The sequence below is a fragment of the Rhizobium sp. BK313 genome (assembly GCF_014193655.1).
Lineage (GTDB): Bacteria > Pseudomonadota > Alphaproteobacteria > Rhizobiales > Rhizobiaceae > Rhizobium.
The window spans coordinates 1-55,548 of the sequence record NZ_JACHZQ010000013.1 but is presented as its reverse complement, the minus strand read 5'-3'; the positions used below and the strand labels follow the sequence as shown (position 1 = coordinate 55,548).

The window sequence follows — 55,548 nt, the reverse complement described above, 5'->3', positions numbered from 1 at the left end:
GCGGCGTCGGCAAGACGACGACAGCTCGCATCCTGGCACGCGCCCTCAATTACAAGACCGCCGAAATCGACCGCCCGACCATTGACCTGCGTGAGCCAGGCGATCATTGCCAGGCGATCATGGAAGGACGGCATGTCGATGTCATCGAGATGGATGCCGCCTCGCACACGGGCATCGACGACATCCGAGAGATCATCGAGCAGGTGCGCTACCGTCCGGTTTCCGCACGCTACAAGGTCTACATCATCGACGAAGTGCACATGCTGTCGACGGCCGCCTTCAACGGGCTGCTGAAAACGCTGGAAGAGCCGCCGGAGCATGTAAAGTTCATCTTCGCCACCACCGAAATCCGCAAGGTGCCGATCACGGTTCTGTCGCGCTGCCAACGCTTCGACCTGCGCCGCATCAGCGCCTCGGATCTCGTCGGCCTGTTCACTACCATCGCCGCCAAGGAAGGCATCGAGGCGGAGCCGGAAGCGCTTGCCATGATCGCCCGTGCCGCCGAAGGCTCGGCCCGCGATGGGCTGTCGCTGCTCGACCAGGCGATCGCCCACGGCAGCGGCGCGGTGGCGGCAGATGCCGTTCGCTCGATGCTGGGGCTCGCTGACCGCGCCCGCATCGTCGATCTCTTCCACCACATCATCAAGGGCGATGTCGCCGCTGCGTTGTCGGAATTCAACAGCCAATACGAAGCCGGCGCCAATCCCGTCGTCGTGCTGACCGACCTTGCCGATTTCACCCATCTGGTCACCCGCCTGAAATATGTGCCTGATGCCGCCAATGATCCGTCGCTGAGCGAGGTCGAACGCACCAAGGCAGCCGAATTCGCGCGAGGCGTGGCGGTTACGACGCTGTCGCGCTTTTGGCAGATGCTGCTGAAGGGCATACCGGAGACCGAAAGCGCTGCCCGCACGGCCGGTGCCGCCGAAATGGTGCTGATCCGCCTGGCCCACGCCGCCCATCTGCCGGCGCCGGAAGATGCGGCGCGGCGGCTTGCCGAATTTTCGGACGGCAATGGCGCCGCACGTCCGTCGTCCGCTCCGTCAGCCGGCAACAGCGTTGGAACGCCGGTCTCCTACCAGGGCAATGTGATGGCGCGCGCGGTCGAAACCGCGCCATCGCGACCTGCGCCCACACCGCCGGTCGCCATGCTGCGGTCGGTTCCGAATACGCAGCCGTTGGCCACCCCCGCAATCGGCCGCATCGAACAAAAGCCCGTCGAAGCGCCGAAGCCGTTGGTTCCCGTCAATTCGATGGCCGATATCGCCGAACTTGCCGGCCAGAAGCGCGATCCGAAACTGAAGGCGCTGGTGCGGAGCTTCGTTCGCCCGGTGCGGCTGGAGCCCGGCCGGCTCGACGTCAGCCTGACGCCGGGCGCGCCGGGGACGCTGCTGAACGAACTCGCCGTCAAACTGAAGGAATGGACCGGCATCCATTGGATCGTCAGCCTCAGCCGCGACGAAGGCGAACCGACTTTGGTGGAGGCGGAAGCAAACGCGCAGCAGCAGCGGGTCGCCGATGCCCGCCAGGACCCCGATGTGGCGGCGATCCTATCGCAATTTCCGGGCGCCAAGATCATTGACGTGCGCGTGCGTGCGTCGGATGCGGAGGAAGAGGAACAAACCGCCGCTCCAGCGACCGCCGAATCCGATGACGGCGACATCCTGCCGGGCGATGATATCGAATTCTAAGGGAATGATGCCAAATCCACGAACCGTACAATAAAACGCGTAAAGCGGTTTTCGAATTAGATTACACTCAATAATAATAAGACAAAGGCGAAGAAGAAGGACGAGCGACGATGCGCGACATCATGGGCATGATGGGCAAAGTGAAGGAAATGCAGGCCAAGATGGAGAAGATGCAGGCGGAAATCGCCGACATCCGGGCCGAAGGCAAGGCCGGCGGCGGCCTCGTCACCGTCACTGTGAACGGCAAGAGCCAGATGCTGGCCATCAAGATCGATCCGTCGCTCTTCAAGGAAGACGACGTCGAAATCCTTGAAGATCTTATCGTCGCTGCAAACAAGGATGCTCAGGAGAAGGCCGAGGCGCTGGCCGCCGAAAAGACCCGGGAACTGACGGCCGGCCTGCCGATCCCGCCTGGATTCAAGCTGCCATTCTGAGAAGCATTCCCTCAACGCACCATCGTCTTGCGGATGAGCTCGCGGCCGATCGGTTTTGCCGGCTCGTTCCGCAACACCAGCGATGTGGTCACCGCGCCGTGGCGGGCGATGGAATCGACGATGGTTTCAAGGTCTGATGGTGTCGGCACCAGGACCTTGAGCAGGAAACAATCCTCACCGGTCAGCCGCAGGACCTCGATGATCTGCGGCATCTCCGAAAACTGTTTCAGGCAGGGGCGTATATGCTCATGGGTCGTCCGCAGCCGGACGACGGCCATCATGCCAAGACCGACGGCAGCGGGATCGATGACGGCGCGATAGCCGGCAATGATGCCGCGCTCCTCCAGCCGCTTGAGACGTTCGGACGCCGCGGGCTGCGAAAGCCCGACCCGGCGGCCAAGTTCCGACACGGAAATCCGCCCATCCTCCTGCAGAATCTCGATCATCGACAGATCGGTCGGATCCAGGTCCTTCTCGAAGCTTTCCATTCTTGTACCTTTAATTCATCGGTAGCTCCAAGTTTTCTCCGATGGATTGTAATGTCAATCGCCCATGCGACATGCCAGTTTCGATCGGTCAACAGACTGCGAAAGGATAGTCATGAGCGATATTATCGTCCTGCCCGGCCTTGGTGGATCGGGGGAAGGCCACTGGCAAACGCTATGGGAACGGCAGAATCCCCAGATGCGGCGCTTCCAGCCGGCGAGCTGGGACAGGCCGGAATTGACAGATTGGATCGCCGCGCTCGATCGGGAGATCAGTCGCTCGAAGACGCCGCCGGTCCTGGTCGTCCATAGCCTCGCCTGCCAGTTGGTCGCGCATTGGGCGGCATCCGCACAGGCAAGGATATTGGGTGCCTTCCTTGTCTCGGCGCCCGATCCCACAGGAGAGGTCTATCTGACCGAGGCCCCTAGCTTCGCCAATCCGCCGCGCCGGCGACTGCCGTTTCCGTCGCTTCTTGTCGCAAGTACCGATGATCCGTTCGGCTCGTTCGACTATGCGACGGAAAGTGCTTCGGTCTGGGGCAGCGAGTTGATCGATGTCGGCGCGCTCGGCCATATCAATGCGAACTCCGGAATCGGCTGTTGGCCGGAAGGCTACGCGCTGTTCGGACGTTTCCGCGCCGGACTTGTCTGAGAGGATGCGGCCGGTTTGGAAAATGTGCGACGGGGTGCTATTCGTAAGCACACTTCGAACATTTCGTCCCCCGACATCTGAGAGAACGTGATGAGCCTGACGACATTGCTTGTTTTTGCCGGCGCACTGTTCGTTGCTGCCGGCTCGCCGGGACCGAGCGTTGCCGCGCTTGTCGCCCGCGTTCTGACCAAGGGCGCGCGCGACGTGCTGCCCTTCCTTGCCGCCATGTGGATCGGCGAAGCGGTCTGGCTGACCTGCGCGGTCGCGGGACTGGCGGCGATTGCCGAGACATTCCATTGGGCGTTCGTCACCATCAAATGGGCCGGTGTGGCCTATCTACTCTATCTCGCCTGGAAAATGTGGTTCGCCGCTGCCGATACGACGCAGGAAAAGCTACCGGATGCGCAATCGCCGCTCCGCCTCTTCTTCGCCGGCCTCACGGTGACGATGGGCAATCCCAAGATCATGATGTTCTATGTGGCGCTGCTGCCGTCGATCATTGATATCCATGCCGTTACACTGGTCGGCTGGATCGAGCTGGTGGCGACGATGTTCGTCGTGCTGGCGGTCATCGATCTGAGCTGGGCTTTTTTCGCGGCCAAGGCGCGTGGTTTCCTGAAAAGCCGCCGCGCTGTGCGGATGGCCAACCGCGCTAGCGCCGGCACAATGGCGGGTGCGGCGGTTGCCATCGCCATGCGGTAAACTCAGGAATCGAGGGGATTGTCGTCGAGAAGCGCTCTGAGCTTGTAATGAATGGGTGCGGAGAGATATCGCGCCCGGTCCTCCATTGACAATCGTCTTCCGAAGGTCGCCATCAATTCCGGCATGGTGACCTTGGCGCCAGCATAGGGAACATAGGTCACTGGGGTTCCGGCGGTAGCGGTGCCATTTTCGATGACACGGCAATAGATGCCTGGGCGGCCTGCTTGGGTATAACGCTTGACGAATTTTGGATCGCCCATTTTTGCCGCGAAAGTCGAGCAGGGAATGCGGGCCGAGGTCACTTCCAGGACTAAATGGTCGGCTATGAATCTGTCGCCGACAGCCACCTCGCGGTTATCGAGCCCTTCGATGACGATATTTTCGCCGAACGTACCGGGCTCCAGCCTGCGCCCCAGCTCGTTCGACCACCAATCCAGCGTCAGCGAACCCTCGACATAAATGGCCTGATCGCGCCCACCATGATGTTCGCCATTGCAGACGGCGTCGCCGATGACACCCTCGGCGTCGATCATGACTGTACCGCCGACCGCATGCTTGTTGATGCCGGTCTTGTAGCTCTTGCCCGGCAGTATTTCGGCAGCGCCGATGCAGACGGCCAGAATTTTCATGGGGCGATCATCCCTTCCGCGATTCCGTTCCTCCAGCATATGAGCTAAAAGCCTCCCATGGCAAAGCGAGTCACCGGCCCCGAAATCGAAAAACTCATCCAGCTCCTGGCGAAGGTGCCTGGCCTTGGCCCACGTTCGGCGCGTCGCGCCGCATTGCATCTGATCAAGAAGAGGGACCAATTGCTCGGCCCTCTCTCCCATGCAATGGGCGACGCCTATGACAAAGTGAAGATTTGCTCGCGCTGCGGCAATGTCGATACTGTCGACCCCTGCACTGTCTGCACTGACGACCGCCGCGATCAGTCTGTTATCATCGTCGTCGAGGATGTCGCCGACCTCTGGGCGCTGGAGCGCGCCGGCGCGATGAATGCGGCCTATCATGTGCTTGGCGGCGTGCTGTCGCCGCTCGACGGTATCGGCCCCGATGACCTCAACATCCGCGGCCTGATCGAGCGTGTCGGCGAGGGCGGCGTCCGCGAAATCATCATCGCCGTCAACGCTACCGTCGAAGGGCAAACCACAGCACACTATATAACCGACCAGCTTGCAGGTCTGGAGGTAAAAATCACCCGTCTCGCTCACGGCGTACCGGTCGGCGGCGAACTCGACTATCTCGACGAAGGCACGCTGACGGCGGCCTTGCGGGCGCGGACGGCGATTTGACTGCTGCAATAAAGGACTGCGTATGAGGAGAGCGCATACCCCCCTCTGTCACTTCGTGACATCTCCCCCACAAGGGGGGAGATCGGTAACTCGCAGTGCTATCTTCGCCAAACAATTAGCTACTGGATTCGCGGAAACTTCTGACCGTCCGCATGGCATGAAGCGTGCCGCCAACAATCTCCCCCCTTGTGGGGGAGATGTCCCGAGAGGGACAGAGGGCGGTATTGTGCGGCATATTCTGTGGCTGCTTGTCCTCCTCATGACCCTGCTCCCCCTGCCCGCGCTTGCCGCGTCCAAAGCCGATGTCGAGGCGCAGTTCCAGACCTGGGTACAAAAGGACCTCTGGCCGGAAGCGAAGAAGGACGGCGTTTCCGAAAAGACTTTCCAGGCCGCCTTTTCCGGCGTGACGCTGAATTGGGATCTGCCGGATCTGGCGCCGCCCGGCTTTCCGAAGGCGAAGGAGCAAAAGCAGACGCAGGCGGAATTCTCCTCGCCCGCTCCCTATTTCAATGAGGCGCGGCTGCAGAAGCTGGCGGCAACCGGGCGCAGCTTCGCTTCGCAATATGGTCCGACACTGAAAAGGATCGAAAAGGTCTATGGCGTGCCCGGGCCGATTGTACTTGCCATCTGGGGCCGCGAGACCGGTTTCGGAGCCGCGAAGCTACCGAATTCGGCGATCCAGGTGCTGGCGACCAAGGCTTTCATGTCGACGCGCAAGGAAATGTTCCGCACCGAACTCATCGCCGCGCTCGGCATTCTCGAGCACGGCGATGTCACTCCCGCTCAGTTCATGGGGTCCTGGGCCGGCGCGCTCGGCCAGCCACAATTCATGCCAACCAGCTATCTGAAATATGCGGTCGACTTCGACGGCGACGGCCATCGCAATATCTGGACGTCCGTGCCGGACACGCTTGCCTCCATAGCCAACTATCTAGTGCAGAAGGGCTGGCAGCGCGGCCGCGGCTGGGGCTACGAAGTGACGATCCCGGAAAACGTTTCCTGTGCGCAGGAGGGGCCGGATCTCGCCAAGCCGATTTCGCAATGGACATCGCTCGGGATCGCCAGGATTTCCGGCAAAGCTTTTCCGTCCGATGAGCTGCGCGCCGGCGGCACGATGCTGGTGCCGGCCGGCCGTGACGGGCCGGAATTCATCGTCACGCCGAATTTCTACGTCATCAAGGAATACAATAATTCCGATCTTTACGGCCTCTATATCGGCAATCTCGCCGATCGCATCGCCTATGGTTCCGGCGCCTTCCAGGGCCAATGGGGCGATGTCGGCAAGATGCTGCGCTCCGACGTCGCCAGCATGCAGATGACTTTGCAACGCAAGGGATACGACGTCGGCGGCACCGACGGATTGCCGGGCTACAAGACCCGGCGGTCGATCGGCCAATGGCAGCAAAAGAGCGGACGCAAGCCTACCTGCTATCCCGACAGCTCGATGCTCGGCCTGCTGAAATAAGCGCAACTCGTCGGCAGATGCCACGCGTGGCAGCTTTCGGCCCATTGCGATCACTGTCCTGTACGGCGCTTGAGAATTTCGGCATCGCGACACTGCTGCCATTGCCGTCTCAACTTGCTCTTGGACATGCCGATGGATTCTTCGAGGATCTCGACTTCGAGGATGCTGTCGGTGCGGAAATGACGGAAGGCTTGTTTCGATTGGCACCACGCAATCAGGAGGCTGTACGTATCGGCGTAGCCTAGAAGCACAGGCCACACGATGCGGCTGGTCACCTCGCCGTTTGCCGCGCGATAGTCGAGATGCAGCTTGCGGCCTTCCCTGACCGCCCGCCTGAGCGGACGCGTGTCGAGTGTCACATCTCCGGTGGCTTCACCGGGTTTGATGCCGACCGCGGGTTCGGCAATATAGGGAAGAAGGTGCTCCGGCACGATCGATGTAATCTTCGCCATCACATCGCTGGCGGCATTCCTGATGGCCGCGTCATTCAACCTCGCCACCATTTGAACGCCGAGCACCACGGCCTCGATTTCCTCGGATGTCAGCATCAGTGGCGGCATTTCGTATCGCGGATCGATAACGTAACCGAACCCCGCTTCACCCTCGATCGGAACGCGCTGGGCAATCAAGTGTGCGATGTCGCGGTACACAGTTCGCCGGGCGACTTCGAGTTCATCCGCGAGCTGCAACGAGGTAACCGGGCGGCTCGACCTGCGTAGAATCTGGATGATCTGAAAAAGGCGATCCGCTTTTCGCATAGCTAGTGACTCCTGCTGCCACAACGCTGTCAGCACGGGTGTGCCACAAAAGCAAGGAAAGAAACGGTCGCGCACCCAAGGAGAAGATCATGAAATTCGCATCCACCCGCCTCGTCGCTTCGGACATTAAAAGCATGGTGGCTTTCTACGAGCTGGTGACGGGCTACCGCGCCAGTTGGCTCGCGCCAGTGTTCGCCGAGATTGTCACGCCCGGCGCGAGCCTCGCCATAGGCAGCGCGGAAACCGTGGCATTGTTCCGGGAGGGCAGTGCGGAGCCATCGGCCAACAGGACTGCCATTCTGGAATTCATGGTGTCGGACGTCGATGCCGAATTCGCCCGCCTCAAACAGCAGGTCACAGTCGTACACGAGCCCAAGGATTTGCCATGGGGCAATCGCACGGTCCAGTTCTCCGACCCCGAGGGTACGCGCGTGGCCCTGTACACACCTGTCACCGAAGCCGCGAGACGGCGTTTCGCTGATCGCTGATCGATCGACAATACTGCCCCTAGCGTGGCGGACCACGGCAGCCTTCGGCCCATCGCTGACGAGCGGCTTGCTGGCGGTGCTTAAGGTCAGGCTGCTGCAAGAGCGATCAAGGCGATAAAGACACTCAATGGCGCAAGGTGTGCATACTCGCGGTGACGTAGAACAGTTAATAGCACAGCCGCTATGATTGCCGCCCCAAGCGCCACGCCGATAATGCGGCTGCCAGGAAGTGCAATCAGAACAGCGCTCGATATCTCCAGTCCACCGGTGAAAATGCTCCACCAACGCGGGTAGCCCCATCGAGCGAAATCGCTTCGCGTCTTGGACGCGCCGATCGCGTTGACAAGGCCTGCGCCAGAGAACGCCACAACTAAGAACCAGACTGCAAGAACGTGAACCATCTCAGTGCGCACCGATTATCATGGGGATGGCAGCCAGGGCCATAATCACCGCCGTGAGGCCGTGAATGCCGAAGGCGCTTTTGCTTGAGCCTTTTGCTGCGAGAATAAGCAGCATGTCGCCGACGGGGATAATCGCTTCGACCAAAAGGACGATGCCGATCTCCCGCTGCGTACCCCACACCATAAACGCAAGGACGAGTAATCCCGCTGTGATGTCGCGAACCCCCTTGAGGCGAAGCCACCAAGGGATATTGGGGCCATCTTCAGGAAGCGGCAGGCCAAAACTGCGCGTTGTGGTCGTTGGGCTCGCAATATAGCTGGTGCCGATCGCGATGATCGCGAGGGCCACAAGCAACCCGGTCCCGTTAACAAGCCAGTACATTTCGCAACTCTCCTAGCGACGCAATATAATCTATCGTCGCTAGCTAATGCCCTAGCATTGCTAGTTAGTCAAGCATTGTTATAATTTGGGGTATATTTGCCTTGCGGGCATGGAGATTTGGGAATGAGTGTCGCAGACCGAAAAAGTCGAGAACGGGCCGAACGCGAAGATCGCATCGTCGCGGCAGCACGTATAATCGCGGAAAGCGAAGGGTGGGATGCCGTTACGATTCGCCGTCTGGCTCAAGAAATCGAATATAGCCAGCCTGTCCTCTACTCGCATTTCGTGAACAGGGATGCCATCGTTGCAGCAGTTGCAGTCGAAGGCTTCAAGGAGCTCACAACCGTTCTTCGGGCAGCGGCAGACGGGGCGAACGGACGACGGGACGCCCTCATGGATGTCGCCACGGGCTATTTTGCTTTCGCGCTAAGTCGCCCAGCACTCTACGACGCCATGTTCATCCTACCGACTCAATTGAGGTTCGCCGAAGCTGAAACGAGATCGGAACTTAGGGCCGCCTTCGAAGCAATTGCAGCAGTGGTATCTCCGTTCTGCGCTGATGTGGAGATCGTAACCGAGACTTTCTGGGCAGCTCTTCATGGGCTTGCTGAGCTCGAACGTTCAGGCCGCGTTAGGCCCGGCATGCGTGACAAACGCATCGCACTTGTTGTTCAGGCCATAGTGGATGCAGGAAACGCCGGGCCTAGCTAAGGCTCATGTCATTCTGTCGAATGACCGCTTCCGGTTCGAAGCTGCCGTTGTGGTCTGCCATGCGACCGGCGCAAGACGGATCGACCGTCGCGGGAGAAATGGCGACCAAAGTCAGCCCTGCCGACGCCATCCCCAGCTTGGAAATTAAGTGCCACGCCGTCCTTTCCGCGTTATAATTATGCGGGGCGATGTAGACGGAAAGGTGAAGCCAATGAAGAGGCTTGCAATCGTTGCCTTGTCGCTTGCGACGGCGCTGACGAGCGCCCCGCCGGCCGTGGCGTTTCCCACCATTGTCGCCCCGAAGGTCGAGGCACCTCATGTGCAGCCGGTTGGCTACCGTGGCGGCTATCGCGGCGGATACTATTATAACAATGGTGGTGACGATTGGGGTTGGGCGCTCGGCGGCCTCGCCGCAGGCGCGATAATCGGCGGGCTGCTGGCGCAGCCGAGATATTATGGCCCCGGCTACTACGATTCGGGCTACTACGGCCCGACCTATTATGGCCCGGCCTATTACGCTCCGCGCTATTACGCGCCACGCTACTATCGCCCGACGTACTATGGTGGCACTGCGCATACGCGCTGGTGCTATGCGCGCTATCGATCCTACAGGGCCTACGACAACACGTTCCAGCCCTATTACGGTCCACGACAGGCGTGCGTCTCGCCTTACTATTGATGGCGGGCATGTGCCGATGCGCCAAAGAAACCAAGCCGTGGCGCGGGACAGGTGCGGCTTTCTGCCAAATCTATTGGGCCACGTGCCACGGCATGCAGCAATTCAGAGTGCTTTGGCGACCTTTAGGCGTTCGGTGAGACGCGCGCTGTAAAGCGGCTGACGTAAGCACCGTCGTGGTGCTTTGGTCGCGTCGGAAGAGCCGCTTGATCGCGTCGCCCGCCTACGGAAGTTCGATTTCGCCGTCGACCACGTGGTTGAGGCCGATGCCTTCCGCCGTCAGTGTCATGCGGACCTTCAGCTTTTTGCCTCGGATCTGTCCATCGCGCACCGTCTCCTCGATCTTGCGCTGTGAGGTCACGCCGACTTCTTTCAGGAACTTGCGGATCGACATGTTGAAGGCGTCTTCGCTCATGGTGAAATCCTCTGCATCGGGAAGGCATTGTAAGGGAATGCGCGCGGTCAGGAAAGCTGGATGGGACGCGGGGTGCCACGATTCAATCCGAGCCGGGGGATCGACTGGTTTCGCAGGCATGTTAGAGGATGCGCAGTTCGTCCTCGGTGTTGTATAGTACTTCCATGATGAGCCACCAACACATTGCCTCTGCCTTGGAAGACTTAGTGGTATTTGCTAGAGAATTCCGGAAATAGGCGGCGCAGCAGGGTTTCGGCGCGAAGACCTTGCAATTTGACGGGAACGGGCTTATATCCGCATTCAAATTCTTGATCGTGTGATGAAGAGTGGGCCGCAAGGACCCGCTCTTTTTTATTAGCTCGATCTCCAAATGCATGGACAATGCAGGAGTGAATGCTTGTCGGAAGAGACAAACGCAGACAATGCCAACGAACCGCGGCTGATCGTCGAAACCGGCCTTGACCAGCGCATCGCCGCCATCATCGAGCCCGTGCTCATCGGCATGGGCTTCCGCCTAGTGCGTGCGCGCCTCCTCAATCAGAACGGCCTGACATTGCAGATCATGACCGAGCGCAACGACGGCACCATGACCGTCGAGGATTGCGAAGAGGTCTCGACGGCGATTTCGCCGGTGCTGGATGTGGAAGATCCGATCGATAAAGCGTATCATCTGGAAGTGTCTTCGCCCGGCATCGACCGCCCGATGGTGCGCAAGTCGGATTTCAGCCGCTGGATCGGCCATCTCATCAAGTGCGAGACGTCGATCCTGGTTGATAACCGCAAGCGGTTCCGCGGCAAGATCGCCGATGTCAGCGCCGATGGTTTTGCGATCGAGCGCGACCAGGTTGCTTACGGCGAAGAGCCGAAGGTGACCATTCCGTTCAGCACGCTGGCCGACGCCAAGCTGATCCTGACGGATGATCTTATCCGCGATGCGCTGCGCGCCGACAAGCTGGCGAAAGCCGAGGCTGCGAACCAGAACGAAGCGGGCGAAGAAGAAGAATAACCGATCAACGAACCGCCCAACGGACGGGAACCCAGGGCAGGAAGACGGAGACTAAAGACAATGGCAGTCAGTGCGAACCGGCTAGAACTTCTGCAGATCGCAGATGCAGTGGCGCGCGAAAAGGTCATCGACCGCGAGATCGTGCTTGCCGCAATGGCGGACGCGATCCAGAAAGCCGCGCGCTCGCGTTACGGCACGGAGTCGAACATCCGCGCCGACATCAACCCGAAGACCGGCGAAATCCGCCTGCAGCGCCTGCTCGAAGTTGTCGAAAAGGCCGAGGACTATTCCACGCAGATCCCGCTGGAACTCGCCCGCGACCGCAATCCGGATGCCGCTCTCGGCGACTTCATCGCCGATCCGCTGCCGCCGATGGATTTCGGCCGCATCGCCGCCCAGTCGGCCAAGCAGGTCATCGTGCAGAAAGTGCGTGAAGCCGAGCGCGACCGTCAGTTCGACGAATTCAAGGATCGCGTCGGTGAAATTGTCAACGGCACTGTCAAGCGCGTCGAATACGGCAACGTCATTGTCGACCTCGGCCGCGGCGAAGGCATTATCCGCCGCGACGAAATGATCCCGCGCGAGAACTTCCGCTATGGTGACCGCGTTCGTGCCTATGTCTACGACGTGCGCCGTGAGCAGCGCGGCCCGCAGATTTTCCTGTCGCGCACGCATCCGCAGTTCATGGTCAAGCTCTTCACCATGGAAGTGCCGGAAATCTACGACGGCATCATCCAGGTGAAGTCGGTCGCCCGCGATCCGGGCTCGCGTGCAAAGATTGCCGTCATTTCGAACGACAGCTCGATCGATCCGGTCGGCGCTTGCGTCGGTATGCGCGGTTCGCGCGTCCAGGCCGTCGTCGGCGAACTGCAGGGCGAAAAGATCGACATCATTCCGTGGTCCAGCGAGCCGGCGAACTTCGTCGTCAACGCGCTGCAGCCGGCGGAAGTCGCCAAGGTCGTTCTCGATGAGGATGCCGAGCGCATCGAAGTCGTGGTTCCGGACGAACAGTTGTCGCTGGCCATCGGCCGCCGCGGCCAGAATGTCCGCCTCGCCTCGCAGTTGACGGGCTGGGACATCGACATCATGACGGAAGCGGAAGAATCCGAGCGCCGTCAGAAGGAATTCAACGAACGCACCAACCTGTTCATGGACGCTCTTGACGTCGACGAAATGGTCGGCCAGGTTCTGGCCTCTGAAGGCTTTGCTGCCGTCGAGGAACTGGCTTATGTCGATCTCGACGAAATCTCCTCCATCGACGGTTTCGACGAAGAGACCGCCGAGGAAATCCAGCAACGCGCCCGCGAATATCTGGAGCGGCTGGAAGCCGAAATGGACGAGAAGCGCAAGGCGCTCGGCGTATCCGATGAGCTGCGCCAGATCAACGGCATGACCGCGCAGATGATGGTCGCCCTCGGCGAGGACGGCATCAAGACGATCGAAGACTTCGCCGGCTGTGCCTCCGACGATCTCGTCGGCTGGACTGAACGCAAGAACGGCGAAACGAAGAAGTTCGAAGGCCTGTTCTCCAAGCTCGAAGTGTCGCGCGTCGAGGCCGAGCAGATGGTCGTGCAGGCCCGCCTGCTGGCTGGCTGGATCACCGAAGCCGATCTCGCCACTGAGGCCGAAGAGGCCACGGAGGATGAGGCCGAGCAAGAAGCATGACGATCACCGAGGGGCCGGACGCACCGCCTGAAGACGATGATCTCGGGGGTGACGACGTGAACGGCCGCATGTGCATCGTAACACGCGAAAGCGGATCGCCGGATGAGTTGATCCGCTTCGTCGCTGCTCCGGACGGAACTGTGGTTCCCGATCTGAAGCGGCAACTGCCGGGACGCGGCTGCTGGGTCAAACTCGACCGGGCGCTGGTGGACAAGGCAGTGGCGAAGAAACTGTTTTCCCGCGCCCTGAAGGCGGAGGTGACGGCACCGGGCGATCTCGGCGCCACCGTCGACCGCCTTCTTGTGGCGCAACTTGCCGGGATGATGCACATGGCACGCAAAGCGGGCCGGTTCGTCAGCGGCTCGTCGAAGGTCGATGGCGCCGTTCGCAACGGCTCGGCACTTGCCGTGTTCCATGCGATGGATGCCGCCGCCGACGGCGTTCGCAAGATCGACCAGGCGCGAAAGGCCTGGCATCTCGGGATGGAGACTGAAAAGGAAATACCGTCATTCCGTGTCTTCACGGAGGCGGAAATGGAAGAACTGATGGGCCAGAACGCTTTTATCCATGCCGCAGCGCTTGCAGGGCAGGCAGGTGAGGGTGTAGTGAAGCGCGCAAACCTGCTCGAACGGTACCGCAACGGCGGTCAGTCCCGGGCAACGGGCGGCGCTGGCCGGCGAAAACAATGACGCGGTCACCGGCCAATGCCGGACGCCTCATTAAGGTACATGCATTGAACGACAGGGTCTGACGGACGATTCCGAGCCCTGTCCGAAGGAACGGGAACGGAATGACCGACAATAAAGACGACAAGACGCTGAGTGTTTCGGGTAAGAAGACCCTCACCCTGAAGCCCTCAGGCGTGAACCAGGGCACCGTGCGCCAGGACATGGGCCGCGGTCGCACCAAGGCGGTCGTGGTCGAGACTCGCAAGCGTCGCCCGCTACGCCCTGAAGACGAAAAGCCGATGATCACCCCGACGACGACTGCTGCCGCCACGGCATCCGTGACGCGCGTCGCCGAACCGACACCGCAGCCGCCGCGTCCGCCGCAGCCGGCTCCGCGCATTCATCAGCCAGGTGGTCAGCAGCAGCGGCCGCAGCAATCCAACCAGAACAACCAGCAGCGCCCGCAGCAGGATCGTTCGTCGCGACCGGTGGTCCTGAACCATCTGTCGGCCGGCGAAATGGATGCACGCCGCCGTGCGCTTGCCGAAGCCCAGGCCCGCGACGCCGCCGATGCGGTCCGCCGCGCCGAGGAAGAAGCTCGACGCCAGCAGGAAGAAGAAGCTCGCCGCATCGTCGAGCAGGCTGAAGCTGCCCGCCGCGCCGAGGAAGAGGCTGCCCGTGCCGCCGAGGTCGTCGAGACCAAGGTCGAAGCGCCCGCCGCCGCCGTCGAAGCCAAGGTGGAGGCGCCGAAGTCGGCCGCAGCTCCCGTCGTCGCTCGTCGCCCGGATACCGCGCCGCAACCGGCGCGCCCCGGCGCTCCTGCTGTCGAAACACCGGCCAACCGCCGCCGGGTCAATCAGGAAGACGACGATCGTGGCCCACCGCGCGGCAACCCCGCACGCGGCAAGGTCGTGCGTCCCGAGCCCGCAAAGCCGGTTACCCGTCCGAAGACGGACGAGGAACGCCGCCGCGGCAAGCTTACGGTGACGACGGCCGACGTCGAGGAAGACGGCAGCGCCCGTGGCCGCTCGCTTTCGGCCATGCGCCGTCGCCAGGAAAAATTCCGTCGCAGCCAGATGCAGGAAACGCGCGAGAAGATTTCGCGCGAAGTCGTGCTGCCCGAAACCATCACCATTCAGGAACTGTCGCAGCGCATGTCCGAACGCGCCGTCGACGTCATCAAGTTCCTGATGAAGGAAGGCCAGATGATGAAGCCGGGCGACGTCATCGACGCCGATCTGGCCGAACTCATCGCCGGCGAATTCGGCCATACTGTCAAGCGCGTTTCGGAATCCGATATCGAACAGGGCATCTTCAACGTTGTCGACGAGGAAGGCGAACTGGTTTCGCGTCCGCCGGTTGTCACCATCATGGGTCACGTCGACCACGGCAAGACCTCGCTGCTCGATGCTATCCGCCACGCCAATGTGGTGGCTGGCGAAGCCGGTGGCATCACCCAGCATATCGGCGCCTATCAGGTCGAGCAGAACGGCCAGAAGATCACCTTCATCGATACGCCTGGCCACGCCGCCTTCACGGCGATGCGTGCCCGCGGTGCTCAAGCGACCGACATCGCCATCCTGGTGGTTGCGGCCGACGACAGCGTGATGCCGCAGACGATCGAATCGATCAACCATGCCAAGGCGGCCGGTGTTCCGATCATCGTTGCGATCAACAAGATCGATAAGCATGAAGCCAATCCGCAGAAGGTTCGTACGGAACTGTTGCAGCATGAAGTCTTCGTCGAATCCATGGGTGGTGAAGTGCTCGACGTGGAAGTTTCCGCGAAGAACCGCACCAACCTCGACAAGCTGCTCGAAGCCATCCTGTTGCAGTCGGAAATCCTTGACCTCAAGGCCAATCCGAACCGCACGGCGGAAGGTACCGTCATCGAAGCCCAGCTCGATCGTGGCCGTGGCTCCGTCGCCACCGTCCTCGTTCAGAAGGGCACGTTGCGTCCGGGTCAGATTGTCGTTGCCGGCGACCAGTGGGGCCGCGTGCGCGCACTGATCAACGACAAGGGCGAGCATGTGAAGGAAGCGACGCCGGCGACGCCGGTCGAGGTTCTCGGTCTATCGGGCACGCCGGCGGCGGGCGACAAGTTCGCTGTCGTCGAAAGCGAAAGCCGCGCCCGCGAGATTTCCGAATATCGTCAGCGTCTGGCCCGCGACAAGGCCGCTGCCCGCCAGTCCGGCCAGCGCGGTTCGCTTGAACAGATGATGACCCAGCTGCAGAGCGTCGGCGTGAAGGAATTCCCGCTAGTGATCAAGGGCGACGTGCAAGGCTCGATCGAAGCCATTGCCGGCGCGCTCGACAAGCTCGGTACCGACGAAGTCCGTGCCCGCATCGTCCATTCGGGCGCAGGCGGTATCACCGAGTCAGACGTTTCGCTAGCCGAAGCCTCGAACGCAGCCATCATCGGCTTCAACGTTCGCGCCAATGCCCAGGCACGCCAGTTCGCAGAGCGCGAAGGCATCGAAATCCGCTACTACAACATCATCTACGATCTCGTTGATGACGTGAAGGCGGCGATGTCGGGCCTCCTGTCTCCGGAACGGCGCGAAACCTTCCTCGGCAACGCCGAAATCCTCGAGGTGTTCAACATCACGAAGGTCGGCAAGGTCGCGGGTTGCCGTGTCACCGAAGGCAAGGTCGAGCGTGGCGTCGGTGTCCGTCTGGTGCGCGACAACGTCGTCATCCACGAAGGCAAGCTCAAGACGCTCAAGCGTTTCAAGGACGAAGTCTCCGAAGTCAATGTCGGCCAGGAATGCGGCATGGCTTTCGAAAACTACGAAGACATCCGCATCGGCGATACGATCGAATGCTTCCGCGTCGAGCACATCACCCGCACGCTGTAAGGCAGGATAGATTGAAACATTGGGACGGGCGCCGGAACATCCAGTCCGGCGCCCGAACCTTTTGGGACCAAAACAAATGGCAACAAGACCAACTTCTTCCGCGCCTTCGCAGCGCATGCTTCGCGTCGGCGAGCAGGTGCGCGCCGCGATTACGCAGGTTCTGCAGCGCGGCGAAGTGCGCGACGACCTGATCGAACGCACCGTGATCTCCATTTCCGAAGTGCGCATGTCGCCGGATCTGAAGATCGCCACCGCCTACGTGACGCCGCTCGGCGTCGCCGACCATCAGACCGTCATCGAAACACTCAATCGCCATGCGAAATTCATCCGCGGCCGTCTCGGGCCGCAGCTTCGGCAGATGAAATACATGCCGGAGGTCCGCTTCCGCGACGACACCAGCTTCGACAACTACCAGAAGATCGATGCGCTGCTGCGCTCGCCGGAGGTCCAACGCGACCTCGAAGACGGCGATACCGACACCGACAAAGACCTATAACAGAGACAGAGAATGTCCAAACCACGCAAGCCCAAAGGCCGCCCGATTTCCGGCTGGCTGATCCTCGACAAGCCGGTGGACTTCGGCTCGACAGAGGCCGTTTCCAAGATCAAGTGGCTGTTCAAGGCGCAGAAGGCGGGCCATGCCGGCACGCTCGATCCGCTTGCCTCCGGCATGCTGCCGATCGCGCTCGGCGACGCCACCAAGACCGTTCCCTACGTTATGGATGGCCGAAAGATCTATGAATTCACCGTCACCTGGGGCGAGGAACGCGCCACAGACGACCTCGAAGGCGAGGTGACCGAGACGTCGGACAAGCGTCCGAGCGAAGAGGATATTCGGGCGCTGCTGCCAAAATATACGGGCGTGATTCATCAGATCCCGCCGCAGTTTTCCGCAATCAAGATCGCCGGCGAACGTGCCTATGATCTTGCCCGCGATGGCGAAACGGTCGAAATCCCGTCGCGCGAAGTGGAGATTTTCCGCCTGACGCTGCTCGCCTGCCCGGATGCCAACACGGCGCATTTCGAAGTGGAATGCGGCAAGGGCACCTACGTCCGGGCGCTCGCCCGCGATTTCGGTCGCGATCTCGGCTGCTACGGCCACATTTCCGGCCTGCGTCGCAGCTTCGTCGCCCCCTTTGCCGAAGACACGATGGTACCGTTGGCTGATCTCGTCGCACTTGAGGCGATCGAGGACATGGACGAGCGACTCGCCGCTCTCGACGCGCTGCTGATCGACACGGCGGAAGCGCTGTCGGCGCTGCCCCACCTCGTCATTAACGACGACCAGGCGCATCGCCTTAAAATGGGTAACCCGATTCTCGTCCGCGGCCGCGACGCGCCGGTTGCAGAAACCGAAGCCTACGCAACCGCCCGCGGCAAGCTGATCGCGATCGGCGAGATCGGCCAGGGCGAATTCCGGCCGAAGCGCGTCTTCGGCTAACCGCCATTCGGCCGGCCAGAAACGCCGGCTATTGCGAACAACAGCGATGCGATATGCTTTCCGACGGGCCATGAATGCCCGTCGAAGGGGGGAATATGCGCAGAGTTACAATCGGAATACTGACGTTCTTTTCGTTGTTCCTGACAGTTGCGAGCGCTCATTCCGCCGAGCGGTGGGCCGAGCTTCCGGCTTTTCCTCCAATGCCGGAGCCGAAAGCGAGCGGCATGGCCGATGTGAACGACATCAAGATGTATTATGCCGAATATGGCGAGGGTACCCCGATCCTCTTCATCCATGGCGGGCTTGGAAATGCCGATGTCTGGGGCCATCAGGTCGCTGATTTCGCCAAGGATCATCTGGTCATCGTCGCCGACAGTCGCGGGCATGGTCGCTCCCCGCGCAGCCAGCAGCCGCTCGGCTATGATCTGATGACCTCGGATTATGTCGCGCTTCTCGACTATCTGAAAATCGGCAAGGTAACGCTGGTCGGATGGTCGGATGGCGGCATCATCGGCATCGACATGGCGATGAAATATCCCGACAAGCTGACGCGGGTGATTGCTCAGGCGGCAAATGTCACGACCGACGGCGTGAAGCCTGACGTCATGAACGACAAGACCTTCAGCAATTACATCAATGTCGCCGGCGACTATTACAAGAAACTGTCGCCGACGCCGAATGAATACGATGCTTTCGTCAAACAGATCTCGGAGATGTGGGCCACGCAACCAACATGGACGGCAGCCGACCTCGGAAAGATCACGGTGCCGGTCACGCTTGCCATCGGCGACCATGACGAGGCGATCAAGCTCGACCATACGCAGATGATGGCAAAGGAAATTCCGGGCGCGAAGCTCGTCATCCTGAAGGACGTCAGCCATTTCGCCATGCTGCAGGATCCTGATGGTTACGATGCGATGATCCGGAATGCCATGGCGGGACGCTGAAAACCGCCCGGGGGACAATCCTCTTTCCATTGCCGCTTATTTGGTTTATAGGCAGCGCCAGCATCGGGCCTGCCCGATTGCATTCGCGGCCAATGCTGGACGACATCCCGGCGTTTGGCGACATTATTTCCTCTCATAGAAAGGACCATCCGATGTCGATTACTGCTGAGCGCAAGGCTGCGCTGATCAAGGAATACGCCACCGTCGAAGGCGACACCGGTTCTCCGGAAGTCCAGGTTGCGATCCTGACCGAGCGCATCAACAACCTCACAGACCACTTCAAGGACCACAAGAAGGACAATCACTCCCGCCGTGGCCTCCTGACGATGGTTTCCAGCCGGCGCTCGCTTCTTGATTACCTCAAGAAGAAGGACGAGGCCCGTTATACCAAGCTGATCTCCAGCCTCGGTATCCGTCGCTAATCGAATTTTCCGGCGGGCGTTCGCGTGAACGTCCGCCGGATGCTTATGAAGGGTTTGAAACCCACCAAACTTGTTTCCGTCGCGCCTTTCCGTTTGCGCGATGTGAGACAGCCGGCAGGCCGGATGGGCCGGTTCTGCCAATTACAACCGTTGACCTGTCATGGGGCAGGATTGCCGGATGCTTTCAGCCGAAGCTTCGAGCTTCGGCCGATCCTTGAAAGCCTCTCGTTGTCTTGCCCGTGATGCGTCACATTTCGTGCGGTTGAAGATGCGCTTTGCCGATCCATGGGCGACGGCGCCTTTTCCCGCACCACGCAAGGACAAGATATGTTCGATATCCATACCGTCGAAATCGAGTGGGCCGGCCGCCCGCTGAAGCTCGAGACCGGCAAGATCGCCCGCCAGGCCGATGGCGCCGTCGTCGCGACCTACGGCGAGACCGTGGTTCTCGCCACCGTCGTTTCGGCCAAGTCGCCGAAGCCGGGTCAGGACTTCTTCCCGCTCACCGTGAACTACCAGGAAAAGACCTACGCAGCCGGCAAAATCCCCGGCGGCTATTTCAAGCGCGAAGGACGTCCGAGCGAAAACGAAACCCTCGTTTCCCGCCTGATCGACCGCCCAATCCGCCCGCTCTTTCCGGAAGGCTACAAGAACGACACGCAGGTCGTCGTCACGGTCATCCAGCATGACCTCGAAAACAATCCGGACATCCTGTCGATGGTTGCCACCTCGGCAGCGCTGACGCTCTCGGGCGTTCCGTTCATGGGCCCGATCGGCGGCGCTCGCGTCGGCTACATTAACGGCGAATATATCCTCAACCCGCATCTCGACGAGATGGACGAATCGAGCCTCGACCTCGTTGTTGCCGGCACGCAGGAAGCCGTTCTGATGGTTGAGTCCGAAGCCAAGGAACTGGCCGAAGACGTCATGCTCGGCGCCGTCATGTTCGGTCATCGCGGCTTCCAGCCGGTCATCGACGCGATCATCAAGCTCGCCGAAGTCGCCGCCAAGGAACCGCGCGATTTCTCGCCGGAAGATTATTCCGCGCTCGAAACCGAGATGCTCGGCCTTGCCGAAGCCGAACTGCGTACCGCCTACAAGATCACCCAGAAGGCTGATCGCTACGCCGCCGTCGACGCCGTCAAGGCCAAGGTGAAGGCACATTTCCTTCCCGAGGAAGGCGAAGCCAAGTACACGGCCGAAGAAGTCGGCGCTATCTTCAAGCACCTGCAGGCGAAGATCGTTCGCTGGAACATCCTCGACACCTCCAGCCGCATCGACGGCCGCGACCTGCAGACGGTTCGCCCGATCCTCGCCGAAGTCGGCCTGCTGCCACGCACGCACGGCTCTGCTCTGTTCACCCGCGGTGAAACGCAGGCGATCGTCGTCGCCACGCTCGGCACCGGCGAAGACGAGCAGTATGTCGACAGCCTGACCGGCATGTACAAAGAAAACTTCATGCTGCACTACAACTTCCCGCCCTACTCGGTTGGCGAAACCGGCCGCATGGGTTCCCCGGGTCGCCGCGAAATCGGCCACGGTAAGCTCGCTTGGCGCGCTGTCCATCCGATGCTGCCGACGGCGGAGCAGTTCCCCTACACGCTGCGCGTCGTCTCCGAAATCACCGAGTCCAACGGCTCGTCGTCGATGGCCACCGTCTGCGGCACTTCGCTGGCGCTGATGGATGCCGGCGTTCCCTTGGCAAAGCCGGTTGCCGGCATCGCCATGGGCCTGATCAAGGAAGAAGAGCGTTTCGCCGTTCTCTCCGACATCCTGGGTGACGAAGATCACCTCGGCGACATGGACTTCAAGGTTGCGGGCACCGAAGCCGGCATCACCGCGCTGCAGATGGACATCAAGATCGAAGGCATCACCGAAGAGATCATGAATGTCGCTCTGAACCAGGCGAAGGGCGGCCGTCTGCACATCCTCGGCGAAATGGCCAAGGCCATCTCCGAAAGCCGCGGCCAGCTCGGCGAGTTCGCTCCGCGGATCGAAGTCATGAACATCCCGGTCGACAAGATCCGCGAAGTCATCGGCTCCGGCGGCAAGGTCATTCGCGAAATCGTCGAAAAGACCGGCGCCAAGATCAACATCGAAGATGACGGCACCGTCAAGATCGCCTCGTCCTCCGGCAAGGAGATCGAAGCGGCCCGCAAGTGGATCCACTCGATCGTTGCCGAACCGGAAGTTGGTCAGATTTATGAGGGCACGGTTGTCAAGACCGCCGATTTCGGCGCCTTCGTCAACTTCTTCGGCGCCCGCGACGGCCTCGTCCATATCTCGCAGCTTGCTTCCGAGCGTGTTGCGAAGACCCAGGACGTCGTCAAGGAAGGCGACAAGGTCTGGGTCAAGCTGCTCGGCTTCGACGAGCGCGGCAAGGTTCGCCTGTCCATGAAGGTCGTCGATCAGGCGACCGGCCAGGAAATCGTTGCCGAGAAGAAGAAGGACGACGCGGCCGAATAAGCCGCGCCTTCACTCAGGTTCCCGGGCGCGGAATTCGTTTCCGCGCCCTTTTTCTATCCGCTGACCGCACGAGAAGATGACACGATGAGCCGCGACGCCCTGAAGACCCTGTTCCACCCCTTTGCCTCCGGCACCGTCGCCACGCCCGGCGAAGGCGAGCGCATCCTGTTTCTCGGCGCGGAAGCGGGATTTTCGCTGCCCGATGACTTTGCCGCCGAGCTATCCGCCGTCCAGGGCTTCAGGCCCTTCTATCGCCAGCTTCAGGCGCAGCGCGTTAATGTGACGCCGGAGATCGAAGGCGAGGACTATGACGGTGCGCTGGTGCTCTGCACCAAGCACAAGGGCGAAAATGAAGCCCGGATCGCCGAGGCACTGGCGCGCGTGAAAGCGGGCGGCCTCATCGTTGTCGCCGGTGGCAAGGAAGACGGCATTCAGCCGCTGCGCAAGCGCATCGAAGGCTTCGGTCTCGATGTCGAATACATGCCGAAATATCACGGCGTCGCCTTCTGGTTCGCTCGCCCGTCCGATATCAGCGTGCCGGCGGCGCAGCTGGTAAAGCCGGCTGCGCGCATCGATGGCCGCTTCGCCACCGCTGCCGGCATGTTCTCGCACGACCGCATCGACGCCGGCTCCGAATTGCTCGCGTCACGTCTGCCGACCGATTTTTCCGGCGACGCCGCCGATTTCGGCGCCGGCTGGGGCTATCTCTCAGTAGAACTGGCGACCAAGTCGCCACGGATTGCGCGCATCGACCTCTACGAGGCCCACTACGACGCGTTGGAGGCTGCCAGGGCCAATCTCCTTGCAAACTGCCCGAAGGTCGCCCAGCGCTTCTTCTGGCACGATCTGGCCGGCGAACCGGTGAAGGACAAATACGATCTGGTCATCATGAACCCACCCTTCCATGAGGGCCATGCCGCCGAGCCGTCGCTCGGCCAGGCAATGATCAAGACGGCGTCCTCGGCGTTGCGCGGCGGCGGCCGCCTGATGCTGGTCGCCAATCGCGGCCTGCCCTACGAACCGGTGCTGGCGGAGAACTTCCGCGAGCATGGCGAGACCTGCCGCAATGCGCGGTTCAAGGTGCTGTGGGCGAAGAAATGAGCGACGAAGGCGGCCAATCGGCCGCCTTTTTATATGCTAGCCGGCTCGATGCGAGCGCGGCATCAGGTGATCCCGCAAAGTTAGGAAATTTCTTTCGACGAGAAACCAGAGCGTCGCCGCCACGATGAAGCAGGTGGCAAAATAGATCACGAAGCCTGAAAGGCCCTGAAGGTTGTCCTTGCCGAACACCATCCGGTCGAGATGGTAGACGCCCTTGTGGGTCAGATAGAGGCTGTAGGAGAGCATCGCGATGCCGGATATCGCCGGAAGATGCCAGCGCGCGATCCTGGGCTGCAGGTCGAGCAGTGCGCCGAGAATGAACGCCACACCCGCCGAAAAAAGCGGAAAGCCGACAACCGCACCTGGAAGAGGCTGAAACACCAGCGGCAAATTGGTTTCGGCAAACGGTCCGCGGATGGAAAAGATCACGAGCGCCGCTACCACGAACATGCTGCCAATGCCGAGCGCCATGTATGGCGGCATGTATCTTTCCCATAGCAACGGCTTGAACAGCCGGATCCCTGCCAGAACGACGCCGAAGGTCAGCCCATCCAGTCGATTGTAAGTCGGATAATAGACATCCCTGAGATAGACGGCGAGCGCTTGTCTGTAGGGCTGCATTTCGGTAGCCGGGTCGACCTGGCTCTGCCAGACCGCAAACCTCAGACTCATGCCGGCAAGCACGATTGTGGTGACCAGAAAAGCGAGGAAGACCACCGTCGCGCGCCGCCTCAGCAAGACGACGAGAACGGGCAGGACGAGATAGAAATGCTCCTCGACGCTCAGCGACCAGGCCTCGGTGAACGTGCCGCCCGAGCGCGGATCGAGCCCGAAATTGACCGTGAAGGTCAAGAACCGCCAGGCCGATTGCATCGTCGGGGCGTCTCGCAAGGATGGAATGAATGTGTAGAGGGCAAGCACGAGGAGAAAGGCCGGCAAGATGCGGAATGCCCGACGCAGATAGAAGGCCTTGAAGTCGACGGCATTGCCGCGCGCGGCTTCCGCCATCAGCTGGGTTCCGATGAGATAGCCGCTGAGCACGAAGAATATGTCGACGCCGAGCCAGCCATAGGGCTGCATTCCGGCCAAGGGCAACGGGGTCGCTTCCGCCGGCAGATGCACGAGCATGACAAGCAGGATGGCAAGCGCACGCAATATATCCGGCCCCAATGCCCTTGCGGTGGCAGCGGCTTCGAGCGATGTCGTCTCATCCGATGGATCGAGCGGCTTGGAACTGGCAACAGTTGTGATGTTCACGGCTGGGGTTCCCGTAAATGGCTAGTGAATGCCGATGGACATGCAGGAAATACTGTTGAATGCGTGCCTTGTATCGGAATTCCGACGGGTCGTAACGGGCCATCCCCGGCAAGATAGAATTAACCTAAAGTTTTCGTAAAATCTTATCGAATGGAGATTAACGCGCCTGAGTCGGGGCCCTTGAGGTCCATTCGCGGCTCAGCACGGCATAGATATATTCGTCGCCCCAGGCGCCGTTGAAGCGATCATTCTCGATCAGGTGCGCCTCGCGGCGCAGACCGAGCCGCTCGACGACGCCGATGGATCCGGTATTTTTCGCATCCAGCCGTGCGAAAATTCGATGAAAGGCGAACTTGTCGAAGCCGAGGGTGATGATGGCTTGGGCCGCCTCGGTCGCATAGCCATTGCCGGCATAGGCTGGATTGAAGATATAACCAAGCTCCGCCTGAAGCGCGGCCTTGCCGGTAAGCTTCAAGCTGACCTGGCCAAGCAGGGCGTCATCCTCGCGCCGAACGACGGCACAGCGAAGAATATCGCCGTCTTCCGACAAACGCGTATTCAAGCCGGTCTCGAAGCGCTCCCGCATCGCCTGTGCAGACGGAGGGTCGCTATAGAGGTAACGATAGACGACAGGCAGGGAGCGATAGGCGCTGTAGGCCTCGAAATCCTCCGGCACGAACCCGCGAAGGATGAGACGTTCGGTGGATGCGAGAGGTTCACCGCTTTTAAAAGTCATTATCCGACACCAACCAACTCGTTACTGGGAATCACGCTCAATCTGGACGAGCAGCCTTCAATTCCTCCTCGTGCGGGCGGCGAGGGATCAAATGGACATGGGCGTGAAAAATCTTCTGACCAGCCGCCGCGCCAATATTCGATCCGAAATTGAAGCCCGCAACGGTGGGGTCCTCATTGCCAATAGCCTCACGGCACTCCACGGCAAGCCGATGGATCGCTTCGCGCTCAGCTTTGTCTGTCGAGAAAATATCAGCGACATGCCGCTTTGGAATAATCAGCGTATGCAGCCGGCGAACCGGAAATTTGTCGCGGATCGCGAAAGCGAGTTCATTTTCAGCAATGATGATCAGGTCGGATATGCGGCAAAAGATGCAGGCGTGATCAGGCAAACAATCCTCCCGATATAGCTCAAGATCCCCGAAGCCGGATTCGGTTTGCGGGAAAGACTAAACACTATTTCAAGGTAGAGCCGCTTCAGACACCACCGTCCCGCCGACATGGGGCGAGACAGCGGAATCTGATTTGTCGCATTACTCCACGTCGGCCTGTGTCAGCGCTTCCAGCGTCGGCATCGAGGTGATGTTGTAGCCGGCGTCGACATAGTGGATTTCGCCGGTGACGCCGGCCGAGAGGCCGGAGAGGAGGTAGAGCGACGAGGAGCCGACCTGGTCGATGGTGACCGTCTTGCGCAGCGGCGCATTGCGCTGGTTCCAGGAGAGGATGGCGCGGGCGTCGGAAATGCCTGCGCCGGCGAGCGTGCGGATCGGGCCGGCGGAGATGGCGTTGACGCGGATGCCGCGCGGACCGTAGTCAGCGGCGAGATAACGCACGGAAGCTTCCAGAGCCGCCTTGGCGACGCCCATGACATTGTAGTTCGGGATGACGCGCGTCGAGCCGTTATAGGTCAACGTCAGCATGCTGCCGCCTTCAACCATCAGGTCGGCCGCGCGCTTGGCGATCTCGGTGAAGGAGAAGCAGGAAATCACCATGGTGCGGGTGAAATTATCACGCGTGGTGTTGGCATAGAGGCCCTTCAGCTCGTTCTTGTCGGAAAAACCGATGGCGTGAACGAGAAAGTCCAACTTGCCCCAGCGGGCCTTGATTTCTTCGATAACGGTGTCGACGGAGGCGATATCCTCGACGTCGCAGGGCAGAAGGAAATCGGAGCCGACTTCGGCGGCAAGCGGTTTGACGCGTTTGCCGAGGGCTTCGCCCTGGAAAGTGAAGGCAAGTTCGGCGCCCTCGGCCGCCAGCGCCTTCGCAATACCCCAGGCAATGGAATGATTGTTTGCGACACCCATGATGAGGCCGCGCTTACCCTGCATGATTCCGGTCATTGCCTTATCCGTTATAGCGCTGGAATACGAGCGTGGCGTTGGTGCCACCGAAGCCGAAGGAATTGGAAAGAGCCGTGTCGATCTTGGCATTGTCGATGCGCTTGCGCACGATCGGCACGCCTTCGAATTCCGGGTCGAGTTCGGTGATATGGGCGCTTTCGCCGATGAAGCGCTCTTGCATCATCAGGATCGAATAGATCGATTCCTGCACGCCGGCTGCGCCGAGCGAATGGCCCGTCAGCGACTTGGTCGACTGGATCGGCGGGATCTTATCCCCGAAGGCCTCGCGGATGGCGCCGATTTCCTTGCTGTCGCCGACCGGCGTCGACGTGCCATGGGTATTGATGTAGTCGATGTCGCCCTTCACGGTGGCGAGTGCCTGGCGCATGCAGCGCACAGCCCCCTCGCCGGACGGAGCGACCATGTCATAGCCATCGGAAGTGGCACCGTAGCCGACGATTTCGGCATAGATCTTGGCGCCGCGCGCCTTGGCGTGTTCCAACTCCTCGAGCACCAGTACGCCCGCGCCGCCGGCGATGACGAATCCGTCGCGATTGGCATCATAGGCGCGCGAGGCGGTTTCCGGGTGATCTTCGTTGAACTTGGAGGACATTGCGCCCATGGCGTCGAAGAGGTTCGACATCGTCCAGTCGAGATCCTCGTGGCCGCCGGCGAACATCACATCCTGCTTACCCCACTGGATCATCTCGGCGGCATTGCCGATGCAGTGCGCCGAGGTCGAGCAGGCCGAGGAGATGGAATAGTTGACGCCATGGATCTTGAACCACGTGGCAAGCGTCGCCGATGCCGTCGACGACATCGACTTCGGCACGGCGAAGGGGCCGATGCGCTTCGGGCTGTTGTTCTTGCGGGTGATGTCGGCGGCTTCGATCAGCGTGCGGGTCGACGGGCCGCCCGAGCCCATGATGATGCCGGTGCGCTCATTGGTGATGTCGCTCTCTTCGAGACCGCTGTCGGCGATCGCCTGCTTCATGGCGACATGGTTCCAAGCGCCGCCCTGCGATAGGAAGCGCATGGCGCGGCGGTCGACCAGTTCGGTCGTATCGATCTTCGGCGCACCCCAGACCTGGCATTTGAAGCCGTGTTCGGCGAAATCGGAGGAAAAAGAAATGCCGGACTTGGCTTCGCGTAGCGAGGCAGTCACCTCTTGAGCATCATTTCCTATCGAAGAGACAATACCCAGACCCGTAACAACTACCCGTCTCATGTCGATGACCTTTTCTAAAACGTCTCTCTTTGTGGAGGCGACAGCGCCGCGGTTCAGGCAGCTTTGTCTTTTGACAGGCCAACGCGCAGATCTGTCGCCTGATAAATGACCTCACCGTCGGCTTTCAGCCAGCCGTCGGCAGTGCCGAGAACGAGGCGGCCGCGCATGACGCGTTTGAAGTCGATGCCGTATTCGAGGAGCTTTGTTTCCGGACGAACCATGCCCTTGAACTTCACTTCGCCGGTAGAAAGCGCCATGCCGCGGCCCGGTTCGCCGAGCCAGCCAAGGAAGAAGCCGGTCAGCTGCCACATGCCATCCAGGCCGAGGCAACCCGGCATGATCGGGTTGCCGGCGAAATGGCAGGGGAAGTACCAGTCGTCGGGACGCACGTCGTATTCGGCACGAATGTAGCCCTTGTCAAAGGCCCCACCGGTTTCGGAAATATCTGTAATGCGATGGACCATCAGCATCGGCGGCAGGGGAAGCTGTGCGTTGCCCGGGCCGAACAGTTCGCCGCGGCCGCAGGCCAGGATTTCCTCGTAGTTGAAGCTGGATTGTCTGGTCGTCATAAAATTCCATTTCCCCCACAAGGATGCCGTTGGATGTGAAGCTTTAGTGCAAGATCAACAGAAAATGAAGCGCAAGCATGACGCCACATTCCACCGTCCGATCGGACACACTTCATTGTTATGTGGTGGTCGCATACAGGAAGGCTAGGGCTGCTGCCAGAGGCAAATGCGCCAAGAACCCTATTTTTACGGCTTTTGGCTGCCTTCTCACCCCATTGAAACTATTGAAAGCAATCCATGCAAAAGTTATATGGCTTAGTTAAGATTTACAGAGATCAGGAATCCGGAGTTCCCTGAATGGCGGAAGAGGCCGAAATTGCGATCGAAACCAGGCTGCGTGGCGCAGGCCTGAGGCCGACCCGGCAGCGCATCGCACTCGGCGACCTTCTCTTCGCTAAAGGCGACCGCCACCTAACCGTCGAGGAGCTGCATGAAGAGGCAGTCGCGGCCGGTGTGCCGGTTTCGCTCGCGACCGTCTACAACACGCTGCATCAGTTCACCGAGGCCGGCCTGATCCGCGTGCTTGCCGTGGAAAGCACCAAGACCTATTTCGACACCAACGTGTCCGACCATCACCACTTCTTCATCGAAGGCCAGAACGAAGTGCTGGACATCCCAATCAGCAATCTGACGATCGGCAATCTGCCGGAGCCGCCGAAGGGCATGGAAATCGCCCATGTCGACGTCGTCATCCGCCTGCGCCGCACGCAGCGGTAAGGCCAGTCAGAGCAAGGCCAGTCGAATCGTCTTCCGGCCGTTTGTCATTACCCACCGCCTAGTTCCTGTCGCCTCTCTTTACATCACATCGTCGGGATGCCGGCCGGGCTTATGATGGTAGGTCGGGAAGGTCCAGCCGAACCAGAGCGCGCCGCCGCGCACGGCGAAGGCTGCGGCAACCCCGAGTGCTGCGGAAGCGTAGAGCGGCAGCATCGTCGCGTTGGCGGCGGTGAAGACACCGGCCCCGATCAGCGCCGCGGTCACATAGATTTCCGGTCGCAGCAGCACCGAGGGTTCGTTTGCCAGAAGATCGCGCAGGATGCCGCCGAAGGTCGCCGTCAGCGCGCCGGTGACGATCGCAACCGTCGGTGAGCCCGTCGCCGCCATGCCCTTTGCCGCCCCCATGACGCAATAGGCGGACAAGCCGACCGCATCGAGCCAGATCAATAGCCGATAGCGCGATTCGAACAGGTGGGCGGTGAAGAAGACCACTACGCCGGCAATGGCGCAGATTATGATATAGGTGGGGTTCAGAACCCAGAAGACAGGCACGCGGCCGAGGACGATATCCCTGAGCGTACCACCGCCGATACCGGTGACCGCCGCGAGAAACAGAAAACCGATCAGATCGAGCTGCTTGCGCGAAGCCGACAGCGCGCCGGTCGCGGCGAAGAGGGCGACGCCGACATAGTCGAGAAACGAAAGAAGCAACATTCGAGGCTCCAAGAGAGTGCCGGCGCGATTTTCGGCGGAGTGAATCACGGCGGCAAGGGCCGCGCAAGCAGGCAGGCATAAAGATGTCGCAGCGGTCACGGTAACCCCTGCGCCCGTCCCCTCCGCTTTCAAGAGGAAATCCCGGTGAAATCCCTGCTGATCGTGATCCTGAATCTCATCGCGCTCGTAATCATGCCCGTGGTGGCACAAGCGCAGCAATCGCTCGTGCAAGATCCGGTGGCCTTCGAGAAAGAACACTTCACCAAACGCTGCGAGGGCCAAGCAAGCTTCGGCGACGGTTTTGCCACCGAACGGGACATCAACAACGACACGCTGACCGACATGGTCATCAACGAGGGCGAGATCACCTGCAAAGGGGAAAAGGGGCCCGATTGCACCGACGAGGGCTGCCCCTATAACTTCTATATCCATGTCGCCGAGGGCGGCTATATTCTCGTCGCCACCGCACAAATCTACGGCTACGATTTCATCCAGCGCTTCGGCAACATGGTGCTGGTCATGAAGATGCATCCGCGCTTCTGCGACCGCACCGATGGGGACCCTTGCGAGATCACCGTCCGCGTCCGCGGCGTAAAATTCGTCACCATCTCGAAAAAGTAGGCACTACAGCGGGCATCGATCAGGGCCGGCCACGTGGTTACGGGCCGGGCCACGTGGTTACGGGCCGGGCCACGTGGTTACGGGCCGGGCCACGTGGTTACGGGCCGGGCCACGTGGTTACGGGCCGGGATAAAGCGCCGAGGTGCGGCCGACGGCGTAATAGCCGACGAGGCCGATCCATTCGCGGATGCCGGTCGCCAGCAACTGCGCATTCAACGACGGCTGGGTAAAATCGAAGCCGAGCGTCTCCTTGCCCGTGCTGCGGTAATCGACCGGCCAGGGGACGATGTCGATGCCCTGCTTGCGGAAGATGCCCACGGAACGTGGCATGTGGAAGCCGGAGGTGATCAGCAAGCAGCCGGACAGCCCGTTCTGCGCCAGCAGCTCCTTTGTGTTGACGGCATTTTCAAAGGTGGTGCGCGAGGTCGTGTCCTCGACCAGCCGGTCCTTGGCAATGCCGAACGCCGAAAAGAATCGCTCGGAGATGACGGCATCGCCCTCATAATGGCCGCCGATCGAGCCGTCGCCACCGGAAATGACGACGCGCGATTGCGGATATTTCTGCGCCAGCCGCAACGTCTCGATGAGACGGTCACCGGCCGAATCGAGCTCATAGCCACCCCGCGCCGTCGTCACCTCGTTCTGTGTAGCACCGCCGAGAACGATCATGCACTTGAGATCGGCGGGATCACCAGCCGGACGCGGAAAACGCTCCTCCAATCCCTGGACGATATAGGCGCCCGTCGTCGTATAGAGCGCGACGAACAGGATCAGGATCGACAGCAGCGTCGAGACGACAGTAACAAAGCGTCTGTGAACAAGGCTGCCGATCAGCGCCAATGCGCCGAAGAAAAAAGCCAGTGACAGCGGCTGACCCAAAATCCAGACAAGTTTCGAAAAAACGAACAAGATACATCCTCGGGCGTGTCGAGCTGGAGCTCTCAAGAGCATTAGCAAAAAAAGATTCGTTTTTTCCTAGCAGATTTTTGTGCGCTGCAATGTGGCTATTTCGATTGGTGTTCCGATGCGTGGCGGCGAATTGGCGTTCACAATTTGTCAGAACGAGAATGGCGTCCGGGTTGTCGGCAAATCAGCACGATCAAATCAGTCTCTTCTTGGCAAAAGCCCTGCCGGAATGAGACTTCAAATATCTCTCAAATTCCAGTGCTCGATGTGTCCGGGAATGCTGAATACCAGAGCAAAGTCCAAGGTTCGAATTTTGCGGTATGAGTCGATTTGCCAGCATTGTGATCAGCGAGTCACTGCTTAAGATCCGAGGTCGATCCGGTATACTGTTGTTCGGGAAAATCGACGCTCTGGAGAATGTAAACGTACCACATTCGGCTTGTCGTCGCTCCGCGAGTCATATCGAGCAGTGCCCCGACTCAACGGTTTCCCTCGGCTGCCTTGCACAAAGCTTGTGATTGAGATTGAGCCCGTCGCCGCCCTGCGGGCTATGCCGGGCACTGCTTCGGCCTAACGGTTTCCCGCGGCTGCGCCACGCGAAGCTCGGAGAGCGAAGGCTGGTGGAGCTAAGCGGGATCGAACCGCTGACCTCTTGCATGCCATGCAAGCGCTCTCCCAGCTGAGCTATAGCCCCATCAAGGTGGTACCGGTTCTACCGGTCCTGGGACCCTTCAGAGCGTTTCGCCCGTCGGGGTGGCGGCTTATTACTTCTGGTTTTTGCAGATAGCAAGCCGAATTTTTCGGCCCGGAAAACTTTTCTCGTTCACCGGGCCGACTGTTTGCGGATCAAACGTCGTCGTCGTCGCCGGTGACGCCGATGATGTCGCTCATATCGTCATCATCTTCGTCTTCATCGGCTTCGAGGAAGGTATCGTCGTCATCATCGCCGATTTCGACATCGTCATCGCCGATATCCGGAATATCGTCGCCGGCGGCAGCCTCATCGGCATCTTCGAGCGACACCAGTTCGACTTCCGTGTTTTCGGTATCGACTTCGGCCACTTCGTCTTCTTCGGGAACTTCCTTCGAAGCCGAGGTTTCCTCGAAGAAGGACAAGGGCCAGGACTTGCCGGTATAGGGCGAGACGACCGGGTCCCGGTTCAAGTCGTAGAACTTCTTGCCGGTATCGGGATCGGTACGTTTTGTTCCAAGTTCCGCTTTCGCCACTGTCAAAGCCTCATGAATGGCCGAATGAAGATTCGGCAATGCCGTCCAAGCCGGCGTTTTAAGGGAAATTATCAGCCGGTCCCCTTAATCGTTACCGCTCTTTCTGTCAAAGCCAAACTTTATATACGTCGAGGCAGGTTTTCCCAGCATTCCGGGATGACCCGGCAACGGGTCTATGGTAACGAGCCAGCGTGAACCGCAGGGCAGTTGGCGCAAAAGGAGCTAAGCCAACGATAATGCGGCGTAAATAACGGCATCGCAAAGGAATTGCCCATGCCGCAAGACATTCATTCGCGGCCCGCGACGGCGCGCCGCTCGACCAATCTTTCCGGCACCATCCGCGTTCCCGGCGACAAATCCATTTCGCATCGCGCCCTTATGTTCGGCGGCTTGGCTGCCGGCGAAACCCGCATCACAGGCCTGCTCGAAGGCGAGGATGTGCTCAATACAGGCAGGGCCATGCAGGCCATGGGCGCCAGGATCGAGAAGACCGGGGCCGAATGGATCATCAAGGGCGTCGGCAACGGCGCGCTGCTCGCCCCGGAAGCACCGCTCGATTTCGGCAATGCCGGCACCGGCAGCCGCCTGACCATGGGCCTCGTCGGCGTCTACAACTTCGAATCCACCTTCATCGGCGACGCGTCGCTCTCCAAGCGGCCGATGGGCCGCATCCTCGATCCGCTGCGGCAGATGGGCGTGCAGGTCAAATCCAGCGAAGGCGACCGGCTGCCGGTGACGCTGCACGGGCCGGAGACGGCCAGTCCGATCATCTATCGCGTGCCGATGGCCTCGGCCCAGGTCAAATCCGCCGTGCTGCTCGCCGGCCTCAACGCGCCCGGCATCACCACCGTCATCGAACCGGTGATGACCCGCGACCATACCGAAAAGATGCTCGCGGGCTTCGGCGCCGCACTTTCGGTCGAGACCGACAGGGATGGCGTACGCACTATCAGCCTCGAGGGCCAGGGTAGGCTTTCCGGCCAGATCATCGACGTTCCCGGCGATCCCTCTTCGACCGCCTTTCCGCTGGTCGCAGCGCTGATCGTTCCCGGGTCGGACATCACCATCGGCAACGTGCTGATGAACCCAACACGCACCGGCCTGATCCTGACGCTGCAGGAGATGGGCGCCGATATCGAAATTCTCGAGAGGCGTCTCGCCGGCGGCGAAGATGTCGCCGATCTGCGCGTGCGCTCCTCCGCGCTCAAGGGCATCACCGTGCCGGCCGAACGGGCGCCGTCGATGATCGACGAATATCCCGTGCTCGCCGTGGCCGCCGCCTTCGCCGACGGCACGACGGTCATGCTTGGGCTGGAAGAGTTGCGGGTGAAGGAGTCCGACCGGCTTTCGGCGGTTGCCGAAGGGCTGAAGCTCAATGGCGTCGATTGCGCCGAAGGCGAGGCTTCGCTGACGGTACGTGGCCGGCCGGATGGAAAAGGTCTCGGCAACGCTGGTGGCAGTCAGATCAGGACCCATCTCGATCATCGGATTGCCATGAGTTTCCTGGTCATGGGCCTCGCTTCGGAGCACCCGGTCGCGGTTGACGATTCTACCATGATCGCCACCAGCTTTCCGGAATTTTTTGACCTGATGACAAGATTGGGCGCGACGATCGAGGCCGAAGACTGCTAGAGCGCGCGAATAGCCATCCTGAGCCATCGGCCTTATGATGTGCTCAGGATGACGATAGCGAACGGTTCGGGACCATGTATCAGCCGCCACATTTTCGCGAAGAGGATCTCGGCACGCAACATGCGTTGATCCGCGCATACCCGCTGGGATTGTTGATCACGGCAGGCAACGGCGGCCTGATCGCCAATCCCGTCCCGTTTCACCTGAAGACAGACCTCTCGCCCAAGGGCACGCTGCAGGCCCATATCGCCAAGGCGAACGGGCAGTGGCGGGAGATTCAAGCGGGTGCACCCGTGCTGGTCGTTTTTCAGGGCGTCGATTCCTATGTCACGCCGTCCTGGTATGCGACGAAGCAGGAGACGGGCAAGGTCGTGCCGACCTGGAACTATGCCATCGTTCAGGTGCGCGGCGATGCCCGCATCATCGATGATCCGTCCTGGCTGCGCGAGCAGATCGGCGCGCTCACCGGCGAAAATGAGAATAGCCGTCCGCAGCCTTGGGGCGTCGATGATGCCCCGCCGGAGTTCATCAGTGCCCAGTTGAAGGGCATTATCGGCATCGAGATCGACATCACAGCAATCGACGGCAAATGGAAGGTCAGCCAGAACAGACCGGTCGCCGACCGGCAGGGCGTAGCCCGTGGCCTCGACGAAATCCGCCACGCCGACGCTGCCGAAATGGCCGATCTGGTGCGGCGATACGACAAATAATATCGAGACCGTAGGCAGGGATATAAAAAGAATGATCATCGCCATCGACGGACCCGCTGCGGCAGGCAAGGGAACCTTGGCGCGTCGGATCGCCGAGGAATATGGTTTTCACCATCTCGACACCGGCCTCACCTATCGGGCGACCGCCAAAGCCCTGCTCGACGCCGGCCTGCCGCTCGACGACGAGGCGGTGGCGGAGAAGATGGCGCGCAAGATCGATCTCGCCGGGCTCGATCGCGCCGTCCTGTCGAAGCACGAGATCGGCGAGGCGGCATCGAAGATTGCCGTCATGCCGGCGGTGCGCCGCGCGCTGGTCGAGGCACAGCGGGCCTTTTCGCGGAGGGAGCCGGGCACCGTTCTGGACGGACGCGATATCGGCACCGTCGTCTGCCCGGATGCACCGGTGAAGATCTATGTCACGGCATCGGCCGAAGTCAGGGCGAAACGGCGCTACGACGAAATCGTCGGCACCGGCGGCAGCGCCGATTATGCGGCGATTTTCGAGGACGTGAAACGGCGGGACGAGCGGGACATGGGCCGCACCGACAGCCCCCTGCGGCCGGCGGAAGACGCGCACTTGCTTGATACCTCGGAAATGAGTATAGAAGCGGCGTTTCAGATGGCAAAGTCGATCATCGACGCCGGTCTGAGCCGAAATGCCTAAAATGCGAGCGGCTTTCGCGTGCTTTGCGCACGAAGCCGCCGACTTGGAAAAAGCCTGAAATTCCGTCCAAGCGCCGGATAGCTTTCCCTAAGGGAAGGCGGACTGGGTTCAGGCCTGTTCAACACGAACCACCGGCGCATCAGTGTCCCAATGAAAATAAGGACACGCCAGGAGATTTTATGTCTGTAGCTACCCCCTCTCGCGAAGATTTCGCAGCCCTTCTCGAAGAGTCCTTCGCCAAGAACGATCTGGCCGAAGGTTATGTCACCAAGGGCATCATCACCGGCATCGAGAAGGACGTCGCCGTTGTCGACGTCGGCCTCAAGGTCGAAGGCCGCATTGCGCTGAAGGAATTCGGTGCGCGTGCCAAGGACGGCACGCTCAAGGTTGGCGATGAAGTCGAAGTCTATGTCGAGCGTATCGAAAACGCGCTTGGCGAAGCCGTTCTGTCGCGCGAAAAGGCTCGCCGCGAAGAAAGCTGGATCAAGCTCGAAGCCAAGTTCGAAGCTGGTGAACGCGTTGAAGGCGTCATCTTCAACCAGGTCAAGGGCGGCTTCACCGTCGATCTCGACGGCGCTATCGCCTTCCTGCCGCGCTCTCAGGTCGACATCCGTCCGATCCGCGACGTCACGCCCCTGATGCACAACCCGCAGCCCTTCGAAATCCTCAAGATGGACAAGCGTCGCGGCAACATCGTCGTGTCCCGCCGTACGGTTCTGGAAGAGTCCCGTGCCGAGCAGCGTTCTGAAATCGTTCAGAACCTCGAAGAAGGCCAGGTTGTTGACGGCGTCGTCAAGAACATCACCGATTACGGTGCGTTCGTTGACCTCGGCGGCATCGACGGCCTGCTGCACGTCACCGACATGGCATGGCGCCGTGTGAACCATCCGTCGGAAATCCTGTCCATCGGCCAGCAGGTCAAGGTTCAGATCATCCGCATCAACCAGGAAACCCACCGTATCTCGCTCGGCATGAAGCAGCTCGAGAGCGATCCGTGGGATGGCATCCAGGCCAAGTATCCGGAAGGCAAGAAGATTTCCGGTACCGTTACGAACATCACCGACTACGGTGCGTTCGTCGAGCTGGAGCCGGGCATCGAAGGCCTGATCCACATCTCGGAAATGTCCTGGACCAAGAAGAACGTTCATCCCGGCAAGATCCTGTCCACGAGCCAGGAAGTCGAAGTGGTCGTTCTCGAAGTCGATCCGACCAAGCGCCGTATCTCGCTCGGCCTGAAGCAGACGCTCGAAAATCCGTGGGCAGCATTCGCCCGCAACCATCCGGCCGGCACCGAAGTCGAAGGCGAAGTCAAGAACAAGACCGAATTCGGCCTGTTCATCGGCCTCGACGGCGATGTGGACGGCATGGTGCACCTCTCCGACCTCGACTGGAACCGTCCGGGCGAACAGGTCATCGAGGAGTTCAACAAGGGTGACGTCGTCAAGGCCGTCGTTCTCGACGTCGATGTCGACAAGGAGCGCATCTCGCTCGGCATCAAGCAGCTCGGCAAGGACAGCGTTGGCGAAGCCGCCGCTTCCGGCGAACTGCGCAAGAATGCAGTCGTTTCCTGCGAAGTCATCGCAGTCAACGATGGCGGCATCGAAGTGAAGCTCGTCAACCACGACGATATCACCTCCTTCATCCGTCGCGCCGATCTGTCGCGTGACCGCGACGAACAGCGTCCGGAGCGTTTCTCGGTCGGTCAGGTTGTCGACGCCCGCGTCACCAACTTCTCCAAGAAGGACCGCAAGATCATGCTGTCCATCAAGGCTCTGGAAATCGCGGAAGAAAAGGAAGCAGTCGCTCAGTTCGGTTCGTCCGACTCGGGTGCTTCGCTCGGCGACATCCTGGGTGCGGCTCTCAAGAACCGCAACGCCGAATAATCTTCGGCAAGCCTGATAGAGATAAAAAACCCGCCGGAGCAATCCGGCGGGTTTTTGTTTGACCCTGGAGCGACCTTTGCGCATTCAAATGAACGCTCGGCCCTCCAATGCAGTTCGGCTATTCCCAACCCACCATGCGTCGATAGAAATCGAAGGCGTGATCATGCAGTGGATCCCTCGGCGCGGGCATCGGCAGCGCGAGCGGTTTCGGCGCAACGACCTTTACTTCCGGGGAAGCGGCTTCAGCGTCGGCCTCATCGGATGCCTCCGCAGCCGACTGATGCGTTTCCTCAGGCTGGGAATCGTCTTCACTTTCGTCCTGCGCCGTTTCTCCGCCCTGTTCATGTTCCTCGTCATCGGCGGGGTCGACACGATTGACCCGCTCGAGATCCTCGTCGTCAATGGGCAGGTCCGCCGGCAAATATTGTGCGATCGCAAAAGGAATACCTTGCGGCGGGATTGGTGCTCCCGTCTGCGCGGCGGTATCGGGCATATCCATGGCGGGTGCCGCCAGCGTGTCACCCAGGGATTTGCCGAGAAGTGCGGCCGCGGCGGCCGGTACGTTCGATGTCTCCTCAAGGGGAGCTGAATTCTGGCTTGCCATCGTTGCGGCGAGGTTCCTGATGACCTCGTCACTGGCTGTCTGCGGCAATGACTGCACGTCCCTCTGGTCGGCGGCATTGGCGGCAAGCGCCTGCGCGACAATCCTTTCTGCCACCGACGCGTTGTCCTCGATGATCTGCAGAAGATCTGGGCCGGCGACGTCCATGGCGCGGCCGATCACAACTTGCAGCCCTTCCTTGATGTCGGCCCTGATCTGCTGGATATCCCGCGGCACGGGCGGCGGCGTGATCGGCGATCTGATCAGCGCGATCTCGGTTGGGAGCTTGGTTCCGGTGGACGCGGCGAGCGACGCCGTTCCTGTGGACGATACGCTGTTCTCTATCGGGACGGCACTTTGCGGATGAACGATCTCACCGACGCTGGCGTCAACGAGAAGTGTACTTACGGCTTGCAGAACCGGGGTGGGTGGTTGATTTGGCGCAACTTGCTGATTTGGAGTGGCCTGCGGAGTTGCCGCGGTTTCCGGGCTGGGCAGCATCTTCGGGTCCAGAGCTGCCGCGGGAATGGGAGCTGTTTGACCCTGGATCGCCGTCGCCGGGGTTTGCCCGGGAGCTTGGGCGGCAGTTGCGGAGGGGGCAGACGTTGCGGCCGCGGATACAAGCGTTGCTGCTTTTTCCGGCGAGGCCGGCAAGGCCGCCGCTGCGGTAGTGGGAGCGGCGTCGGTATTCTTCAGCGCCGCCTGTGCTGGGACCGGGACCTGCGGTTCAACCGTCTCCGTTTCACCGGCATTCTGGCCATAGGAATTGACGACGGCCTTGATGACCGCATCAGGCTCCTGTGTCAGTGCCGCCTCCAGGCTGATGGCAATTTGTACCGCTTCCGGGCCATCCGGATTGTCCAGAGCCTCGGCAATGAGAGGCAAAGGGATCGGCATCTTTGCCTGCGTATCCAGCAGTTGCTGGGCCACGGCAAGCTGCTGTGGCGGCAAGCTGCGGATCGTATCGGCCAGCCGCTGCGCCAAAGCGGCATTGCTCTCGTCCGGCCCGCGCGAAACATTCAGCGCAACGCTAGCGTCGTCGATGGCAGACAGCAGGCTGTCGAACATACGCTCGCGCGCCGCCACCAGCAGCATGTTCAGCTTACCCTCGACACTGGCGTTCACCGTGCTCGACAGCACGGCAAGCGGAGTCGCCGCCGTTTGGACGCCGGACGTTTCGGCGGTTGCAACCACCGGCTTTTCAAGGGCTGTACCCAAAGCAGACACGGTACTCACGGGAGACAACATGACATGCTCCTTTGTCTGACAAGACGACGACGGAAGCAGAAGGCAGGTTCAATCAAGGTCCGCTCATGCGGCCGATAACAATTCGAAGGCCGGGGACCGGCTGGATGACGCGGGGAAGGCGTCGGTCGAATACATGAAATCAGGGATAGAATAGCAGGATGTCTCTTAACAGATTACTAACTATAAAAGCGGATGCCGTATCGGCGGCACCGACTTTCCCGTTCAATTCGCTTTTAGCTCTGCCGATCAGCTATGCGCGAAAATATCGGTCTCTTCCCAGCCGAGGAGGTCCAACTTCGCCCGGGTCGGCAGGAAAGTGAAGCAGGCATTGGCATGGTCGATGCGGCCATCGCGCACAAGGCGCTCCCTCAGCTTGTCGCGAAGCGCATGCAGGTAAAGCACGTCGGAGGCGGCATATTCGATCTGCGCAGGTGAAAGCGTCTCAGCCGCCCAATCGGATGACTGCTGCGCCTTGGAAATATCGACCTCGAGCATCTCCTTGAGATTGTCCTTGAGGCCATGCCGGTCCGTGTAGGTGCGGCAGAGGCGTGAGGCGATCTTAGTGCAGAAAACCGGCGTGGTGGTCACGCCGAAAGTGTGGAACAGCACGGCAATATCGAAGCGACCGTAGTGAAAGATCTTCTCCCGTGCGGGATCGGCAAGCATGGCGACGAGATTCGGCGCCTCTTTCTGGCCAGCGGCGATGCGGATCACATCAGCGGTTCCGTCGCCCGGCGAAAGCTGCACGACGCAGAGCCGGTCGCGGCGCGGGATGAGGCCGAGCGTTTCGGTATCGATCGCTATGGCGCCGGCGTAGCGGGCAGCATCGGCGGCGGAAATATCGCCTTCGTGATAACGGATGGTCGCAGCCATGAAACTCTCCTGGCTCTTTATCGCCTGAATTCGTTTTTTCGTCCTGTTCTATAGAACAGACAAGGAGATAACGATACTGCGCGGGGCTTAAAATGTCGGCGGCGTATTGATCCAGAGCAATATGGTTTCGCCATCGTGACGATTGCGCCAGGAATGATAGCGGCGGCTTTCAAAATAGAGCGAATCGCCGGGCGAAAGATCGAAGAACTGGTCGCTGTCGAGCACCAGCTCCAGCCGGCCCGACAGCACATGGATGAATTCTTCGCCGTCATGACGGTAGGCGCCCTCGCTGGTCGCCCCAGGCGCCAGCACGAAACGGTGGCAATCCATCATCGTCTTTCCCTCGGCGAGCAACTGCACCGTGACGCCCGGCGTCGTTTCCGGCCAGGCGCGCCACTCGCCCGATCGGATCAGCGCGGGGATATCCTCGCGCTCCTCGCCCGACAGCCGTGAGACGGTCGTGCCGTAGTAATCGGCGAGATCGTGCAGGGTCTTGAAGCTGACGCCCTGCGAGGTCCGCTCCAGTGTCGACAGCGTCGATGACGTCATCCCCATCTCGGCGGCGACCTGTTCCAACGTTTTGCCCGCGGCGTGCCGCAAAGACCTGAGCTTGCGGCCGATGCCCGAGAGAATGGCCGGCTCTCCACCATCCGCCGAGGTTGAGGCATCCTCTGTTTCCAGCGCTTCACGGATCGCCGCGGGATTGAGCCCGCGCTCGGCGCGAAACCAGGAAATCCGCTTCAATCGCGCAACGTCGTCGGCGTTATATTGCCGATGTCCAGTCTCGGAGCGGCTGGGAACGACAAGACCCTGGCTTTCCCAAAGCCGGAGCGTCGACGCCGACACGCCCGCCAGGCGCGCCGCCTCCGCCACCTTGTAGCGTACAGGCTCGTTGCTGTTCATTGCCAATAGTCCCTGATCTCAGTCTTTTGGATTGCTTAGCATGGATCGGCCCGTTTGCGTGGCCGTCGACCGCTTTCTTGTCACCCTCACAAGATCTCACTTGATATCTTGCAGGAAAAATGTAGGAATTTTCTATAAGCTTTGCAGAAGTTCTGCAAGTTAATTCCAACTCTCTTCCTCCCTTTGGAGTGCAACAATGACCGCAACGACCCTCACAGACCGGAAAAACGCTGCCATTTCCCGCGGCGTCGGCATGACTACGCAGATTTACGCCGACCGGGCGGAAAATGCAGAGATCTGGGACAAAGAGGGACGCCGCTATATCGATTTTGCCTCCGGCATCGCAGTCGTCAACACCGGTCACCGTCATCCGCGCGTCATCGCTGCCGTCAAGGAGCAGTTGGACCGCTTCACCCATACCTGCCATCAGGTCGTGCCCTATGAAAGCTACGTGCATCTTGCCGAACGCCTCAACGCGCTGACACCGGGCGATTTCGCCAAGAAGACGATTTTCGTCACCACGGGCGCTGAAGCCGTCGAAAATGCCGTGAAGATCGCGCGTGCCGCCACCGGCCGCTCGGCCATCATCGCCTTCGGCGGCGGTTTCCATGGTCGCACTTTCATGGGCATGGCGCTGACCGGCAAGGTTGTGCCTTACAAAGTCGGCTTCGGTTCGATGCCGGGCGATGTCTTCCATGCACCCTTTCCGGTGCCGCTGCATGGCGTCACCGTCGAGCAGTCGTTGGCGGCGTTGAAGAAGCTATTCGCCGCCGATGTCGATCCGCAACGTGTGGCCGCCATCATCATCGAGCCGGTTCAGGGCGAAGGCGGCTTTTATCCGGCGCCCGCCTCTTTCATGAAGGCATTGCGCGAACTTTGCGACCAGCACGGCATTCTGTTGATCGCCGATGAAGTGCAGACGGGCTTTGCCCGTACCGGCAAGATGTTCGCCATGGATCATCATGAGGTCGCCGCCGATCTCGTTACCATGGCGAAAAGCCTTGCCGGCGGCTTTCCGCTAGCCGCCGTCACCGGCCGGGCCGAGATCATGGATGCGCCAGGACCGGGTGGTCTCGGCGGCACCTATGGCGGCAATCCGCTGGGCATCGCCGCGGCCCATGCGGTGCTCGATGTCATCGTCGATGAAGACCTCTGCAACCGTGCTAACCAGCTCGGTTCCCGGCTGAAACAACGGCTGGAATCGCTGCGTGACAAGGTGCCGGAGATCGCCGATATCCGCGGTCCCGGCTTCATGAATGCCGTGGAATTCAACGATGTGACAACGAAGCTGCCGAGCGCCGATTTCGCCAACAAGGTGCGGCTGACCGCGCTCGACAAAGGCCTGATCCTGCTCACCTGCGGCGTCTACGGCAATGTCATCCGCTTCCTGTCGCCGATCACCATTCAGGATGGCGTGTTCAGCGAGGCACTCGACATCCTGGAAGCTTCGATGCTGGAAGCGAGCGCCGGCAAATAACGGCGTTCACCTTCTGATTCTTCATTAACTGCCGCCTTTCCGGCAGGCGAAAAACTCTTCTCCGGAGTGCATACCATGTCCTTCACGACCGCAATGACCAAGCATGTCCCCTTCTCTTCGCGCTTCCTGCGCGCCGCTGGCTATATCAACGGCGTCTGGACGGCGGGTGGGGCGACGAAGATATTCGATGTCATCAATCCCGCTACCGGCGAAGTGCTCGCCTCGCTGCCCGATATGGGAGCCGCCGAGACGACAGCCGCGATCGATGCTGCCTACATCGCACAAGTCGCCTGGGCCGCCCGCCCGGCCAAGGAACGCGCTGCGATCCTGCGCAAATGGTTCGATCTGATGGTCGCCAATGCCGATGAGCTGGCGGCGATCCTGACGGCCGAGATGGGCAAGCCGCTGCCGGAAGCGAGAGGCGAGATCCTCTATGCCGCATCCTATGTCGAATGGTATGCGGAGGAGGCCAAGCGCATCTATGGCGAGACCATTCCCGCGCCGTCCAATGACAAGCGCATGGTCGTCATCAAGCAGCCGGTCGGCGTCGTCGGTACGATCACACCCTGGAATTTCCCGGCGGCGATGATCGCCCGGAAAATTGCACCGGCTCTTGCCGTCGGGTGCACGGTTGTCTCGAAGCCTGCCGAGCAGACGCCGCTGACGGCGATCGCGCTCGCAGTCCTCGCTGAGGAGGCGGGCATTCCGGCCGGCGTTCTCAACATCATCGTCGGCCTGGACGGCCCGGCGATCGGCCGCGAACTCTGCGGTAATGCCAAGGTGCGCAAGATCAGCTTTACCGGCTCGACGGAAGTCGGCCGCATCCTGATGCGGCAATGCGCCGACCAGATCAAGAAAGTCAGCCTGGAACTCGGCGGCAACGCACCTTTCATCGTTTTCGACGACGCCGATCTCGACGCCGCCGTCGAGGGAGCACTGGCCTCGAAATACCGCAATGCCGGCCAGACCTGCGTCTGCGCCAACCGGATATATGTACAGTCTAGCGTCTACGACGCCTTTGCTGCCAAGCTCGCCGCCAAAGTGGCGGAGCTTTCGGTCGGCGACGGTTTCAAGGCAGGCGTCACCATCGGCCCCCTGATCGACGAGCAGGGCATCGCCAAGGTCGAGGATCACGTTCGCGACGCCGTGTCGAAGGGCGCGAGGGTGCTTACCGGCGGCAAGCGCATCGAAGGCGCCGGCACCTTCTTCGCACCGACCATCCTGACCGGCATCGACAGGAGCATGAAGGTTGCCCGCGAGGAAACATTCGGCCCGATCGCGCCGCTCTTCCGCTTCGAGACGGTGGACGATGTGATTGCCCAGGCAAACGACACCGAATTCGGTCTTGCCGCCTATTTCTTCGCCGGCGATCTGAAGAAGGTCTGGCGGGTTGCCGAAGCGCTGGAATACGGCATGGTCGGCATCAACACCGGCCTGATGTCTGCGGAGACCGCGCCTTTCGGCGGCATCAAGCAATCCGGCCTCGGCCGCGAAGGCTCGCGTCACGGTGCGGACGACTATCTCGAAATGAAATATCTCTGCATCGGCAACGTGTAAGCCGGCGGCATCCACTAGGTTCAAAAGAGTAAGGCGACCCTTGTGCGTTCATACGAACGCACGGCGCTCTAGCCTCAGGTCGAGGTGACGTGGATGCGGCCTTGCCATAAACGCGCCGCCGTCAGCTTTCCGGAACGGAAGGCGCCGGTATCTATATTGAGCCGAAGCCCATGCGCCTCGGCCTGCCTCACCGGAGTATGGCCGTGAATAATCAGCTTCGGTAGCGGCTGCGCGCTGTCGTAAAAGCGCGAGCGGATGAAAACGAGGTCGTCATCCGCCTGCGCCGCGATCGGCCGCTCCGGATCGATACCGGCATGGACGAACAGCACCTCCGGCGTATCCAGCAGGATCGGCAGCCGGCGGAGAAAGTTGAGATGATCGTCGGGTAGCCAGGTTCGGATGAAGGTGTCGAGTTTTTTCTGCCGGGAATATTGCCGTCGCAACGTCTGGATATCCACGCCATAGGAATTCAGCGTCGCCTCGCCGCCGAGCGCCACCCAATCGTCCAGAGATATTTCGCCATCGGCATAGGCGAGCATAGCCAATTCGTGATTGCCGGTGAGGCAGATCCGCTCAAAACCATTCGGCGGCGGTGCCATCAGCCGGCTGACGACTTGCGCCGAGGCTGGACCGCGATCGATGAAATCGCCCAGCATGATAATCAGCTTGCGGCCGGGCAGCTCGGCGGCATCAGCAAAAATCTTGCGTTCGAGCGCGCTCAGGAGCTCGTAGCAACCATGTACGTCGCCGATCACATAGGTCGGCATGTCCAAGGTATCGAGCCGATCGCGACGCCGGCGTTGGCTGAAGCCGCGAGTCACTTTCTCGCGTATCGTATTTTCCGCCATGAAACTCCCTCATCGAAATGTCACCATCCCGAGCGCTCTAACCGTCGTAAGCAGAAATAATCGAAAAGCGACAATTCTTTGCCGAGTTCGGGAATAAACGCTTCCGCCTGACGTCTATGTCGATGGAAGCGACCAGTAGAGGATGCCTTGCGGCAAAGCGTCCCGAACACAGCCATTCCTCATAGTGAAAGTTGACACGGCATGTCCACAATTCTATCGCGCTCGGTAACCCAACAGGAGAAATTTTTATGACCAAAACCATTACCAGGCTCGGCCTCGCTGCCATTGTCGCTCTCGGCCTTGCCGGTCAGGCCTTTGCGCATGCGCACCTGAAGTCGGCGACCCCTGCGGACAACAGCACGGTCAAGAGCTCGCCCAGCGAACTGGATCTCACCTTCACCGAAGGCCTGAACCTCAAATTTTCCGGCATAAAGGTCACCGGCCCGGGCAAGACCGCCGTCAAGCTCGGCGACTCCATGCTGATGCAGAACGACACCGTGCTGATGGTTCCCGTCTCCGAGACCCTTAGCGCCGGCACCTACACTGTCGAATGGCATGCTCTTTCCACCGATGGCCATAAGACCAATGGCAGCTACACGTTCACAGTAAAACCTTGATCGATCCCAACACAGCGCTCGAGGCGTGCCGCTTTTTTCACGATGCATCCCTGATGCTTCTGTGGGGCGCCTCGGCCTTTCTCTGGCTTCTCGTGCCGAAAGCGCTCGCCGACAAGGTGTGGCGCATGTTCGGCACCGCACCCTTCCTCACGGCGCTGATCGCCGGCCTGACAACCCTCATCTCGCTGCCGCTTGAAACCGCGACCATCGGAAACGGATGGAGCGATGCTTTCAATGCCGGCACGATCTACGATGTCCTGTTCGAAACGACGGTCGGGCAAGCCTGGCAGGCGCAAGCCGCCGCGGCCCTTATCCTTGTTCTCGCTTTCCTGCCATCAAGGCACTGGCGCGGCCAGGGCGTGGCGTTGGGCTCCGGTCTCGGTCTTGCCGCCCTCACGCTGACTGGACACGCATCGATGCATGAGGGCTGGCTGAGGCTGGCGCACCGCGCCAATGATATCCTTCACGTCTTGACCGGCGGCGGCTGGCTGGGCGCTTTGGTGCCGCTGATCCCCATTCTCCGGCTTTTGAATACACCCCAATCCCGGGCGGAGGCGCTGCTGGCGCTTCGGCGCTTCTCCACTGCCGGACATAGCGCCGTGGCGCTGGTCATCGCCTCTGGTATCATCAATACCATGCTGGTCCTCCAGCGCCTGCCGACCGACTGGTCGTCCCCCTATCAGGCGCTGCTTGCCATCAAGATCGCACTGGTCGCCGGCATGAGCCTGTTGGCGATCGTCAACCGTTATGTCCTCGTCCCTCGGATCCGACGCGATCGAGTGCGAGCTCTGAACGCCATCCGTCTCGGCAGCATCGCCGAGATCATCCTCGGTATCGTCGTCATCGCGCTGGTCGCCGTCTTCGGCGTGCTCGAGCCGGTCTGACCGTCAAGCCGTAAGCGACTTCACCACCGCGCGAACCGCCTCGGCATCCTCGGTCTTCGGCCTGTATTCGAGACCCACCCTGCCGTTATAGCCGTGGGCAGACAACCAGTTCAGACGATTGAGCAGATCGATTCCGCCAGTGCCGGGATCGTTGCGGCCAGGGTGATCGGCGACGTGGACATGCACGATGCGATCGACCCGCCCACCGACGACATCCTCCGTTCGCTCGCCCATGACGGCCGAGTGGTAGATATCATAGACGATGCCGATTTCCGGCCGGCCGACCTCGTCGACGATATCCAAGCCCTCCACCGTTGAGGACAAATAGTAGCCGACATGGTCGATCCTGGTGTTCAGAGGCTCAAGGCCGACGCGTACACCCGAGCCCTTCAGGACATCGGCGCCGGCACTGAAGGCGGAAACCAACGCCGCTCGCTGCGCGGCGCGCGAAAACTCCGGCAGATCATCACCCGCCTGCGCGATCAAAACCGGAGCGCCAAGGCGCTGCGCTACCGTGACGGATTTCCGGAGCCCTTCCAGCCAAGCCTCTTTATTAGCCGGATTCGTCAGCGCGATCATCGGCTCCGCGACCAGACCCGAAACGGCGATTCCCGTCTCCGCTACCGCGGACGCGACTGCATCCAAATCCTTGTTCGTCCAGCGCCAGAACTCGACCGCACTCAAACCGGCCTGATGCGCCAGCCGGATGCGGTCGGCAAAATCGTCGCCTTCGCGGGCGAACAGCCATTCGATACATGCCGAAAATTGCCGCATGAAAATCTCCCTCAAAGAATATGCTCTGAGGAGTGCGCCATATCGGCAGCAACGGCAAGAGGCCAATGGCTAGAATTGCGGGGCGGATCGGCGCAGAGAAGGCTGCGCGCCTTCGACGCTCATTGCTGTAACCATCCGCATGTCCCGGCGGAAATCCGAAGGCGACATGCCGGCAATATGACGGAAGGATTTGTTGAAGGCACTGATCGAGCCGAAGCCGCTGTCCATCGCCACCTGTAGCACATTGGCGCCGTCACGCATCAGCATCGCCTGGGCGCGCGACAGGCGCAGCAGGTTGACATATTTGCTCAGCGTCATGCCGGTACATTTCTTGAAGAGGTTCATTGCATATTTCGGATGCAGATCGGCCGCCTTGGCAATATCGACCGTATCGATATCGTGCAGGAAATTGCCGGCAACGAAATCGCACATCCGCGCCAGGCTGCGCGACGATTGCGGATGGACCTGCTCGCTCGGCTTATACTCCCGCTTTTCCGGCAGCATGAGATAAGGCTCGAAGGCGATGCGCTCGAGGCGCAGCAGGAGTTCGGCGACGGCATGTTCGGCCTTGGCCGGGTCACCGGAGCGGGCATAGCGATACCAGCGGGCAAAATTCTCGTTGTCGGCTGCGTCTGTCGCCGAGGTGACCAGGGTCTCGCCCCGCATCAGGCGGCCCGAAATATCGAGCGGCAGGCGCATGCGGAAAAAATGCACCAGCGGCAGATGCGCGCCGGCATAGATCGAATCCTCCGACGAATCATCCATCTGATGCGGCTGTCCGCCCCAGAACAGACAGATATCGCCGGCGTGGAGCTGAATTTCATGATCGTTCATACGGTAGTGAACCGTGCCGCGTATAAGGTAGTTCACCTCGACCTGCGCATGCCAATGCGGCTTCACCATCGGGGGCGGATGGGTATGAAACATCTGCAGGGTCGTCGGCAGCCCCTCGATGCTGCTCGCACCCGGCTGATAGACCGCTCGATGACCCACCTTACTTTCCGCCAACTCGATGTTCCTTTTTTAGGAGACAGAAGCGTACCGACAGCTAGTTTAAGCGCGTTCGCTAGAGGACGGCAATTGAAAAGGGAGGATTTTCAATGCGCTTAAAACTTCTTGGCGCGACGGCAGTCGTCGCGTTGTTTGCTACCGGGTCTGCCTTCGCCCAGCAAACCACTATCACCGTATGGAGCTGGAACGTCGCCGCATCGGCGCTGAAATCCACGCTCGAGGGCTTCAACAAGAAATATCCGGATATCAAGGTCGATGTGCAGGATATCGGCAATCCGCAGGTCTTCGACAAGATGCTGGCTGCCTGCGCAGCCGGCGGCGAAGGACTGCCTGACATCATGTCGATCGAAAACCACAAGGCCGCGATCTTCTGGAACCGGTTCCCAGACTGCCTGACCGATCTGACGAAGCTGGGCTACACCGACGACATCAAGAAGCAATTCCCGGATTTCAAGCGCACCGAGCTTGAGGTTGGCGATGCCGCCTACGCCATGCCGTGGGATTCCGGTCCTGTGGCCATGTTCTATCGTCGCGATTTCTACAAGAACGCCGGCATCGATCCAGCATCGATCAAGACATGGGACGATTTCATCGCTGCCGGCAAGAAGATCTCTGCCGCCAATCCGGGCGTGGTCATGTCGCAGGCCGACCTTAACGGCGACAGCGAATGGTTCCGCATGCTCGCCAACGAGCAGGGTTGCGGCTATTTTTCGGCCGATAGCCAGAACATCACCATCAGCCAGCCGGCCTGCATCGCAGCGCTCGACAAGGTCAAGGCAATGAAGGACGCCGGCACCCTGACCGCCGCCAACTGGGCTGAAAAGGTTCAGTCCAACACGGCCGGCAAGGTCGCGACACAGATGTATGGCGGCTGGTATGACGGCACCATCCGCTCCACCTCGCCGGATCTCTCGGGCAAGTGGGGCGTCTACATGATGCCGAGCATGACGCCGGACGGCCAGCATGCTGCCAACCTCGGCGGTTCTTCGTTGGCAATCGCCGAGAACTCGCCGAACAAGGAGGCCGCTTGGAAGTTCGTCAACTACGCTCTCGGCACCAATGAAGGGCAGGTCACCATGCTGAAGTCCTTCGGCCTCGTGCCGTCGCTGCTGTCAGCCGTGAAGGACCCCTTCGTCAACGAGCCGCTGCCCTATTACGACAATCAAAAGATCTGGGTCGATATCCTCGGAACCCTGCCGAAGATTAGTCCCAGCCCAGGCACCCAGTATTTTAGTGATGCCGATGCCGTCTTTAGGGCAGTACAGACGAAGTACCTCGCCGGCGGCTATCCGGACGGAAAGACCGCGCTTGCCGACGCTGCTCAGCAGATCGCTTCCGCAACCGGACTGCCGGTCGCCAAGTGAGTGACACAGCCGGCCGCGCGTTCCAAGCCGCGCCCGGCATCCCCGCCGCCCCAAGGGCGGCGGGGATGTGGTCTCACGCGCCAAATCATTGGGCATAAAAGGAGAAGGCTTTCATGCGGTTGCGAAACCGGAGCGCCTACGCGTTCCTTGCACCCTATTTCCTCGTGTTCGCCACCTTCTGGATCTGGCCGATCATCAATTCATTCCTGATCTCGTTTCAGAACACGCGCGTCAATCCGTGGGTATTCAGCTCGATCAATTGGGCGCGCCTGTTCGGCGACCCGGCCTTCTACAATGCGCTCGCAAACACGCTGATCATCCTGGTGATCCAGGTTCCGGTCATGATCTCGCTCGCGACCGTCATGGCGGTACTGTTGAACTCTCCGCTTCTGAAGGCGCGGAGCCTCTTCCGCTTTGCCTTCTTCGCTCCCGTCGTGGTCGGCGAAGTGGCCTATGCTGCCGTCTTCCGGCTGATGTTCAACGTGGATTTCGGCATCATCAACAAGCTGCTGGGCGGCGTCGGCATCGCACCGGTTTCCTGGTTTTCCGAAGCACATGCCGCCATGCTGCTGATCATCATCGCCGTGACCTGGCGCTGGTCTGGCTACAACGCCATCATCATCCTGTCCGGGCTGCAATCGATCCCGGAGGATGTCTATGAGGCCGCCACGCTCGACCGTGTAAGCCGCGTCAAGCAATTCTTCTACATTACCCTGCCGCTACTGAAACCGATCATCCTCTTTTGCGTGGTGCTGTCGGTCATCGGTACGATGCAGCTCTTCACCGAGCCCTTCCTGATCACCAATCGCGGCGGTCCGGGCGGTGCCACGGAGACGCTCGGCCTCTTGCTCTATCGCCAGGGTTTCCAATCGCTGAACTTCGGCTATGCCTCGGCCATTGCTTACACCATGGCGGCGCTCGCCGTAGCCATCTCTCTTCTCAATCTCTGGGTGGGGCGCGAACCGAAATGAAATCCAAGTCCAAATCCAATCTGATGCGATCAGTCGCGCTACACGCCCTGCTGACGCCACTTGCCATTATCTGGCTGTTTCCGCTCTGGATGATGTTCATCTTCTCGACGATGCCGGACTACGGCATTTTCAGCCCGGATATCATCATGACACCGTCGACGAGCTTCTTGGACAATGTCCGGAATCTGCAAGCCGACACCAACTTCTTCGGTGCCATGACCATCTCCATCGTCGTCGCGGTCATCTATACTTTCCTGTCGGTTCTTTTGACCTCGATGGCCGGATGGGCGCTAGCGCGCTATCGCTTCCTCGGTCAGTCCGTCGTCATCGGCATCATCCTCGGAACGATCACGCTGCCCTATTCCGTCGTCGTTATTCCGCAATTCATCATGGTGGCGCGCAACTTCCATCTGGCGAACACCTGGACCGCGCTGATCGTGCCGCCGCTGTTCAATTCGCTCGGCGTGCTCTTCATGCGCCAGGCCTTTTCGATGATGCCGGGCGAGCTTTTCGACGCCGCCCGCGTCGAGGGCGTCAAGGAGTGGCAGATCTTCCTGCGTATCGCCCTGCCGCTGGCAAGGCCGACCATGGCCGCGCTCGCCATCATCCTGTTCCTGGCCTCCTGGAACAACTACCTCTGGCCGCTGCTGGTCAACTCCCGGCCGGGCATGATGACGGCGCCGGTCGCCTTGGGAACGCTGATCGGCCTCACCAAGGTCTCCTGGGGCGGCATCATGGCCGGTGCGGTCATGCTGACGGCGCCGATCCTGATCGTCTTCGTTCTCCTGCAACGCCACTTCATCGCCGGCATTGCCGCCGGCGCAATCAAATAATTCCGGGAGACCCGTATGGCAGAACTGTCCCTCAACAATATCGTCAAACGCTACGGTTCGCTGGAAATCATCCACGGCGCCAATCTCGATGTGAAGGACGGCGAATTCGTCGTCTTCGTCGGACCGTCCGGATGCGGCAAGTCCACGCTGCTGCGCATGATCGCCGGGTTGGAAGACATCACCGGCGGCGAACTCAAGATCGGCGGCCGCACCGTCAACGATGTCGAGCCGGCCGACCGCGGCATCGCCATGGTGTTCCAGTCCTACGCGCTTTACCCACACCTGACCGTCGAGCAGAACCTCAGCTTCGGCCTGCGCATGAACGGCAACCCGAAGACCGATACCGACCGCCGCGTCAAACAGGCGTCGGAGATCCTGCAGATCACCGAGCTGATGCAACGCCGGCCGAAACAGCTTTCCGGCGGCCAGCGCCAGCGCGTCGCCATCGGCCGCGCCATCGTGCGCGAGCCGCAGATCTTCCTGTTCGATGAGCCACTGTCCAATCTCGACGCGGAACTGCGCGTGCAGATGCGCGTCGAGATCTCGCGCCTCCACAAGAAGCTCGGCACCACAATGATCTACGTGACGCACGACCAGACGGAGGCGATGACGCTTGCCGACAAGATCGTCGTGCTGCGCGGCGGCAATATCGAACAGATTGGCGCCCCGCTCGATCTCTACGACGATCCCGCCAATAAGTTCGTTGCCGGCTTCGTTGGTTCGCCGAAAATGAATTTCCTGCCGGCCGAGATCGTCGAAAAACAGACCGGCAGCATCACCGTTGCCCTGCAGAACCTACGCGAGGTTCGCCTGTCGCTGCCGATCAACGCGGCTCAGGTCGAAACCGGCCAGGCGGTGACGCTCGGCATCCGTCCCGAACATTTTCTTGAGGCCGGCCGTGGTGATGTCGACATGACCGTCGACGTCGATGTCGCCGAACATCTCGGCAATACCAGCTACATCTACGCCAACGTCGCCGGCGGCGAGCAAATCGTCATCGAGCGGGAGGAATCCCGCAACACCGGCAATCGCGACACACTGACCGTCGCGCTCTCCGCAGCCAAGACATTCCTCTTCGACGGCGCCGGTAACCGATTGCGATAGCGCCGTCCTCCAATCCTTCCAAGACAGCATGCAGACTTACGAAAGGACCGTTTTATGAGTACAGACGCACCCATCCGCTGGGGAATTATCGGCCCCGGCAAGATCGCCCAGACCTTCGCCGACGGCGTTGCCCATTCGCGCACCGGAAAATTGGTGGCCATCGCAAGCCGCAATCCCGGCAAGCCAGGCCTTGGTGAAAGCTTCCCAGGCGCGCGCATCGTCAATGGCTATGAGGCGCTGCTGACCGATATCGACGTCGACGCCGTCTATATCGCCACGCCCCATACCGGCCATGCCGAATGGGCGATCAAGGCGATCCGCGCCGGCAAGCATGTGCTCGTTGAAAAGCCGATCGCGTTGTCGGCCTATGATGCCGAGGCGATCTATTACGAAGCAAAGAAGGCCGGCGTCTTCGCCGGCGAAGCCTTCATGTACCGTGTCCACCCGCAGACGGCGAAGCTGATCGAGCTGGTGAAAAGCGGCGCAATCGGCGAGATCCGCATTATCCGCTCCTCCTTCGGCTTCAACATGGGCACGGTAAAGCCGGAGCACCGGTTGTTTGCCAATGACACCGCCGGCGGCGGTATCCTGGATGTCGGGGGCTATCCCGTATCGATGGCGCGGTTGATCGCAGGCGCCGCTAACGGCAAGCCGTTCCTGGAACCGGAAAAAGTCTCCGGCGTCGCTCATCTCGGCCAGACCGGCGTCGACGAATGGGCTTCGGCGGTGCTGAAGTTCCCGAACAACATCATCGCCGAAGTTTCCTGCTCGATCATGGCGCAGCAGGACAATACGCTGCGCATCATCGGCTCGGACGGCCGCCTGGAAGTCAAGGATTTCTGGTTCGCTTCGGGCCACAAGGGCGGCGTCGGCAAGATCGAGCTCATCAAGGGCGCGGAAACGCAGGTCATTGAGGTCAAGGAAGACCGCTGGCTCTATTCCTTCGAGGTCGATGCCGCCGGCGACGCCATTCGTGCCGGAAGCAAGGAATTCGCCTATCCGGGCATCGGCTGGGCCGATTCGATCGGAAACTTGCGTGTTCTCGACCAATGGCGCGCCTCCGTCGGCCTCGAATATGAGGTCGAGAAGGCAACACGGCGGACGACGAACATCGCCGGCGCAACGGTCACCAGGGGCAACAGCGTCCCGAAGCGCACAATTCCGGGCATTGCCAAGCCGGCCTCGATCGTCACGCTCGGCTTCGAATTCTTCCCGAATTTCGCCGCCGCGTCGCTGACGCTCGACGCCTTCTATGAAGCCGGCGGCAATGCTTTCGACACGGCCTATGTCTATGGCGGCGGCAAGACGGAAAGCATTTTCGGCGACTGGCACACCAGCCGCAGGGTTCCGCGTGAGGAGATCGTGCTAATCGGCAAGGGTGCGCATTCCCCCCTCTGCTACCCGGACATGATCCGCAAACAGCTCGACCAGTCGCTGAACCGGCTGAAGACCGACTATGTCGATATCTACTTCATGCATCGCGACAACACGGCGGTTCCGGTCGGTGAATTCGTCGATGCCATGGATGCCGAGGTCAAAGCCGGGCGCATCCGCGGTGTCTTCGGCGGCTCCAACTGGACTCGCGCGCGTTTCGACGAGGCGATCGCCTATGCCGAAAAGAATGGCAAGACGGCGCCGGCGGCTCTTTCCAACAACTTCTCGCTGGCAGAAATGCTCGATCCGATCTGGGCCGGATGCGTCGCCGCCTCGGACGACGAGTGGAGAACCTGGCTCGATGCGAAGCAAATACCGAACTTCGCCTGGTCGAGCCAGGGCCGCGGCTTCTTCACCGACCGCGCCGGTCGTGACAAGCGGGGCGAGGAAGAACTGGTCCGTGTCTGGTATTCCGAGCGCAACTTCGGCCGTCGTGACCGGGCGATCGAGCTCGCGCAAAAGCTCGGCCGCAATCCGATCCACATCGCGCTCGCCTATGTGGTCGCGCAGCCCTTCCCGGTCATCCCGCTGATCGGGCCACGCACGATCGCCGAGCTGGAAGACAGTCTTTCGGCGCTCGACATCAAGCTGACGCCGGAGCAAGTGAAGTGGCTTGAAGGCTGATATGAGCCGATGGCTGGCCTGGGAAACCGGGCCAGCCGACCGGTCTCAATGGCTGAGGCCAGAAGCACAAACAGCCCGCTTGATTCGACAAGCGGGCTGTTTTGCCATTGCTGTTAGATCGATCTCCTGCCAGACCGGGTGTAGCCAATCCATCAAGCTGCAAAATTGAACGTTTTGGTCTCGGAGCCTTCAAATCCCAGAAGATAGGTCTTCCGCTGCAGACCGCCGGCAAATCCCCTGAGGTCCCCCGCGGTTCCGATGACCCGGTGGCAGGGCGTGATGATGGAGATCGGATTCTTGCCATTGGCGGCGCCCACCGCCCGTATCGCCCTGGGCGCACCGATCTGGGCGGCAATCTGCGCATAGGAACGCGTTTCACCGAAGGGAATGGTGAGCAGCGCCTGCCATACTTTCTTTTGAAACTCCGTGCCCGAGAAATCGAGCGGCAGATCAAAAATCTGTCGTTCGCCGGCGAAATAATCCCGCAACTGCCGCTCGGTCTCTATGAGAACGGGATGGTTAGCATCCTCTGCGACGATATTCAGCCGAACACGATTTGGCCGGTCAATATCCCACAGAATCGCCGCCAAACCCTCATGGCTAGCCACCAGCTTCAGCCTGCCGACAGGTGAATTCGCGATCTTGTAGACATAATCCTTCTGCGCACGTCGCGCCGTCTTGGCCATGCCGATATCCTCTCATTGGGACCGGACTGAATCGGCAAGACGATAAACTCGCTGCCTCTGTTCGTCTGATCGCGGCGAATCCGCTACGCCGCCGACAATGACGCATATGACCTGAAATGCCGGTCACGGCCCACCCGAAAAGCGTTTCGGTCGTGCGAAAGCACAATATTTTCATGTCGGCGCGAGCGCGATTCGCTTGATGCCCGCGTCAGAGGGCCAGTTTCTTTCGGTTGAGATTAGACACCGTTCAAGATCGACCTTCTACATCAGGAGGTCACAGGTCCACGGCATGGCTTGGTTGGCTATGTTTGTGTTTGGTGATTGGGGCGTTGGAACGCAGCGCGGCCGGCTGGCTGCGGGCATTTGGTGATCTATTGATGTTTAGAAGAGCTTGGTTTCGGGGGGAGGAT

General features: G+C 60.5%; 56 protein-coding genes, 1 tRNA gene and 1 pseudogene (1 of these 58 only partly in view). 34 read left to right on the top strand and 24 right to left on the bottom strand.

Features of this window, described 5'->3' with window-relative positions; genetic code table 11:
* A protein-coding gene (locus FHT86_RS36005; RefSeq protein WP_133704630.1) for a DNA polymerase III subunit gamma/tau crosses the window boundary here: on the top strand, positions 1–1,691 show its 3' portion. 187 nt of this gene lie to the left of the window's left edge; the window shows 1,691 of its 1,878 coding nt (coding positions 188–1,878); its start codon lies beyond the left edge, outside the window; it ends in the stop codon at positions 1,689–1,691.
* 110 nt (positions 1,692–1,801) lie between these two features.
* A complete protein-coding gene (locus tag FHT86_RS36000; protein WP_133704631.1) occupies positions 1,802–2,125 on the top strand; it encodes a YbaB/EbfC family nucleoid-associated protein in 324 nt (107 codons plus the stop codon).
* A gap of 11 nt (positions 2,126–2,136) precedes the next feature.
* Here FHT86_RS36000 and FHT86_RS35995 read toward each other — a convergent pair whose 3' ends face one another.
* Entirely contained in the window at positions 2,137–2,613 is a 477-nt protein-coding gene (locus tag FHT86_RS35995) for an Lrp/AsnC family transcriptional regulator (protein WP_133704632.1), read from the bottom strand.
* Between the two features lie 112 nt (positions 2,614–2,725).
* Here FHT86_RS35995 and FHT86_RS35990 point away from each other — a divergent pair, with 112 nt between their 5' ends.
* Both FHT86_RS35990 and FHT86_RS35985 read left to right on the top strand, forming a co-directional pair.
* Positions 2,726–3,262, top strand: a complete 537-nt coding sequence (locus tag FHT86_RS35990) for an RBBP9/YdeN family alpha/beta hydrolase (protein ID WP_133704633.1) — start codon at positions 2,726–2,728, stop codon at positions 3,260–3,262.
* A gap of 90 nt (positions 3,263–3,352) precedes the next feature.
* Positions 3,353–3,964 carry a LysE family translocator gene (locus tag FHT86_RS35985; RefSeq protein ID WP_133704634.1) on the top strand — a complete coding sequence of 204 codons (612 nt, stop codon included), beginning with the start codon at positions 3,353–3,355 and terminating at the stop codon, positions 3,962–3,964.
* A gap of 2 nt (positions 3,965–3,966) precedes the next feature.
* Here the strand turns inward: FHT86_RS35985 and FHT86_RS35980 are convergent, their stop codons facing one another.
* Positions 3,967–4,593 carry an MOSC domain-containing protein gene (locus FHT86_RS35980; RefSeq protein WP_246779826.1) on the bottom strand — a complete coding sequence of 209 codons (627 nt, stop codon included), beginning with the start codon at positions 4,591–4,593 and terminating at the stop codon, positions 3,967–3,969.
* 57 nt (positions 4,594–4,650) lie between these two features.
* On the opposite strand from FHT86_RS35980, the gene recR reads away from it, so the two are divergent.
* Complete coding sequence (recR, locus tag FHT86_RS35975; protein WP_133704636.1) at positions 4,651–5,256, top strand: recombination mediator RecR; 606 nt, start codon at positions 4,651–4,653, stop codon at positions 5,254–5,256.
* 22 nt (positions 5,257–5,278) lie between these two features.
* Entirely contained in the window at positions 5,279–6,721 is a 1,443-nt protein-coding gene (locus FHT86_RS35970; protein WP_409527651.1) for a lytic murein transglycosylase, read from the top strand.
* 50 nt (positions 6,722–6,771) lie between these two features.
* Here the strand turns inward: FHT86_RS35970 and FHT86_RS35965 are convergent, their stop codons facing one another.
* Positions 6,772–7,479 (bottom strand): YafY family protein, encoded by a 708-nt coding sequence (locus FHT86_RS35965; protein WP_133704638.1) that lies wholly within the window; start codon positions 7,477–7,479, stop codon positions 6,772–6,774.
* Positions 7,480–7,568: 89 nt separating this feature from the next.
* On the opposite strand from FHT86_RS35965, the gene FHT86_RS35960 reads away from it, so the two are divergent.
* A complete protein-coding gene (locus FHT86_RS35960; RefSeq protein WP_133704639.1) occupies positions 7,569–7,967 on the top strand; it encodes a VOC family protein in 399 nt (132 codons plus the stop codon).
* Positions 7,968–8,053: 86 nt separating this feature from the next.
* Here FHT86_RS35960 and FHT86_RS35955 read toward each other — a convergent pair whose 3' ends face one another.
* Both FHT86_RS35955 and FHT86_RS35950 read right to left on the bottom strand, forming a co-directional pair.
* Complete coding sequence (locus tag FHT86_RS35955; RefSeq protein ID WP_133704640.1) at positions 8,054–8,368, bottom strand: DoxX family protein; 315 nt, start codon at positions 8,366–8,368, stop codon at positions 8,054–8,056.
* Position 8,369: 1 nt separating this feature from the next.
* Positions 8,370–8,750, bottom strand: a complete 381-nt coding sequence (locus tag FHT86_RS35950) for a DUF4267 domain-containing protein (protein WP_133704641.1) — start codon at positions 8,748–8,750, stop codon at positions 8,370–8,372.
* 123 nt (positions 8,751–8,873) lie between these two features.
* Between FHT86_RS35950 and FHT86_RS35945 the strand changes: the two genes are divergently transcribed.
* A complete protein-coding gene (locus FHT86_RS35945; protein ID WP_133704642.1) occupies positions 8,874–9,461 on the top strand; it encodes a TetR/AcrR family transcriptional regulator in 588 nt (195 codons plus the stop codon).
* A 211-nt stretch (positions 9,462–9,672) separates the two neighbouring features.
* On the top strand, positions 9,673–10,140 hold the full coding sequence (locus FHT86_RS35940; RefSeq protein ID WP_133704643.1) for a BA14K family protein: 468 nt from the start codon (positions 9,673–9,675) through the stop codon (positions 10,138–10,140).
* Between the two features lie 220 nt (positions 10,141–10,360).
* Here the strand turns inward: FHT86_RS35940 and FHT86_RS35935 are convergent, their stop codons facing one another.
* The gene (locus FHT86_RS35935) at positions 10,361–10,552 is read right to left on the bottom strand and encodes a DUF6494 family protein (RefSeq protein ID WP_133704644.1); all 192 of its coding nucleotides are present in this window, start codon (positions 10,550–10,552) and stop codon (positions 10,361–10,363) included.
* A gap of 397 nt (positions 10,553–10,949) precedes the next feature.
* Here FHT86_RS35935 and rimP point away from each other — a divergent pair, with 397 nt between their 5' ends.
* The 10 genes from rimP to FHT86_RS35885 all read left to right on the top strand — a co-directional run bounded on the left by rimP (position 10,950) and on the right by FHT86_RS35885 (position 23,126).
* Positions 10,950–11,558: a ribosome maturation factor RimP gene (gene rimP / locus FHT86_RS35930; protein WP_133704645.1), complete on the top strand. Its 609-nt coding sequence runs from the start codon at positions 10,950–10,952 to the stop codon at positions 11,556–11,558.
* Positions 11,559–11,618: 60 nt separating this feature from the next.
* Entirely contained in the window at positions 11,619–13,223 is a 1,605-nt protein-coding gene (gene nusA / locus FHT86_RS35925; RefSeq protein WP_133704646.1) for a transcription termination factor NusA, read from the top strand.
* Positions 13,220–13,912, top strand: a complete 693-nt coding sequence (locus tag FHT86_RS35920) for an RNA-binding protein (protein WP_133704647.1) — start codon at positions 13,220–13,222, stop codon at positions 13,910–13,912. The genes nusA and FHT86_RS35920 overlap by 4 nt, the downstream gene beginning before the upstream one ends.
* Before the next feature lie 101 nt (positions 13,913–14,013).
* Positions 14,014–16,749: a translation initiation factor IF-2 gene (infB, locus tag FHT86_RS35915; protein ID WP_133704648.1), complete on the top strand. Its 2,736-nt coding sequence runs from the start codon at positions 14,014–14,016 to the stop codon at positions 16,747–16,749.
* A 76-nt stretch (positions 16,750–16,825) separates the two neighbouring features.
* Positions 16,826–17,245, top strand: a complete 420-nt coding sequence (gene rbfA / locus FHT86_RS35910) for a 30S ribosome-binding factor RbfA (RefSeq protein ID WP_133704649.1) — start codon at positions 16,826–16,828, stop codon at positions 17,243–17,245.
* Between the two features lie 12 nt (positions 17,246–17,257).
* Complete coding sequence (gene truB, locus FHT86_RS35905) at positions 17,258–18,190, top strand: tRNA pseudouridine(55) synthase TruB (RefSeq protein ID WP_133704650.1); 933 nt, start codon at positions 17,258–17,260, stop codon at positions 18,188–18,190.
* A gap of 95 nt (positions 18,191–18,285) precedes the next feature.
* Positions 18,286–19,137 (top strand): alpha/beta fold hydrolase, encoded by an 852-nt coding sequence (locus tag FHT86_RS35900; RefSeq protein WP_133704651.1) that lies wholly within the window; start codon positions 18,286–18,288, stop codon positions 19,135–19,137.
* 152 nt (positions 19,138–19,289) lie between these two features.
* Positions 19,290–19,559: a 30S ribosomal protein S15 gene (gene rpsO / locus FHT86_RS35895; protein ID WP_133704652.1), complete on the top strand. Its 270-nt coding sequence runs from the start codon at positions 19,290–19,292 to the stop codon at positions 19,557–19,559.
* A 327-nt stretch (positions 19,560–19,886) separates the two neighbouring features.
* Positions 19,887–22,025, top strand: coding sequence for a polyribonucleotide nucleotidyltransferase (pnp, locus tag FHT86_RS35890; protein WP_133704653.1), 2,139 nt, complete (start codon positions 19,887–19,889; stop codon positions 22,023–22,025).
* 84 nt (positions 22,026–22,109) lie between these two features.
* On the top strand, positions 22,110–23,126 hold the full coding sequence (locus FHT86_RS35885) for a class I SAM-dependent methyltransferase (RefSeq protein ID WP_133704654.1): 1,017 nt from the start codon (positions 22,110–22,112) through the stop codon (positions 23,124–23,126).
* A 36-nt stretch (positions 23,127–23,162) separates the two neighbouring features.
* Here the strand turns inward: FHT86_RS35885 and FHT86_RS35880 are convergent, their stop codons facing one another.
* The 6 genes from FHT86_RS35880 to fabA all read right to left on the bottom strand — a co-directional run bounded on the left by FHT86_RS35880 (position 23,163) and on the right by fabA (position 28,255).
* Entirely contained in the window at positions 23,163–24,383 is a 1,221-nt protein-coding gene (locus FHT86_RS35880; RefSeq protein ID WP_133704655.1) for an acyltransferase family protein, read from the bottom strand.
* A gap of 157 nt (positions 24,384–24,540) precedes the next feature.
* A complete protein-coding gene (locus tag FHT86_RS35875) occupies positions 24,541–25,119 on the bottom strand; it encodes a GNAT family N-acetyltransferase (protein WP_133704656.1) in 579 nt (192 codons plus the stop codon).
* 37 nt (positions 25,120–25,156) lie between these two features.
* A complete protein-coding gene (locus FHT86_RS35870; RefSeq protein ID WP_133704657.1) occupies positions 25,157–25,510 on the bottom strand; it encodes an HIT family protein in 354 nt (117 codons plus the stop codon).
* 141 nt (positions 25,511–25,651) lie between these two features.
* Entirely contained in the window at positions 25,652–26,458 is an 807-nt protein-coding gene (fabI, locus tag FHT86_RS35865) for an enoyl-ACP reductase FabI (RefSeq protein WP_133704658.1), read from the bottom strand.
* A 4-nt stretch (positions 26,459–26,462) separates the two neighbouring features.
* Complete coding sequence (gene fabB / locus FHT86_RS35860) at positions 26,463–27,686, bottom strand: beta-ketoacyl-ACP synthase I (RefSeq protein ID WP_133704659.1); 1,224 nt, start codon at positions 27,684–27,686, stop codon at positions 26,463–26,465.
* 53 nt (positions 27,687–27,739) lie between these two features.
* Positions 27,740–28,255, bottom strand: coding sequence for a 3-hydroxyacyl-[acyl-carrier-protein] dehydratase FabA (gene fabA / locus FHT86_RS35855; protein ID WP_133704660.1), 516 nt, complete (start codon positions 28,253–28,255; stop codon positions 27,740–27,742).
* Between the two features lie 297 nt (positions 28,256–28,552).
* Between fabA and irrA the strand changes: the two genes are divergently transcribed.
* A complete protein-coding gene (gene irrA, locus FHT86_RS35850) occupies positions 28,553–28,972 on the top strand; it encodes an iron response transcriptional regulator IrrA (protein ID WP_133704661.1) in 420 nt (139 codons plus the stop codon).
* A gap of 78 nt (positions 28,973–29,050) precedes the next feature.
* On the opposite strand, the gene FHT86_RS35845 is transcribed toward irrA, so the two are convergent.
* Positions 29,051–29,686 (bottom strand): trimeric intracellular cation channel family protein, encoded by a 636-nt coding sequence (locus FHT86_RS35845; protein ID WP_133704662.1) that lies wholly within the window; start codon positions 29,684–29,686, stop codon positions 29,051–29,053.
* Positions 29,687–29,830: 144 nt separating this feature from the next.
* Here FHT86_RS35845 and FHT86_RS35840 point away from each other — a divergent pair, with 144 nt between their 5' ends.
* A complete protein-coding gene (locus tag FHT86_RS35840; RefSeq protein WP_133704663.1) occupies positions 29,831–30,307 on the top strand; it encodes a hypothetical protein in 477 nt (158 codons plus the stop codon).
* A gap of 117 nt (positions 30,308–30,424) precedes the next feature.
* Here the strand turns inward: FHT86_RS35840 and FHT86_RS35835 are convergent, their stop codons facing one another.
* The 4 genes and pseudogenes from FHT86_RS35835 to FHT86_RS35825 all read right to left on the bottom strand — a co-directional run bounded on the left by FHT86_RS35835 (position 30,425) and on the right by FHT86_RS35825 (position 32,440).
* Positions 30,425–31,216, bottom strand: a complete 792-nt coding sequence (locus FHT86_RS35835) for a YdcF family protein (protein ID WP_133704664.1) — start codon at positions 31,214–31,216, stop codon at positions 30,425–30,427.
* A gap of 190 nt (positions 31,217–31,406) precedes the next feature.
* Positions 31,407–31,647, bottom strand: a pseudogene (locus tag FHT86_RS38365) (GIY-YIG nuclease family protein).
* Between the two features lie 184 nt (positions 31,648–31,831).
* Positions 31,832–31,907: transfer RNA gene (locus tag FHT86_RS35830), tRNA-Ala, on the bottom strand.
* A gap of 152 nt (positions 31,908–32,059) precedes the next feature.
* A complete protein-coding gene (locus tag FHT86_RS35825) occupies positions 32,060–32,440 on the bottom strand; it encodes a TIGR02300 family protein (protein WP_028754673.1) in 381 nt (126 codons plus the stop codon).
* Between the two features lie 273 nt (positions 32,441–32,713).
* Here FHT86_RS35825 and aroA point away from each other — a divergent pair, with 273 nt between their 5' ends.
* The 4 genes from aroA (at position 32,714) to rpsA (ending at position 37,329) form a co-directional block, all read left to right on the top strand.
* Positions 32,714–34,072, top strand: a complete 1,359-nt coding sequence (aroA, locus tag FHT86_RS35820) for a 3-phosphoshikimate 1-carboxyvinyltransferase (protein WP_133704665.1) — start codon at positions 32,714–32,716, stop codon at positions 34,070–34,072.
* Between the two features lie 74 nt (positions 34,073–34,146).
* On the top strand, positions 34,147–34,782 hold the full coding sequence (locus FHT86_RS35815; RefSeq protein WP_133704666.1) for an FMN-binding negative transcriptional regulator: 636 nt from the start codon (positions 34,147–34,149) through the stop codon (positions 34,780–34,782).
* A 31-nt stretch (positions 34,783–34,813) separates the two neighbouring features.
* Positions 34,814–35,446 carry a (d)CMP kinase gene (gene cmk, locus FHT86_RS35810; protein WP_133704667.1) on the top strand — a complete coding sequence of 211 codons (633 nt, stop codon included), beginning with the start codon at positions 34,814–34,816 and terminating at the stop codon, positions 35,444–35,446.
* Positions 35,447–35,625: 179 nt separating this feature from the next.
* A complete protein-coding gene (gene rpsA, locus FHT86_RS35805) occupies positions 35,626–37,329 on the top strand; it encodes a 30S ribosomal protein S1 (RefSeq protein ID WP_133704668.1) in 1,704 nt (567 codons plus the stop codon).
* Between the two features lie 118 nt (positions 37,330–37,447).
* Here the strand turns inward: rpsA and FHT86_RS35800 are convergent, their stop codons facing one another.
* From FHT86_RS35800 to FHT86_RS35790, 3 genes are all read right to left on the bottom strand, one after another.
* Positions 37,448–39,178 (bottom strand): hypothetical protein, encoded by a 1,731-nt coding sequence (locus FHT86_RS35800; protein ID WP_133704669.1) that lies wholly within the window; start codon positions 39,176–39,178, stop codon positions 37,448–37,450.
* 246 nt (positions 39,179–39,424) lie between these two features.
* Positions 39,425–40,051, bottom strand: coding sequence for a ribonuclease D (locus FHT86_RS35795; RefSeq protein ID WP_133704670.1), 627 nt, complete (start codon positions 40,049–40,051; stop codon positions 39,425–39,427).
* 87 nt (positions 40,052–40,138) lie between these two features.
* Positions 40,139–40,954, bottom strand: a complete 816-nt coding sequence (locus FHT86_RS35790; protein WP_133704671.1) for a MerR family transcriptional regulator — start codon at positions 40,952–40,954, stop codon at positions 40,139–40,141.
* 196 nt (positions 40,955–41,150) lie between these two features.
* On the opposite strand from FHT86_RS35790, the gene FHT86_RS35785 reads away from it, so the two are divergent.
* Entirely contained in the window at positions 41,151–42,431 is a 1,281-nt protein-coding gene (locus tag FHT86_RS35785) for a 4-aminobutyrate--2-oxoglutarate transaminase (RefSeq protein WP_133704672.1), read from the top strand.
* A 75-nt stretch (positions 42,432–42,506) separates the two neighbouring features.
* Positions 42,507–43,988, top strand: coding sequence for an NAD-dependent succinate-semialdehyde dehydrogenase (locus FHT86_RS35780; protein WP_133704673.1), 1,482 nt, complete (start codon positions 42,507–42,509; stop codon positions 43,986–43,988).
* 74 nt (positions 43,989–44,062) lie between these two features.
* Here the strand turns inward: FHT86_RS35780 and FHT86_RS35775 are convergent, their stop codons facing one another.
* Positions 44,063–44,836: a metallophosphoesterase family protein gene (locus tag FHT86_RS35775; protein ID WP_133704674.1), complete on the bottom strand. Its 774-nt coding sequence runs from the start codon at positions 44,834–44,836 to the stop codon at positions 44,063–44,065.
* A 248-nt stretch (positions 44,837–45,084) separates the two neighbouring features.
* On the opposite strand from FHT86_RS35775, the gene copC reads away from it, so the two are divergent.
* Together copC and copD are read left to right on the top strand one after the other, a co-directional pair.
* On the top strand, positions 45,085–45,453 hold the full coding sequence (copC, locus tag FHT86_RS35770) for a copper homeostasis periplasmic binding protein CopC (protein WP_133704675.1): 369 nt from the start codon (positions 45,085–45,087) through the stop codon (positions 45,451–45,453).
* A complete protein-coding gene (gene copD, locus FHT86_RS35765) occupies positions 45,450–46,337 on the top strand; it encodes a copper homeostasis membrane protein CopD (RefSeq protein ID WP_133704676.1) in 888 nt (295 codons plus the stop codon). Before copC ends, copD begins: the two co-directional genes overlap by 4 nt.
* A 3-nt stretch (positions 46,338–46,340) precedes the next feature.
* Here copD and FHT86_RS35760 read toward each other — a convergent pair whose 3' ends face one another.
* Positions 46,341–47,111, bottom strand: coding sequence for a TIM barrel protein (locus FHT86_RS35760; RefSeq protein ID WP_133704677.1), 771 nt, complete (start codon positions 47,109–47,111; stop codon positions 46,341–46,343).
* A gap of 69 nt (positions 47,112–47,180) precedes the next feature.
* Positions 47,181–48,125, bottom strand: coding sequence for a helix-turn-helix domain-containing protein (locus tag FHT86_RS35755; RefSeq protein ID WP_133704678.1), 945 nt, complete (start codon positions 48,123–48,125; stop codon positions 47,181–47,183).
* Between the two features lie 86 nt (positions 48,126–48,211).
* Here FHT86_RS35755 and FHT86_RS35750 point away from each other — a divergent pair, with 86 nt between their 5' ends.
* The 5 genes from FHT86_RS35750 to FHT86_RS35730 all read left to right on the top strand — a co-directional run bounded on the left by FHT86_RS35750 (position 48,212) and on the right by FHT86_RS35730 (position 54,452).
* Positions 48,212–49,486 carry an ABC transporter substrate-binding protein gene (locus tag FHT86_RS35750; protein ID WP_133704679.1) on the top strand — a complete coding sequence of 425 codons (1,275 nt, stop codon included), beginning with the start codon at positions 48,212–48,214 and terminating at the stop codon, positions 49,484–49,486.
* Positions 49,487–49,599: 113 nt separating this feature from the next.
* Positions 49,600–50,457, top strand: a complete 858-nt coding sequence (locus FHT86_RS35745; protein WP_133704680.1) for a carbohydrate ABC transporter permease — start codon at positions 49,600–49,602, stop codon at positions 50,455–50,457.
* The gene (locus FHT86_RS35740) at positions 50,454–51,290 is read left to right on the top strand and encodes a carbohydrate ABC transporter permease (RefSeq protein ID WP_133704681.1); all 837 of its coding nucleotides are present in this window, start codon (positions 50,454–50,456) and stop codon (positions 51,288–51,290) included. The genes FHT86_RS35745 and FHT86_RS35740 overlap by 4 nt, the downstream gene beginning before the upstream one ends.
* A 15-nt stretch (positions 51,291–51,305) precedes the next feature.
* Positions 51,306–52,394 carry an ABC transporter ATP-binding protein gene (locus FHT86_RS35735; protein ID WP_133704682.1) on the top strand — a complete coding sequence of 363 codons (1,089 nt, stop codon included), beginning with the start codon at positions 51,306–51,308 and terminating at the stop codon, positions 52,392–52,394.
* A 54-nt stretch (positions 52,395–52,448) separates the two neighbouring features.
* The gene (locus FHT86_RS35730) at positions 52,449–54,452 is read left to right on the top strand and encodes an aldo/keto reductase (protein ID WP_133704683.1); all 2,004 of its coding nucleotides are present in this window, start codon (positions 52,449–52,451) and stop codon (positions 54,450–54,452) included.
* 152 nt (positions 54,453–54,604) lie between these two features.
* Here FHT86_RS35730 and FHT86_RS35725 read toward each other — a convergent pair whose 3' ends face one another.
* Complete coding sequence (locus tag FHT86_RS35725; protein WP_133704684.1) at positions 54,605–55,138, bottom strand: methylated-DNA--[protein]-cysteine S-methyltransferase; 534 nt, start codon at positions 55,136–55,138, stop codon at positions 54,605–54,607.
* Positions 55,139–55,548: the final 410 nt, after the last annotated feature.

What these genes read in the sequence shown, in the direction of transcription:
- FHT86_RS36000 (WP_133704631.1), top strand. Translation starts at nt 1,802, where the DNA reads ATGCGCGACATCATGGGCATGATGGGCAAAGTGAAGGAAATGCAGGCC.
- FHT86_RS35995 (WP_133704632.1), bottom strand. Translation starts at nt 2,613, where the DNA reads ATGGAAAGCTTCGAGAAGGACCTGGATCCGACCGATCTGTCGATGATC.
- FHT86_RS35990 (WP_133704633.1), top strand. Translation starts at nt 2,726, where the DNA reads ATGAGCGATATTATCGTCCTGCCCGGCCTTGGTGGATCGGGGGAAGGC.
- FHT86_RS35985 (WP_133704634.1), top strand. Translation starts at nt 3,353, where the DNA reads ATGAGCCTGACGACATTGCTTGTTTTTGCCGGCGCACTGTTCGTTGCT.
- FHT86_RS35980 (WP_246779826.1), bottom strand. Translation starts at nt 4,593, where the DNA reads ATGAAAATTCTGGCCGTCTGCATCGGCGCTGCCGAAATACTGCCGGGC.
- recR (WP_133704636.1), top strand. Translation starts at nt 4,651, where the DNA reads ATGGCAAAGCGAGTCACCGGCCCCGAAATCGAAAAACTCATCCAGCTC.
- FHT86_RS35970 (WP_409527651.1), top strand. Translation starts at nt 5,279, where the DNA reads ATGAGGAGAGCGCATACCCCCCTCTGTCACTTCGTGACATCTCCCCCA.
- FHT86_RS35965 (WP_133704638.1), bottom strand. Translation starts at nt 7,479, where the DNA reads ATGCGAAAAGCGGATCGCCTTTTTCAGATCATCCAGATTCTACGCAGG.
- FHT86_RS35960 (WP_133704639.1), top strand. Translation starts at nt 7,569, where the DNA reads ATGAAATTCGCATCCACCCGCCTCGTCGCTTCGGACATTAAAAGCATG.
- FHT86_RS35955 (WP_133704640.1), bottom strand. Translation starts at nt 8,368, where the DNA reads ATGGTTCACGTTCTTGCAGTCTGGTTCTTAGTTGTGGCGTTCTCTGGC.
- FHT86_RS35950 (WP_133704641.1), bottom strand. Translation starts at nt 8,750, where the DNA reads ATGTACTGGCTTGTTAACGGGACCGGGTTGCTTGTGGCCCTCGCGATC.
- FHT86_RS35945 (WP_133704642.1), top strand. Translation starts at nt 8,874, where the DNA reads ATGAGTGTCGCAGACCGAAAAAGTCGAGAACGGGCCGAACGCGAAGAT.
- FHT86_RS35940 (WP_133704643.1), top strand. Translation starts at nt 9,673, where the DNA reads ATGAAGAGGCTTGCAATCGTTGCCTTGTCGCTTGCGACGGCGCTGACG.
- FHT86_RS35935 (WP_133704644.1), bottom strand. Translation starts at nt 10,552, where the DNA reads ATGAGCGAAGACGCCTTCAACATGTCGATCCGCAAGTTCCTGAAAGAA.
- nusA (WP_133704646.1), top strand. Translation starts at nt 11,619, where the DNA reads ATGGCAGTCAGTGCGAACCGGCTAGAACTTCTGCAGATCGCAGATGCA.
- FHT86_RS35920 (WP_133704647.1), top strand. Translation starts at nt 13,220, where the DNA reads ATGACGATCACCGAGGGGCCGGACGCACCGCCTGAAGACGATGATCTC.
- infB (WP_133704648.1), top strand. Translation starts at nt 14,014, where the DNA reads ATGACCGACAATAAAGACGACAAGACGCTGAGTGTTTCGGGTAAGAAG.
- rbfA (WP_133704649.1), top strand. Translation starts at nt 16,826, where the DNA reads ATGGCAACAAGACCAACTTCTTCCGCGCCTTCGCAGCGCATGCTTCGC.
- truB (WP_133704650.1), top strand. Translation starts at nt 17,258, where the DNA reads ATGTCCAAACCACGCAAGCCCAAAGGCCGCCCGATTTCCGGCTGGCTG.
- FHT86_RS35900 (WP_133704651.1), top strand. Translation starts at nt 18,286, where the DNA reads ATGCGCAGAGTTACAATCGGAATACTGACGTTCTTTTCGTTGTTCCTG.
- rpsO (WP_133704652.1), top strand. Translation starts at nt 19,290, where the DNA reads ATGTCGATTACTGCTGAGCGCAAGGCTGCGCTGATCAAGGAATACGCC.
- pnp (WP_133704653.1), top strand. Translation starts at nt 19,887, where the DNA reads ATGTTCGATATCCATACCGTCGAAATCGAGTGGGCCGGCCGCCCGCTG.
- FHT86_RS35885 (WP_133704654.1), top strand. Translation starts at nt 22,110, where the DNA reads ATGAGCCGCGACGCCCTGAAGACCCTGTTCCACCCCTTTGCCTCCGGC.
- FHT86_RS35875 (WP_133704656.1), bottom strand. Translation starts at nt 25,119, where the DNA reads ATGACTTTTAAAAGCGGTGAACCTCTCGCATCCACCGAACGTCTCATC.
- fabI (WP_133704658.1), bottom strand. Translation starts at nt 26,458, where the DNA reads ATGACCGGAATCATGCAGGGTAAGCGCGGCCTCATCATGGGTGTCGCA.
- fabB (WP_133704659.1), bottom strand. Translation starts at nt 27,686, where the DNA reads ATGAGACGGGTAGTTGTTACGGGTCTGGGTATTGTCTCTTCGATAGGA.
- fabA (WP_133704660.1), bottom strand. Translation starts at nt 28,255, where the DNA reads ATGACGACCAGACAATCCAGCTTCAACTACGAGGAAATCCTGGCCTGC.
- irrA (WP_133704661.1), top strand. Translation starts at nt 28,553, where the DNA reads ATGGCGGAAGAGGCCGAAATTGCGATCGAAACCAGGCTGCGTGGCGCA.
- FHT86_RS35845 (WP_133704662.1), bottom strand. Translation starts at nt 29,686, where the DNA reads ATGTTGCTTCTTTCGTTTCTCGACTATGTCGGCGTCGCCCTCTTCGCC.
- aroA (WP_133704665.1), top strand. Translation starts at nt 32,714, where the DNA reads ATGCCGCAAGACATTCATTCGCGGCCCGCGACGGCGCGCCGCTCGACC.
- FHT86_RS35815 (WP_133704666.1), top strand. Translation starts at nt 34,147, where the DNA reads ATGTATCAGCCGCCACATTTTCGCGAAGAGGATCTCGGCACGCAACAT.
- cmk (WP_133704667.1), top strand. Translation starts at nt 34,814, where the DNA reads ATGATCATCGCCATCGACGGACCCGCTGCGGCAGGCAAGGGAACCTTG.
- rpsA (WP_133704668.1), top strand. Translation starts at nt 35,626, where the DNA reads ATGTCTGTAGCTACCCCCTCTCGCGAAGATTTCGCAGCCCTTCTCGAA.
- FHT86_RS35800 (WP_133704669.1), bottom strand. Translation starts at nt 39,178, where the DNA reads ATGTTGTCTCCCGTGAGTACCGTGTCTGCTTTGGGTACAGCCCTTGAA.
- FHT86_RS35795 (WP_133704670.1), bottom strand. Translation starts at nt 40,051, where the DNA reads ATGGCTGCGACCATCCGTTATCACGAAGGCGATATTTCCGCCGCCGAT.
- FHT86_RS35790 (WP_133704671.1), bottom strand. Translation starts at nt 40,954, where the DNA reads ATGAACAGCAACGAGCCTGTACGCTACAAGGTGGCGGAGGCGGCGCGC.
- FHT86_RS35785 (WP_133704672.1), top strand. Translation starts at nt 41,151, where the DNA reads ATGACCGCAACGACCCTCACAGACCGGAAAAACGCTGCCATTTCCCGC.
- FHT86_RS35780 (WP_133704673.1), top strand. Translation starts at nt 42,507, where the DNA reads ATGTCCTTCACGACCGCAATGACCAAGCATGTCCCCTTCTCTTCGCGC.
- FHT86_RS35775 (WP_133704674.1), bottom strand. Translation starts at nt 44,836, where the DNA reads ATGGCGGAAAATACGATACGCGAGAAAGTGACTCGCGGCTTCAGCCAA.
- copC (WP_133704675.1), top strand. Translation starts at nt 45,085, where the DNA reads ATGACCAAAACCATTACCAGGCTCGGCCTCGCTGCCATTGTCGCTCTC.
- FHT86_RS35760 (WP_133704677.1), bottom strand. Translation starts at nt 47,111, where the DNA reads ATGCGGCAATTTTCGGCATGTATCGAATGGCTGTTCGCCCGCGAAGGC.
- FHT86_RS35750 (WP_133704679.1), top strand. Translation starts at nt 48,212, where the DNA reads ATGCGCTTAAAACTTCTTGGCGCGACGGCAGTCGTCGCGTTGTTTGCT.
- FHT86_RS35745 (WP_133704680.1), top strand. Translation starts at nt 49,600, where the DNA reads ATGCGGTTGCGAAACCGGAGCGCCTACGCGTTCCTTGCACCCTATTTC.
- FHT86_RS35740 (WP_133704681.1), top strand. Translation starts at nt 50,454, where the DNA reads ATGAAATCCAAGTCCAAATCCAATCTGATGCGATCAGTCGCGCTACAC.
- FHT86_RS35735 (WP_133704682.1), top strand. Translation starts at nt 51,306, where the DNA reads ATGGCAGAACTGTCCCTCAACAATATCGTCAAACGCTACGGTTCGCTG.
- FHT86_RS35730 (WP_133704683.1), top strand. Translation starts at nt 52,449, where the DNA reads ATGAGTACAGACGCACCCATCCGCTGGGGAATTATCGGCCCCGGCAAG.
- FHT86_RS35725 (WP_133704684.1), bottom strand. Translation starts at nt 55,138, where the DNA reads ATGGCCAAGACGGCGCGACGTGCGCAGAAGGATTATGTCTACAAGATC.